Origin of the sequence: Cellulomonas sp. IC4_254, assembly GCF_011603975.1 — a bacterium.
In the GTDB taxonomy this organism is placed as follows: Bacteria; Actinomycetota; Actinomycetes; order Actinomycetales; family Cellulomonadaceae; genus Cellulomonas.
The window spans coordinates 1-43990 of record NZ_JAANNB010000007.1 but is presented as its reverse complement, the minus strand read 5'-3'; the positions used below and the strand labels follow the sequence as shown (position 1 = coordinate 43990).

Genomic DNA, 43990 nt, shown 5'->3' with positions numbered 1-43990 from the left:
CACCAGGATACGGACGCGCGGCGCGGCTACGCTGACGGCGATGTCCGAGCGTCCCGAGACCGCGTCCGCCGAGCCCGCCGACCGCACCGCGACCGACGGGCCGCGGTTCCGGCTGCTGCTCGTCCCCGGTGTCGTCCCCGCCTCGTGGATCCGCACCTGGCGCGAGCGCGTCGCCGACGTGCCGCTCGAGCTGGTGCACGCCACCGCCGCGGACGCCGGGTCGGTCCTGGCCCGGGGCGAGGCCGACGCGGCGCTGCTGCGGCTGCCGGTCGACCGGGACGTGCTGTCGGCGATCCCGCTGTACGTCGAGACCACGGTCGTGGTGCTGCCGAAGGACCACCTGCTGACCGCCCTCGACGAGGTGGGTCCGGACGACCTGGCCGAGGAGACCGTGCTCACCCCGGCCGACGACGTCCTGCGCTGGCCGGACGCGCCCGGGGAGCCGTCGCTGCTGCCGCAGCCCGCCACGACGGAGGAGGCGGTGGCGCTCGTCGCGTCGGGCGTCGGCCTGCTCCTCGTGCCGCAGTCGCTGGCCCGGCTGCACCACCGCAAGGACCTGACGTACCGCCCGCTGACCGGGGCGCCCGGGTCGCAGGCCGCGCTGGCCTGGCTCGCCGACCGGGACGGCGACCCGCTGGTCGAGGAGCTCATCGGGATCGTGCGGGGGCGGACCGTCAACAGCTCCCGTGGCCGCGGCGCGACGGCGCCGGCGGACGCCGCCCCGACGGGCAAGGACGCGCGGGCGGGCCGCACGGGCGGCGCCGGCAGGGGCGGGGCCGGCAAGACCGCCGCCGCGAAGGGCGCGGGCGGCAGGAGCGGCGGCACCCCGGCGCGCGGCGGCCGGCCGTCGTCCGGGTCGGGCGGCGGGCGTGGCCGGTCCGGCGGACGACCCGGCTCGTCCCGCGGCCGCAAGGGGCGCTGAGCGGTGCACATGCCGGCCCCCGGCCTCCGGGTCACCGTCCTCACCGGCGCCGGCGTCTCGACCGGCGCGGGCATCCCGGACTTCCGCGGGCCCGACGGCACCTGGACCCGGCACCCCGAGCAGGCCGAGCTGCTCGAGATCGACCGGCTCGTCGCCGACCCGGACGTCCGGCGGCGCGGCTGGGAGATGTGGCGCACGCACCCGGCGTGGACGGCACGGCCCGCGGCCGGGCACCGCGCCCTGGTCGACCTGGCGGCGGCCGGCCGGCTGCAGGCGCTCCTCACCCAGAACTTCGACGGGCTGCACCAGGCCGCCGGCTCCGACCCCGACGACGTCGTCGAGCTGCACGGCACGCTGCGCACCACGTCCTGCCTGGTCTGCGGCGACCGGCAGCCGACCGCGTCCGTGCTCGCGCGCCTGGACGCCGAGCCCGACCCGCCGTGCGCGGTGTGCGGCGGCATCCTCAAGCCGGACGTCGTCTACTTCGGGGAGCGACTGCCCGACCGGGCGCTGGAGCGCGCGATCGCGGCGGCCACCGACGGCGACGTGCTGCTGGCCGTGGGGACGACGCTGACCGTGCAGCCGGTGGCCAGCCTCGCCGCCCTGGCCGCCGACTCCGGCGCCGAGGTGATCATCGTGAACGCCGAGCCGACGCCGTACGACCGGATCGCGGACCGGGTGGTCCGGGAGCCGATCGAGGAGGCGCTGCCCGCCCTGGTCGCGGAGCTGCTGGCGCGCCCCTGAGCCGCGGTCGACGACTCAGCCTGGACCCCCCAGGCGCCGATGACCAGGGGGTGAGCCGCACCCGCACCGCCGTCCTCGTCGCCGTCCCGCTCGCGGCGGGCGCGGTCGCCCTGACGCTGTACGCGGGGCCGTACTGGGTCGACGTCGCGCGGCACCGGCTCGACGAGCAGCGCTGGCCCGAGCAGCGCGCGCGGATCGAGACCGCCCTCGACGCCGTCGTCCTGCCGGAGGGCTACGAGCCGATCGACTGCGCGGACGGCTTCGGGGCGGGCGAGGCGGCCCGGTGCTGGCGGACCGCGGCGCTGCCGGCCGACGCCGCGGCGGACCTCGCGCCCGCGCTGGCGGCCGTCGGCGTCGAGGTGCTCGACGACGGCGTGGGTCCCGACATGCGCGGCGCCCCGGCGACGGCGTCCGCGATCGGGCTGCTCGAGGGCCGGTCCGTGCTGCTGAGCGTGACCCGCGAGCTCGACCGCGCGAACCTGCCGGAGACCCCGTTCGCCGACACCGCCGTCGCGGAGCTGACGGCGGACCTCGCCGCTCCCTGACCCGTGCCGCGTGGCCCGCGTCACGCCGCGCGGACTTCCCTGCATGGGACAGACGTCCTATAGTCCACGTGGAGTAATCAAGGAGGAGCATCACGTGGCCCGCACCCTCACCCCGCTCGCCGTCGCGATCCTCGGGCTGCTGGTCGAGCGACCCCTGCACCCCTACGAGATGCACCAGGTGCTCCTGCACCGCGCCACCGACCGCGTCGTCAAGGTCCGTCCCGGCTCGCTCTACCACTCGGTGGACCGGATGCACCGCGACGGCCTGCTGCGGGCGGTCGGCACCGAGCGCGCCGGCAACCGCCCGGAGCGCACCACCTACGAGATCACCCCCGCCGGACGCGACGCGCTCACCGAGCAGCTCGCCGCGATGATCGCCGCGCCGGTCAACGAGTACCCCCGCCTGCCGCTCGCGCTGGCGGAGGCGCACAACCTGCCCCGGGACACGGTGCTGGACCTGCTGCGCGACCGGCGGGCCCGGCTCGCGGCCGAGCTCGACGACCTGCGCGCGGGCGTCGACCGCGTCCGGGCCAAGGACCTCCCGGCCCGCTACTGGGTCGACCTGACGTACCAGATCGCGGTCTACGAGACCGAGTCGACCTGGATCGGCACCTTCATCGAGGGCATCGAGTCCGGCGACATCGCCTGGTGACCCGGCGGCCACCAGCCGCGCGCCCTTCCACCCCGCTCCACGCGAGCAAGCTCCCCTGCGAGGAACCCGCATGTCCGAGACCGCCCGTCCCTGGCCCGCCCTCTGGGCGCTGGTCGTGGGCTTCTTCATGATCCTGGTCGACACCACGATCGTGTCGGTCGCCAACCCCGCCATCATGGCCGGGCTCGGCACCGACATCGACGCGGTCATCTGGGTGACCAGCGCCTACCTGCTCACCTACGCCGCGCCGCTGCTGGTCACCGGGCGCCTCGGCGACCGGTTCGGGCCGAAGCCCGTCTACCTCACCGGCCTGGTCGTCTTCACGCTCGCGTCGCTCGCCTGCGGCCTGGCCGGGTCGATCGGCGTCCTGATCGCCGCGCGCGCCGTCCAGGGCCTCGGCGCCGCGCTGATGACCCCGCAGACGATGGCGGTCATCACCCGCATGTTCCCGCCAGACTCGCGCGGCAAGGCCATGAGCCTGTGGGGCGCCGTCGCCGGCGTCGCGACCCTGGTCGGCCCGATCCTCGGCGGCGTGCTCGTCGACGGCCTCGGCTGGGAGTGGATCTTCATCGTCAACGTGCCGATCGGCGTGGTCGCGTTCGTGCTCGCCTGGCGCCTGGTGCCGCGGCTCGAGACCCACGCGCACCGGTTCGACATCCCGGGCGTCGTGCTCAGCGCGCTCGGCATGTTCCTGCTGGTGTTCGGCATCCAGGAGGGCCAGTCCTACGACTGGGGCCTGATCGGCGGCTGGCTGCCGGTGTGGGGCGTCGTCGGCGCGGGCGTGGTCGTGCTCGCGGTGTTCGTGTGGCACCAGGCGCGCTCCACGGTCGAGCCGCTGCTGCCGCTCGGCCTGTTCCGGGACCGGAACTTCGCGCTCGCCAACGGCGCGATCAGCGCCCTCGGCTTCACCGTGACCTCCATGTCGCTGCCGCTGGTCTTCTACTACCAGCTCGTGCTCGGCTTCTCCCCCACCCGGTCCGCGCTGATGCTGGCGCCGATGGCGGTCATGACCCTGGTGCTGTCGCCCGTGATCGGGCGCAAGGTCGACACCGCCAACCCCCGGAACATCGCCCTGGTCGGCATGCTGCTCCAGGCCGGCGCGCTGGTGTGGTTCTTCCTCTGGCTGAGCCCGGACCCCGACCAGTGGGCGCGGCTGCTGCTGCCGAGCGCGGTGCTCGGCGTGGCCAACGCCTGCCTGTGGTCGCCGATCTCGTCGACCGCGACCCGGAACCTGCCGCGCGCGCAGGCGGGCGCCGGCTCCGGCGTGTTCAACACGACCCGGCAGATCGGCTCGGTGCTCGGCTCCGCCGCGATCGCCGCGCTCATCCAGGCGCGCCTCGTGGCCGAGCTGGGCGCGGGCGCGGCGGACTCGACCGGCGCGGCCGAGGCGGCGGGCTCGCTGCCCGAGGCCCTGACCGGCGGGTTCTCCGACGCCATGGCCCAGTCGCTGCTGCTCCCGGCGGCGATCGCGCTGGTCGGCGCGGTGCTGGTGGCGTTCTTCGTCCGTCCGCAGCGCAGCGCCCCCGCCGCCCCGGCGGCTGCCTCGCCGGCGACGGAGCGCACCCCCGCCTGACGCGCCGAGTGAGCAAGGAACGCGCCGAGTGAGTATCCGCCGGGTACTCACTCGGCGCGTTTTCTGCTCACTCGCGGTGCGCGCCGGGCCGGGCGGCGCGGCGCCGGGCGGCGGCCCCCGTCAGCGCCTGCCGGCGCCCGCGCGGCGCTCGTCCTCGCCCTCGGCGGCGGCGACGCCCGGCAGCATCTCCTCGGGCAGCTGCTCGACCGGCACCACCACGAGGTCCTGCACCTTCCAGTCGAGGGCGGTGGCGGCCTCGCGGGCCTCCGCCAGCTCGCGGAGCGTCGGCGCGCGGCCGTCGCGGGGCACGACGAACGCCTCGACGTGGAACACGTGCCCCTGGTCCCGGACCCGGGACCGCGCGTCCTCGACCCAGGGCAGCGCCCGCAGCCGGTCGTCCACCTCGCCGGTGAGGGGGTGCGGCTCGTCGCCGTCGACGGTGGTGGCGCGCGCGTCCATCAGCGCCCCGGCGGCGACCCGCAGGTTGCTGATCCCGTCCCGCAGGATGCTGACGGAGATGAACAGCGCCGCCGCGGAGTCGGCCCACCACAGGCCCGCGCCGATGCCGAGGATGCCCACGACCGACCCCAGCGCCGTCATCCAGTCGGCCTTGTTCATGTCGGCGTCGGCGTACAGGACGCGGTCGTGCAGGGTGCGGGCGAGCGGCATCTTCGCCCGGCCGAGCAGCACCGGCGGGATGCCCGTCAGCACCATCGCGCCGATCATCGGCCAGCCGGCCCAGAACACGTGGTCGCCGAGATGCATGACGCCCACCGGCGGATGCTCGGCGGCGAGCAGCCCGCTGCCCGAGTCGAGCACCAGGAACGTCCCCATCGTCAGCAGCGCCGCCGCCGCCACGAGGTGCCCGACGCCGACCGACCGGTGGTAGCCGTAGGGGTGCGCGGTGGTCGGCCGGCGCCGCGCGAACCGCACGGCCACCAGGAACGACACCGGCGGGATGAACGACAGCAGGTCCTCGGCCCACGCGGCCTTCATCGCCTGCGAGCTACCCATCACCAGGTAGACGAGCGTGACCCCGACCAGCAGGAACGCGATGGTGGCCCAGGCGAGGCGGATCGCCCGGCGCAGGGCGGCCGACTGCTCCTCGGGGAGCTCGGTGTGGCCGAACGTGACGCCGTCCCCGGGCCCGCGCGCCGGCCCCCGGCCGCTCACGGGAGCACGTCCCGGTGCTGCTCCAGCAGGAAGGTCTCCAGCCGGACGAGGAACGCGTTCTCGCCGAGCGGCGCGGCCATCACGTGCGGCTCGGGCTCGCCGTGCTCGTCGGGGACGGTCGTGTACGGCGTGGTCAGCGCCGCCTGCGCCGACCACGGCGACCGCCCGGTGAGGCCGCCGATCACCAGGTCGAGCTCGCCGGCCTCGAGGTCGCCGACGAGGGTCTCCTCGCTGCCGGTCGTCCAGTCGACCTCGGCGTCGAGGGTCTCGGCGAACTCGGTGACGATCTCGGCCTCGAGCCCGGACGGCGGGACCCCGTCCTCGACCTCGGTCCACGGCGGGTTGGCCGTGACCCCGACCCGGAGGGCGTCCCCGGTCACCCGCTCCAGCGTGCCGTCGGGGTCGGCGGGGAACCCGCCCGAGCACCCCGCGAGCAGCGCCGCCGTCAGCAGCAGTCCTGCGGTGCGTCTCATGCGGCCCGAGTGAAGCGCCTTCCCGGCGTCGCCGCACCTCGGGGCCGCGCTCCCCCGGTCCCGGGCCGGGGGAGCGCGACGTCGCCGGGGGTCAGTCCCGCCGGCGCGCCAGCCGTGCGCTGAGCGCCAGGCCGCCGAGCCCGAGGAGCACGGCCGCCGCTGCCGCGAGCAGGCCGGCGCTCGTGCCCGTCACGGCGAGCGCGCCACCGCCGGGCGTGACCCCGGTGCCGGCCACGGCCTCGGCCGGGACGCCCGGGTCCGACGGGCCGCCCGGGTCGCCGGGCAGCGACGGCCCGAGCACCCGCACGAGCCCCGCGTCGACCGTCGGGTCCAGGTAGTCCGCCGCGACCCGGTCCCCGGGGACCACCGGCCGCACGCGCGGCTCGCCGGCCCCGAGCACCACCTCCCGCGTCCAGCCCGTCGCGTCCGCGTCGGAGTCCCCGGCCTCGTCCCCCTGCCGGGCGGGGGTGAACCCGTACCGCCCGGCGAGCGCGCCGTCCAGGACGAACCGCACGCGGTAGGTCCCGGCCGGCAGCAGGTCGAACAGGTACCGGCCGTCCGCGTCGGTGGTGGTCGTCGCGACCGGCTGGTCCGAGCCGGCGGCGTACAGCCGGACGGTCACGCCGGCGACGCCGTGCTCCCCCGGGCCCTGACGGCCGTCGCGGTCGTCGTCCAGCCACACCCGGTCGCCGAGCGCGTACGTCCGGTGCACCGCGACGCCGGCCCGGTTGGGCTCCAGCGTCTCGTGCTCCACCCCGTCCGGGGTCACGCTGGCGGTGGTGACCACCATCGTGTTCCAGGCCGGGGCGTCCACGTCCGCCGCGGCGGTGTCGTAGGCCGTCGCGGACCGGGTCCGGAACGTCGCCGTCACCGTCTGACCGGGCTGCAGGTTCGCCGCCGACAGGTCCAGGTCGACGCGCAGGCCGCGCACCCGGGACAGGTCGTCGACCTGGTCGGCGGGCGTCCAGACGTCCGCGGCGCAGCCGGCCCCGAACGGGTCGGCCGAGCGCGGGTCGCCGGTGTAGACGCAGGTGGCGCCGTCGAGCAGGTACGCCACGGACGACGTCGCGCCGTCCGGCAGGCCGGTGAGCCGCAGGTCGCCGAGGTACTCGGTGGCCCACACGCTGCCGCGCGCGCTGGTGCTCTGGGACCGCGAGGTGCCGGTGTCGCCGGCGAACGGCAGCACGTCCACCAGGGTCGCGCTCGCCGTCGGCAGGTTGCCGGTGTTGGTCACGCGCAGCCGCCAGGTCTCGGTGCCGCCCGGCTGGGTGCGCACGAGGCAGGGCGTCCGGTAGAACCCGTCGGCGGACACGCACGCCTGGCCGCTCGCCGAGGTGTTGACCACCCCGGTGGGCGAGGCGCCCGGCGCCAGGTCCTCGGCCACGTCCTTGACCCGCAGGTAGTTGGGCAGGGCCACGACGTCGACGCGCGCGGTCGCCTCGCGGGTGAGCCCGTCGGCGGCCGACAGCACGAACCGGTTGGTCAGCACCGACCCGGCCGGCGTCCCGGCTCGGACGGCGAGCGGCACCGTGACCGCCACCTGCTCGCCGGGCATCAGCCGGGTGCCGGGCGGGAAGGTCACCCGGAGCGCGTCACCGTCGACCACCACGGACGGGTCGGCCGCCGCGATCGCCGCGTCCGCGGGGGTCACCGCGACCGCGGCGGCGCCGTACGCGTCGGGGTCGTACACGAGCTGCGGCCCGGCGGCGTCCGCGGGCAGCACGTCGGTGAGCACCGGGTCCACGATCGGCGCGGTCCCGGTGTTGGTCGCGGTCAGCCGGAACGGCAGCCGCGCACCGGGGCCGGTCGTGGTGGTGGCGGGCGTCTTGGTGACGGCCGCGTCCACGACGCCGTCGGTCACCGTGTAGGTCGCCACGGCCGGGTCGAGCACGACGGGCGCCGGCTGGCGCTCCGCCTGCACGGTGCCGGTGACCTCGTTGGTCAGCGTCCCGGCCGGCACCTCGGCGCCGGTGGTCCGCAGGGTCGACCGCGGGCTCAGCGCGAACACCGCGGTGGGGCCCTCGAACCCGCCGACCCGGCGGTTCGCGAACCACGACCCGGCCGGCGCCTGGAAGGTCACGCGGACCCCGGTGACGTCCGCCCCGGACGCGCCGTCCGGCAGCGCGGCGGCGCCGTCGGGCAGCGGGGGCATCGTGGTGCTGACGCCCGCCGGGAGCGCGCTGGTGACCGGCGCGGTCCACGCTCCGTCGACGCGGTACTGCACGGCGGCGGTGTACCCGGCGCCGTCGGCGGCGGTCACGCCCGCGAGCGCCTCCAGGCCCACCAGGTCGAACGCGTCCCAGAACGCCTCCGAGGTGTCCTCCAGGACGTAGGTCGCCGGCCGGCTCACCGCCTCGTCGCTCACCCGGCGTGCGCTGAGCGTCAGCCGCACCGTGCGGTCCTCGGCGGCGTACCGGGTCCCCGTGCCGGGCGAGACCGACTTGGCGAGCGCGCCGTCCAGCGGCTGCAGCGCCTCCGGGTACAGCACGGTGGCCGCCTGCGCGACGTCGTCGGGCGTGCCCGGGCCGAGGTCGCCGACCAGGGTGTTGGTCAGCGTCGTCGACGGGGCCGCGTCGGCCGTGCCGGTGATCGGCGTGCCCGAGCGCGTCTGCGCCCGCAGCACGGTGTCCGCGACGACGACCAGCGCCGCGCCGTCGGGCAGCGTGCCGTCGGCCCGGGCCTCGACCGACACGACGTCGGCGAGGTCCGCCGCCGACAGCGCCGCGACGGCGGCCGCGGAGCCGAGGTCGTGCAGCACGCCGCCGTCGGCGCCGCGCAGCACCACCCGGAGCGTCCCGGTGCCGGCCGGGGCCGTCACCGCGAGGCGGGTGAGGTCGACGTGCTCGAACGTGCTGCCGTCGTCGGTCGCCGCGTCGGGGTCCACGAGCCGCAGCGCGCCGACCGGGATGCCGGACACGTTCTGCACCCGCATCGTCAGCCGGTTGGCCGGCCGGTCCGCGCCCGGCTCGGCGTTGTCGACCCCGATCAGCGCGGCGGCGTCCCGCCAGGACTTGCTCGCGTCGACCCGGCGGATGTCGACCGGGGCGTCGCCCGGCCCGAACGTCACCGTGTCGCCCGCGTCGGACGGCCCGGTCAGGCCCGCCCCGACGCCCGTGCCGGAGCCCTCGACCGCCACGGAGTTCCGCAGGGCGGCGCCCGGGGTCACCGCCTCGTCGAGCGCGAGCACCAGCGCGACCCGCGGCGTGAACGTCCCGTCGACCGGGAGCGACGCGCCCGTCGGGGTGTAGACGACGCGGACGCCGTCCGCGCCGGCCGGGACGTCGAGGTCGAGCAGTGCCGCGGCGTCGGTGGTGGGCCCGGCCAGCGACACCCAGGCGCCGCCGGTCCGGACCAGGACCTCGGCGCGCGAGCCGGCGGGCACCTGGACGGAGCCGACCCGGTCGAGCGTCGCCGCGTCCCACAGCGTCGACCCGGCGTCCCCGCCGGCGGCGTCCTCGATCACCAGCGACCCGACCGGGACGGTGGTGTCGGCGGAGACCCGGCCGGTCAGCGTCGCGACGAGCTCCTGCCCGGGCGCCCCCGGCAGCGGGGCGCCCTGCGCCTGCTGGGTGAGCGTCTTGCTCGCGGTGGTCACGACCTGGCGCGGGACCACGGTGAGCCGCGCCGACGCGGTGCGCTCCGCGGCCGGCGAGCCGTCCGCCGCCTCGCCGTCGACCGCCACCTCGTTGGTGAACGCGCGGACGGTCGACCACGCGGGGTCGGTGGCGACCCGGAACGGCACGGTGGCCGCGGCGCCGGGCGTGAGCGTGCCGCGGTACTCCACGACGAAGCCGGTCACGACGGCGCCGGCCGGCGGCGCGGGCCAGGTGCTCGTCCCCCCGGACGGCGGGGCGACGTCGACCGGGCCGCCCACCCCGGTGCCGAGGAACGTGACGGCCGCGCCGGTGGCGCCGGCCGGCCACGCGGCCGCGTCGACGGTGCCCGAGCCGTCGGTGCCGAAGCCGTCGAACCCGAGCAGGCCGGCCGCCGGGTCCCCGAGCGGGCCCGCGCCGGCGGCGGCGGGCTCCGTGAGGCGCAGCACGGACAGCTCGGTGTTCGAGGCGTTGCGCGCGGTCAGCCGGACGACCGACGGCTGCCCGGCGACGACCTCGGCGCGCGCGGCGCCGTCGAAGGTCTTGCCCGCGGCGACCTCGACGGTCACCGGGTTGATCTGGAACGTCGCCGAGGCGGTGCCGGTCGCGTCGCCCCGGGGCGTCGCGAGCGCGGCGGCGGCGGTGTTCGGGACCTGGGTCGTGGCGTCCCGCGCGGCGGTGCCGGACTGGCCGAGCACGAGCGCGACCGAGCCCGCGGCCCCGCCGGCGACGATCGTGCCGTCGGCCGCGCCGTCCCCCGCGAACCGCAGGGCCACGCCGGAGACCGTCGCGAGGTCGACCCCGTCCGCGTCCAGCGCCGTGCCGGGGGCGAACGGGCCGACCGTGACGGTGCCACCCGGGGTGGTGAGGTCGACCGAGACGGACGTGGCGCCCTCGGGCGCGGTCCAGGCGCCCAGGCCGCGCAGGACCAGCGGCGTGCCGGGGCCGAACGCCGCGGGCGTGCCGGCGGCCGGGTCCGTCACCGTGAGCGCCGTGGCGGCGACCGGCGAGGTGTTCTGCGCGCCCAGCGTCACGGTCACGTCGCCGGGGTCGCCGGCGACCTGGTCGGCGGGTGCGACGCGCTTGGTCACCGCGACGCTCGGGGTGACCGGCACGACGACGCCGACGGTCGCCGGGGCGCTCACCGGGTCGGCGTTGCTCGCGGTCACGGCCGCGGTGTTGGTGACCGACCGGCCGTCCCAGGACAGCGGGGTCCCCGCCGGCAGCGTGGTGCGGAGCAGGACGCTCACGCTCTGGCCGGCCGCGAGGCCCACGACGCCGGGGTGGCTCGGGTCCGTCTCGCGGAACGCCACCCGGGCGGTCGCGCCGGCCAGGGACACGACGGCCTGGCCGGTCTGCTCGGCCTGCACCGTCACGCCGTCCGCGTCCAGCACGAACGGCTCGGGCACGGCGTCCTCGAGCGCGACGTCGGCGCACATCGCGACGATCGACTCGCAGGTCACCTCGACGGTCCACGTGACCCGGTCGCCCGGCCGCGCCGTCGTCGCCGACGCCGTCTTGCGCACCGCCAGCGTGCCGCGGTCGCCCTCGGCCGCGCTCGCCGGCTGCGGCGCCGCCACCGCCAGCACCGCGCTGACCAGCAGCAGCGCCAGCACCGTCGCGACCGCCGTCAGCCGCTCCAGCATCCCCCGTGACGCGCCCCGCGCGCCTGTTCCCCAGCTCATCCCCGTGCCCATCACTCGACTGCGCCGGCGGAGCGGGCGCGGGTCGCGCGCCCTGGTCCGGCGGATCGGGCATCGGGCGACCGGCCGGGGGCGGGGAGGTGAGAGCCGGGGTGAACCGGGTCAGAGCAGGCCGAGCTCCCGGAGCCGGGCGACGGCGTCCGCTCGGCTGCGGACCCCGAGCTTGCGGTAGGCGGTCCGCGCCTGGGACTTCACGGTGTTGTGCGAGACGTGCAGCCGGGCGGCCACCTCGGCCAGGCCGGCGTCGCCGGCCAGCTCGCGGAGCACGACGAGCTCGCGCTCGGAGAGCCCCGCGCCCGGTGCGGCGTCCGGCACCGGCGCGGGTAGGGCGGCGAGGTCGGCGAGCACGCCCGCGGTGGCGGCGTCGGGCGCGTCGAGACCCGCGAGCGCCGCGCGCTCGGCCGGGCCGACCAGCAGCCAGCCCGTCCGCGACCCGCCGGCCGCGACCACCGCGCACGCCTCGCGCAGCGCGCGGGCCGCCACCGCCCGGTGCGCGTCGGCCTCCGCGCCGCCCGTCGCTCCGGGGTCCGGCGCCGTCGCGGCCGCCAGCACGAACCGCCGGGCGGCGCGCAGCCGGGGCCCCTCGTCCGGCAGGTCGGGCGCGGCCAGCAGGGCGCGCGCCTCGTCACGCCGCCCGACGGACAGCAGCAGCCGCCCGCGCGCCACCCGGGCCGCGGCGTGCGGGCCGCGGACCGGCTCCAGCAGCGCCAGCCCGCGCTCGGGCTGGCCCGCGGCGAGGGCGAGCACCGCCCGGGACGCGGCGAGCCGGGCGCGCCAGTACGCCGTCGTGGGCGCGCGGCGACCGCGGTGCAGCGCCGAGGCGAGCACCTCCTCGCCGGCGACGGCGTGCCCGAGGAGCAGGTCGGCGGTGGCGCGCGCCTCCGCGAACGCCGGCCAGAACTCGTTCGTCCGCAGCTCGTCCGCCAGGTCGTCCAGCAGCGCCACGGCCGCGGCCGGGTCACCGTCCTCCAGGGCCAGGTGCACGCGGGCGAGGTCGAGCGGCGAGCGCCGGTAGGCCGTCTCGGGGCGACGGGGCGGCTCGGCCGCTGCTGCGGCCGCGGTCGCCACCCGGGCACCCGCCACGTCCCCCTGCACGGCGAGGAACCCGGCCCCGAGCGCCTGCGCCGTGAACGCGCCGAGCGAGCCGGTGCGCTCGTGCGCCAGCCCGCCCGCAGCCACCTCGAGGCCGCGCTCGACGTCGCCCGCGGTGAGCAGGGACGTGCCGAGCTGGCGGTGCAGCAGCCCCCGGAGCCCGTCGACCGTCGCGTCGGTCCCGGGCGGCGTCGCGGCGAGGTGCTCGGCGGCCGCCAGCGCCGCCGTCCGCGCGCGCCCGCCCCGGCCGAGCAGCCGCATCGCCACGCTCTCCGCGGCGCGCAGCACCGCCCGCTCGGCCGTCGTCGCCCGCGGCAGGTGCAGCACCGCCCCGCCCGCGGCGACGGCGAACCACTCGAGCGCGCGGGCCCGGTGCTCGGCGCGCGTGTTGTGCAGCAGGGCGAGCAGCAGCGCGAGCGGCGGGCGCCCGGCGACTGCCGTCCGGGGCAGCCGCTCGAGCACCCGGATCGTGTCCTCCGCGCTCGCCCGCTGGCCGGCGCCCCAGACCCGCATGACCACCGTCGTCACGAGGTCGACGTCGCCGGTCTCCGCCGCCGCGTGCACCGCGGGGTAGTACCGGCCCGCGTCCAGACCCCACGCGACCACGGCGCGGAGCAGCCCGTCGACGGCCCCGGGCTCGGCGCGCTCCAGGTCGGCGCGCAGCGCGGCCCGGACGACCGGGGTCAGCCGGAGCTCCGGCCCGGCCGCACCGGGCGCGCCGCCCGGCACCGCGGCCGGCTCCTCCCACGCGCCGAGCCCGTCGCGCTCGAGCCGCCCGAGGAGCGCCGCCGCGCCCTCCCCGGCGAGGGCGTCGGCGAGGGCGGGGGGCAGGGTCGCCGCGACCGAGAACCGGCGCGCCGCCGCCAGGTACGCCTCGTCGGCGGGGGCGCGGTCCAGCGCGGCCAGCACCCCGCGCGCGGCCACGTCGACGAGGTCGCGGTGCGACGCCGTGCGCAGGTCGACGGTCCCGGCGGCCGCGGCCAGCGCGACCGTGCGCACCAGCATCCCGAGCCCGCCGGCGGCCTCGCGCACCCGGTGCGCCGCGCCCGGGTCCTGGGCGGCGCGCGCCAGCACGTCCGCCACCTCGGCGTCGTCGAGGCGCAGGTCGTCCGGGCCGAGCACCGCGACGTCGAGCCGGAGCGCGGCGGCCGCGAGCAGCCGGGGCTGCGCCGACCGGGTGCTGATCGCGACGTGCAGGAGGTCCGTCCCCGCGAGCACCTCGACCAGGTCGTCGTCGACGCGCGGGGCGGAGATCGCCTCGTACCCGTCGAGCACGAGCAGCGCCGGCGCCGACATCGTCCGCAGGGCCCGGGCCACCTCGGCCGCGACCGCCCGTCCCCCGCGTCGGACGGCGGCCCGCGCGGCGTCGGCGGGCCCGTCGTCCAGCAGGCCGGCGCCCACCACCTCGTCCAGCAACGCGGACCACGGGTCCGGGCCCGCGGCCTCGGCGTCCAGCCAGAGCACCGCGCGGTCCGCCGGCACCCCCGCCCGCGCCCACGACGCCAGCAGCAGGGTCTTGCCCGCACCCGCGGGGCCGTGCACGACCAGGAGCGACGCCTCGGGGTCGAGCAGGGCGGACGGGCGCGGCCGCGGCACCGCCCAGGTCGGCACCCGCGGCACGCCGCGCGGGGCCGGGGTCCCCCGGGTCACCGACCGCTCCGGGCCGCGGCGACCAGCGCCACGGCGCCCACCACCACCGCCAGCACCGCGGGCAGCACCGGCAGGACGCCGTACGCCGACGTCGCGACCAGCGGCCCGAGCACGAACGTCGCGGCGTTGCCCGCGTTCACGAGGCCGGCGACGTCGCCCTGGCTGCCGGGGCCGACGGCGACCGACGCGGCCGACGTGCACCCCGCCGCGGCGCCGCCCACCGCGGCGCCGAACACCGCCGCGACCGCGACCAGCACGGGCACCGGGACCGGCGCGAGGTAGACCGCGAGCGCGGCGAGGGCGACGGCCGACCCCACCCGCACGAGCCGCCAGGGCGCCCAGCGGAGCCGGGGCACCAGCAGGCCCTGGGTCAGCATCGACCCGAGGCCCGCGACGAGCAGGAGCCCGCCGGTCAGCGCGGTCGCCGGCGCCGGGCCGAGGTCGTACCGGTCCTGCACCAGGAAGCCCACGCTCCCCTGGACCAGCGCCAGCGCGAGGAACACCGCCACCGAGGCCACGACGGCCGCCCGCACCCCCGGCACCGCGAGCCCGCCGAGCAGGTCGGCCCTCCGGGCGGGCGCGGGGCCGTCGGGGCCGGCCGAGCCCGGGGTGAGCCCGCCGAGCCGTCGGCCGCACGCGAGCACGACGACGACCGCCCCGACGAGCAGGACGACCGTCGCGAGCACCGGCACGGCGGTGCCCAGCCCGGCGAGCGCGGCCGCGAGCCCGGCACCGACGGCGGTCGCGAGCCCTCGGACGGCGCCCGCCCGGGCGATCCAGCCGACCCGCTCCGCCTCGGTCCGGGACCGGGCCACGAGCACCACCTGGGCGGCCGGGCCGGCGGCGGCGACGGCGGCCCCGATCCCCAGACCCCGGGCGAGCAGCAGCAGCAGCCAGGCCCAGCCCGCGTGCGACGGGCCGGCCGCGAGCACCGCGGCGACGACCCCCGCACCGAGCGCCCCGGCCAGCACGGCGGCCAGCAGCACCGGCCGCGGGCCGCGCCGGTCCGCGCGCCTCCCCCACCACGGGCTCGACAGGACCACCACCGCGGCGGACAGCGACGTCACCGCCCCGGCCTGCCAGTCGGCCAGCCCGAGCTGCCGGCTCAGCGCCGGCAGCACCGCCGCGGTCGCGACCTGGGCCACCCCGACGGCACCGAGCGCGAGCAGCGCGGCGGCGGCCGCGGCACGAGGGGTCCCGACGGCCGGCCCCGCCGTCGACGGGACGGCGACGGACGGCGTGGGGCTCGGCGGCACAGCCGCACCCTACCGACGCCTCCGGCGACGCCGAGCGCCTACCGGACACGGCGAGCGCCTACCCCGTGGGTAGGCGCTCGCCGTGTCGCATGGGCACCGGGGAGCGGAGAGCAGGGCCGGCGCCTGCAGGGCACCGGCTAGGGTGCCCCGCATGGCGCGCAGGGCGGCGGTGACGCTGCAGGAGGTGGCCCGGGCGGCGGGCGTGTCCCCGCGCACCGTGTCGAACGTCGTCACCGGGTACCCGCACGTCGCGCCGCGCACCCGGGCGCACGTGCAGTCCGTGATCGACCGGCTCGGCTACCGCGCGAACGCCGCCGCCCGCTCGCTGCGCACCGGCCGCACCGGACTGCTGGGGCTGGTCGTGCCGGCCCTGGACCAGCCGTACTTCGCCGAGCTCGCCCGGGCGGTGGTGCGCGAGGCGACGGGCGCCGGGTTCACCGTCGTCGTGGACCAGACGGACGGCGACCCCGACCGCGAGCGCGAGCTGCTGCTCCGGGGCCCGCGGGGGGCGCTGTTCGACGGCCTGGTGCTGAGCCCGCTGGCGCTGACCCCGGACGACCTGGCCGCGGCGGACCCGGACCGGCCGGTGGTGCTGCTCGGCGAGCGGACGGCGCCGACGTCGTTCGACCACGTGCACATCGACAACGTCGCCGCGGCCCGCGACGCGACGGCGCACCTGGTGGCGTCGGGCCGGCGGCGGATCGCCGCGATCGGGCTCGAGCCGGGGCCGGCCGCGCGCACCGGCCGGCAGCGGGAGGCGGGCTACCGGCTCGCGCTCGAGGACGCCGGGCTGGCCGCCGACCCGCGGCTCATGCGGTACGTCGACGCCTACGAGCGGTCCTGGGGGTTCGACGCCATGTCGGCGCTGCTGGACGCCGACCCCCGCCCCGACGCGGTGTTCTGCTTCACCGACGTCCTCGCGGCCGGCGCGCTGCGCGCGTGCCTCACCCGCGGCGTCCGGGTGCCCGAGGACGTCGCGCTCATGGGGTTCGACGACGTCGAGGAGGCCCGGTTCGCCACGCCGTCGCTGTCCTCGGTGCGACCCGACCGGGACGCGATCGCCCGGGCGGCCGTCGGCCGGCTGGTCACGCGGGTGCAGCTCGCCGACGCGGCCGGGCCGGCGCAGGACGTGACGGTGCCGCACGCGGTCGTCGGCCGGGAGTCCACCGCCGTCTCCTGACGGCCACACGCGCCCCCGCCCGCCGCCCCGGCACGCTGCCCCGACACGCTCGCGGCGCGGCGTGACGGCGGGCTTTGCCACGTGGCAACATGGCGGTGCGCGACCCGGCCAGCCCTCCCGCCGAACGAAGGACCGCCATGACGACGACGTCCGCAGCCGACCGCGGCCTGCACCCCCGCCCCCAGCTGGTCCGCCCGGACCGGTGGTGGTCGCTCGACGGCCCGTGGGCCTTCGCGTTCGACGACGCCGACGCGGGCCTCCGCGAGCGCTGGCACGCCGTCGGTGCAGCCGCGCGGTTCGACCGCGAGGTCGTCGTCCCGTTCCCGCCGGAGTCCACCGCCTCGGGGATCGGCGACCACGGCGACCACGCGGCGCTGTGGTACCGGCGGTCGTTCGAGGTCCCGGCCGACCTGGGCGCGGGCCCGGGGGCCGACCGGCTGCTGCTGCACCTCGGCGCCGTCGACCACGAGGCCGACGTGTGGGTCGACGGCCAGCACGCCGTGCGGCACGAGGGCGGCCAGACGCCGTTCACCGTCGACGTCACCGACCTGCTGGACCCCGACGTCGCCGCGGACGCGCACGTCGTCGTCGTGCGCGCGACCGACGACCGCACCGACGTCGAGCAGCCGCGCGGCAAGCAGGACTGGCAGCCCGAGCAGCACGCGATCTGGTACCACCGGACCTCCGGCATCTGGCGCACCGTCTGGCTGGAGCGCGTGCCGGCGACGGCGGTGGCGGACGTCGCCTGGCGCCCCGACGTCCCGGGCGGCCGGGTGACCGCCCAGGTCCGGCTCCGCGCGACCGCCCCGGCGGGCACCCGGGTCCGGGTGCGGCTGACCCGCGCCGGCGAGGACCTGGGCGCCGCCGAGGTCCCGGTCGAGGGGTCCGTCGCGGACCTGAGCGTCGCGATCCCCCGGCAGGCCAACGGCCAGCTGTACGAGCGGCTGCTCTGGTCGCCGGACAGCCCGGTGCTCCTCGACGCCGAGGTCGTGCTGCTGGCCGCGGACGGCACCGAGCTCGACCGCCTGGAGTCGTACTGCGGGTTGCGCTCGGTCGCGGTGCAGGGCGGGACGCTCCTGCTCAACGACCGGCCGTTCTTCCTGCGGTCCGTGCTGGAGCAGGGCTACTGGCCCGAGTCGCACCTGACCCCGCCCAGCCCGGACGCGCTTCGCGCCGAGGTGCAGCTCACCAAGGACCTCGGCTTCAACGCCGTCCGGGTGCACCAGAAGGTCGAGGACCCCCGCTACCTGTACTGGTGCGACGTGCTCGGCCTGGCGGTGTGGTCCGAGACGGCCGGCGCCTACCGGTTCAGCGACGAGGCCGTCGCCCAGCTGACCCGCGAGTGGCTCGACCTCGTGCGCCGCGACGTCTCGCACCCGTCGATCATCGCGTGGGTGCCGTTCAACGAGTCGTGGGGCGTGCAGCACGTCGCGCACGACCCCGCGCAGCAGGCGTACACCCGGGCGCTCACCGACCTGACCCGCGCGCTCGACCCGACGCGCCCGGTCATCTCCAACGACGGCTGGGAGCACACGACGTCGGACCTGCTGACCGTGCACGACTACGCCGACACCGGCGCCGTGCTCGGCCCGCGGTACGCCGACGCGGCGGCGGTCGCGGCGACCCTCGACGAGGTCGGGCCGGCGGGGCGGCGGATGTGGGTCGGCGGGCCCGCGCCCGCACCGGGGACGGTCCCGGTGCTGCTGACGGAGTTCGGCGGCGTGTCCTACGCACCCGACGCCCCCGAGGGGTCCTGGGGCTACTCCGAGGCGCGGTCGGCGGACGACCTGGAGGCGCGGCTGGCGGACATCGTCGGCGCGGTCCGGGCGTCGACCGTGCTGCAGGGCTACTGCTACACCCAGCTCACCGACACCGGCCTGGAGACCAACGGCCTGTGCGACGAGCACCGGAACCCGAAGCTGCCGCCGGAGACCTACCGCCGGATCTTCGCGGGCTGACCGGCGGCGCCCGCGCGGGGCTCCTCCTCGCGCCGCGCGGGCGTCAGCGTCTCCCACACCGGGCCGAACACCAGCCACCCGACCAGCACCACCGTGGCGCGCGCGCCCCAGCCGAGCAGCACCTCGCGCTGCTGCGCCGCCGCGTCCCCCGCACCGGACGCCACCAGGAGCAGCACGCCGAGCACCACCCACGCGACCGCCCAGGCCAGCAGCACCCGCAGCCAGAGCGCCCACTCGTACCGGACCCGCACCGGCCCGTGCTTCGGCGGCCGCACCGGCTCGGGCCCGCCGAAGAACCGGTGCGCCACCCACCCGTCGACCGCGTGCACCGTCCGCCTCCCGAACGCCACCGTGAAGCCGAGGTAGAGCGCCGCGAGCCCGTGGGTCCAGGTGGCCTCGCTGCCCCGGAGCAGGTCGCCGACGGTCGCGACGAGCAGCACGACCTCGAGCAGCGGCTCGCACAGCAGCAGCACCGTCGACAGCCGCCGGCGGCGGAGCACGTAGCGGGCGACGACGGCCGCGGCGAGGAACACCCAGAAGGCGACCTCGCAGGCGACGACGAGCAGGGCGACGGGGTTCTCGCTCAGGGCGTCCATGGGTGGCAGCCTCGCCGCGCGGCCCGCGCGCGGTCGTCGGCCGTCCGCACGATCCCGTCGCGTGCCGTCGTCCGTTCGGAGGACCCGCCCGCAGGACGCCCGTGCTGGGATGGTGGCATGCCCCTGCGCCGACCCGCCCGGTGGCCGCGGCTCGACGACCGCGGCGTCGCCCTGGTGTACCTGGGGGTCGGGCTGCTGCTGCTCGGCCTCGGGGTGACCAGCACCGCCCCGGCCGCCGACGGCCCGGGCGCCGACGCCCTGCACGCGGGGCTGCTGCTGGTGGGGTGCGCGGCGCTCGCCGCCAAGCGCCGGCACCCGCTGGTGGTCCTGCTGGTCGCGACGGCGGCGTTCGCCGGCAGCCTGGCGGTCGGAGGCTCCGTGGGCCTGCTGCTGGTGCTGTGGGACGCGCTGTACTCGGCCGGGGTGCACCTGCCGGCGCGGGGCCGCGGGGGGCTCGTGGCCGCGGTCGCCGTGCTCACGGCCGCGGCGGCGGTGGCGGGCGGCGTCCTCGGAGGCGACCTCCGCGACGCCGCCCAGGCGCTGCTGCTCGCCGCCGCGGTGCTGGTCACGCCGCTCTGGTGGGCGGCGGACGTGCGCAGCCGGACCGAGTCGGCCGCGTTCGAGGCGCGGCGCGCGGCGCTCGAGCGGCGGCAGGCCGACCTCGCGCGGGCGCACGCCGCCGACGTCGAGCGGATCGCCGACCTCGACCGGGACGCCGCCGTCCGCGAGGAGCGCGCCGCGATGGCCCGCGACCTGCACGACGTGGTCGCGTCCCGGCTCTCGGCGATCGCGATCCACGCGGAGGCGGCGCTCGCCGGGGCGCCCGACGCCGACCGGGACCGGGCCGCCCTCGGCGCCGTCCGGACCGAGGCGATCGCGTCGCTCGCCGAGATGCGGTCGATGGTGCTCGTGCTGCGCGGGGGCGGCGGGGACCCGCCCGCGGGCGCGGCGGCCGGGCTGGACCGGCTGGCCGACCTCGTCGCGGACGCCCGGGACCGCGGCCTCGACGTGCGGGTGTCCGCTCCCCCGCACCCGCCGCTCCCGGCGGTCGTCGACCAGGCGGCGTACCGGATCGCCGGCGAGGCGCTGCGCAACGCCGCCGCGCACGGGGCGGCCGGCGGGCGGGTGGACGTCCGGGTGTCGGCCGACGACGCGGCGCTGGAGGTCGAGGTGCTGAGCGCGCTCGGGCCGGCGCAGCCGGGACCGGCCGCGCTCGGCTCGGCGACCGGGCTGCTCACCATGCGCGAGCGCGCGCGCTCGCTCGGCGGCGACGTCACCGCCGGCCCCGAGGGCGACCGCTGGCGGGTGCGCGCGGTGCTCCCGCTGGACGGCGCGGGTGGGATCGCCGGCGCGACGCCCGAGGCGCCCCGAGCGGGGGCCGTCCGGTGACCGTCCGCGTCCTGCTCGCCGACGACCACGGCGCCATCCGCGCCGGCCTGCGCCTGATGCTCGACCAGGCGGCGGACGTCACGGTCGTCGGCGAGGCCGCCGACGGGGCCGCCGCCGTCGCGAACGCACGCGCCCTGCGGCCCGACGTGGTGCTGATGGACGTCCGGATGCCCGGCACGGACGGCATCGAGGCGACGCGCCGGATCGTCGCCGAGGGCCTGGGCGCGGTCGTGGCGCTCACGACGTTCGACCTCGACGAGTACCTGTTCGGCGTCCTGCGCGCGGGCGCGGTCGGCTTCCTGCTCAAGTCGGTCGGTGCGGCGGAGCTGGTGGACGCGGTGCGCCGGGTCGCGGCCGGCGAGGGCGTCCTCGCGCCCGAGGTGACCCGGCGGGTGTTGGCGGCCTCGGTGTCCGCGCCCGCCGGACCGGCCGACGGCGCCCCCACCCCGTCCGACCCGCCGCCGGGCGTGGACCTGCTCACCGCCCGCGAGCGCGAGGTGCTCGTGCTGCTGGCCCGCGGCCGGTCCAACCAGCAGCTCGCCGAGGCGCTGACCGTCTCGGAGACGACCGCGAAGACCCACGTCAGCCGCGTGCTCGCGAAGCTCGGCTGCCGGACGCGGCTCGAGGCCGCCGCGCTCGCGCACCGGGCCGGCCTCGTGACCTGAGCCACAGTCGTCCGGATTGCACCGTGTGCACGGTTGCACAGAGTGCACCCACGTGCCTACGGTCGTCGTCGTGGTGATCGAGACGGCGGGGACCGACCGGCGGGCGGCGCTCAAGGCGCGGTCCCGGCGCGCCATCCTCGACGCCGCCGACGCCCTGATCGCGGAGCGCGGTGCGGCGCAGTTCACCGTCGACGAGCTCGCCGAGCGCGCCGACGTCTCCCGGCGGACGGTGTTCAACCACTTCGGCTCGCTCGAGGACGTCGTGCTCTCGACGTGCACTGAGCGGCTCGGCCAGGTCATCGACCAGGTCCAGGCCGTCGCGAGCGCCACCCCCGTCGGCGACGGCACCCGCGCGTCGATGTTCGACGAGCTCGCCCAGACCCTCCGGGGCGCCGACCTGCCGCCCGCGATCACCTACCTCGCCGGTGCCCTCGGCCCGCTCGCGGAGGGCGACGACCCGCGCGCCCAGATGCTCGCCGAGGAGGCGTTCTCCCGGGTCGCCGACCACCTGTCGGCCGAGCTGGTGCGCCGCTACCCCCGGGCCGAGCTGCTGGACGTCCGGCTGCTCGTCTCGTCCCTGGTGCACGGCGTGGCCGTGATCGCGCTGCACTGGGTCACCACCACCGACCCCGCCGCCCCGGACGCCCGCGCGCAGTGGGACGCCCTCGTCGACCGGCTCATCCACAGCGTCCGAGCCGGGTACATGCCGGAGCACTGACGCCCCGCACTCCCACCGCCACCGAGAGAACAGGGATCATGGCAGGACTCCTCTACCGCATCGGGCGCTTCTCGGCCCGCCGCGCCTGGGCCGTCGTGACGGCCTGGGTCGTCGTGCTCGCCCTCGCCGTCGGCGCGTACTTCGCGTTCGGCGGCCAGCTCACCTCCGCCGTCACCATCCCCGGCACCGCCACCGAGCGCGTGACCGAGCAGCTGGCCGACGAGTTCCCCGCCGCGAGCGGCGGCAGCGGCACCGTGGTGTTCCACACCGCCGACGACGCCCCGTTCACCGACGCGCAGCAGACCGCGATCAGCGACGCGCTGGCCGGCCTGACGGACGTCGACGGCGTCAGCGGCGCCACCGACCCGTTCCAGACCACCGCGCAGCTCGAGGAGCAGCAGGCCCAGGTCACCTCCGGCCGGGACCAGATCGAGCAGGGCCGCGCCCAGCTCGAGGCCGGCCAGGCCCAGATCGACGCCGGCCAGCAGCAGATCGACGCCGCGCAGGCCCAGCTCGACACGCAGCGCGCCCAGGCCGAGGCCGCGGGCGCGCTCGCCGCGGTGCAGCCGCAGCTCGACGCCGGTCAGGCCGAGCTCGACGCGCAGCAGGCGGCGCTCGACGCGCAGGCGCAGCAGGTCACCGACGGCCTCGCCGAGCTGGAGACGCAGAGCGCCCAGCTCGAGGCCGGCGCCCAGCTGCTGGAGCTGTCGTCCGGCATCCGCCTCGTCTCCGAGGATGGCACCGCCGCGGTCGGCACCATCGCGTTCGAGGACTCGCAGTTCGAGATCGCCCCGGAGACCAAGGAGGCCGTGGTCGACGCCCTGGAGTCCGCGGACCTGCAGGGCGTGGACGTCGAGCTGTCGTCCGACCTCACCCAGGAGATCCCGAGCGTCCTCGGCCCGGGCGAGGTCATCGGCGTGGTCGTCGCCGGCATCGTGCTGCTGGTCATGCTCGGCTCGCTGGTCGCCGCCGGCCTGCCCATCCTGTCCGCGCTCGTCGGCGTGGGCATCGGCGCGGTCGCGTCGCTCGCCCTGTCCGGCGCGGTCGAGATGCTGTCCGTGACCCCGGTGCTCGGCATCATGCTCGGCCTGGCGGTCGGCATCGACTACTCGCTGTTCATCCTCAACCGGCACCGGCGCCAGCTGCGCGACGGGGTCGAGCTCGAGGAGTCCATCGGCCTGGCCAACGGCACCGCGGGCAACGCGGTCGTGTTCGCCGGCACCACGGTCCTGGTCGCGCTGCTGGCGCTCAACGTCACCGGCATCCCGTTCCTCGGCCTCATGGGCACCGTCGGCGCCATCTGCATCCTGGTCGCCATCCTCATCGCGATCACGCTGACCCCCGCGCTGCTGTCCCGCATCGGTCTGAAGGTGCTGCCGAAGAAGCAGCGCGCCACGGTCGGCCACGAGGAGCCGGAGCCCGTCCCGACCACCCCGATGACGACCTCCCGCGCGGTCCTCACGCTGGTCGCCGGCGTGGCGGCACTGCTCGTCATCGCCATCCCGGCCCTGTCGATGCGGCTCGGCCTGCCGGACGGCTCCTCGGAGTCGCCGGAGTCCACCCAGTACCGCGCGTACGAGATCACGGCGGACAAGTTCGGCGCCGGCGTCAACGGCCCGCTGCTGGTCGTCGCGAACCTGCCGGACGCCGTCTCCGAGGACGACCTGACCGCCGAGCAGGTCCGGATCGGCACCGAGCTCGCGTCGCACGACGACGTCGTGGCGGTCGCGCCGATCGGCTCGAACGAGGCCGGCACGATGCTCGCGTTCCAGGTCGTCCCGACGGAGGGCCCGAACAGCGAGTCGACCGAGGCCCTGGTGCACGCGCTGCGCGACTCGTCCCCGATCGAGGGCGACGTGGAGCTCGGCGTGGCCGGCACCGCGAGCGCCAACATCGACGTCTCCGAGAAGCTGTCCGACGTGCTGCCGGGCTACCTGGCGATCGTCGTCGGCCTGTCGCTGATCATCCTCATCATCGTGTTCCGGTCGATCTTCGTGCCGGTCACCGCGACGCTCGGCTTCGTGATGTCGCTGTTCGCCGGGTTCGGCGGCGTCGTCGCGATCTACCAGTGGGGCTGGCTCGGCTCGGTGTTCGGGGTGCACGACCCCAGCCCGGTGCTCAGCTTCCTCCCGATCATCGTCACCGGCGTGCTGTTCGGCCTCGCGATGGACTACCAGCTGTTCCTGGTGTCCGGGATGCGCGAGGCGTACGCCCACGGGGTCGACCCGCGGGTGGCGGTCCGGCGCGGCCTGCACGCCGGCCGGGTCGTCGTCACCGCGGCGGCGATCATCATGGCGTCGGTGTTCGCCGGCTTCATCTTCGCGGAGTCGTCGATCATCCGGCCGCTCGGCTTCGGCCTCGCGTTCGGCGTGCTGCTCGACGCGTTCGTGGTCCGCATGCTGCTGATCCCGGCCGTCATGCACCTGGCCGGGAGGTGGGCCTGGTGGATCCCGAAGTGGCTCGACCGGATCCTGCCGGACGTCGACGTGGAGGGCGCCTCGCTCGAGCGCAGCCACCCGCACCCGCTGCACCGCACGTCGGCCGACCCCGACGAGGGCGTGCCGTCGGAGGGCGAGCCGGCGCACCGCGCCTGACCCGTCTCGACCCCGCACGACCCCCCGAGTGGAGCGTCCTGCCCGACACGCCCGGCGTGTCAGGGCAGGGCGCTCCACCCGTCTCCGGCCCGGACCGGCCCGCCGCCCGGCCCGGTCCCGTCAGCTCAGGCCGGGCGCGGCCGGTCCAGCAGCCGGACGGTCAGCAGCGCCGCGGCCGCCGCGATCACCGCCGCGGGCGCCGTGTCCAGGCCGGCGCGCCCGACGAGCAGCGCGGAGAACATCACCGCCGACAGCAGCAGCCGGCTCGTCGCGGCCATCCCGGCCGCCGTCCCGACCGCCACCGCGAGCGTCGGCGACACGTCCAGGGCGGCTACCGCGACCGACGCCAGGCCCACCCCGAGGAAGATCGCCGGGAAGATCGGCCCGCCGCGGAACCCGCCGCCCATCGTGATGCCGTAGGCCAGCGCCTTGGCCACGACGAGCACCAGCACGACGCCGACCGACGACTCGGACACCAGCGCCGGGACGGACGACTGCCCGGAGAACAGCACGTCGCGGGGGTCGGCACCGAGCGCCTCCGCCGCCAGCGCGAGCACCCCGACGCCCAGCCCGGACACGAGCAGCAGCGGCACGCGGCCGACGCGCGGCTCGGTCGCCTGCACCGCCCGGGCGAGGCGGCGCACCCCCGTGACCAGCAGCGCCGCGGCCACGCCGACGACGAGCGCCAGCACCAGCGACCCGGGGCGCACCCGGTCGTACTCGGGCAGGTCCGGCACCGCGAGCCCGGCCATCGGCAGCCCCGTCCAGTCGCCGAACCCGGTGACCAGCACGTACGCGACCGCGGCCGCGGCCAGCGGGGGCAGCAGCGTCACCGCGGTGAGCGCGCCCGCGCCGGCCTCGAGCAGCATGATCCCGGCGACCAGCGGCCCGCCGAACAGCGTCGACATCGCCCCGGACGCGCCCGACACCCCGAGCAGCCCGCGCGCCCGGCCGGTGACCCCGGTCCACCGCGTCACCCACACCCCGACGATCGAGCCGAGCGCCATCAGCGGCGCCTCGGGACCGAGCACCACGCCGAACCCGAGGCTGGCCAGCGCCGCGAGCGCCACGCTGCCGGCGGCGACCGGCGGCAGCGGCTCCATGCTCAGGCCGTCGACCGGGGAGTGCCCGCCGTCCCCGGGCAGCCGCCGCGCGGCCGCGACCAGCAACGCCCCGACCACCGGCAGCCCGAGCAGCAGGTACCAGGGCGGCTCGTCGGCGCCGAGCGCCTCGGGGAGGTCGGTCCACAGCAGCTCCTGCAGCAGGTGCACCGCCCCGACGAACGCGAACGCCACCAGCCCCGCCGGCAGCCCGACGAGCGCACCCAGCAGCGTCAGCCGGGCCAGGTCCCGCGCGGGGACGGCCGCGACGACGTCGGTCGAGCCGGTGGCGGACACGCGGCCGACGGTAGCGAGGCGGCTCGCGGCGCGGCGCCACCCGCCCGGGATGAGCCGGGCTCGTGCGGGCCTCACGGGCGTCGCGCCCCGCGGTCAACCCACCGGCAGCCACACCCGCATCGTCGACGGCCCCCGGTTGCCCCACGCGTGGTAGGCCACCAGCGGCACGTCGCGCGGCTCGTCCGCGTCGCCCTCGGCCGGCCGGCCGCCGTACGGCCAGTCCTCCTCGGGCACGGCCACCGTCCGGGCCCGCACGGTCACCACCCCGTCCCGCACCTCGGGCGCGGCGCCCGCGTCGACCCGGACCTGCGCGACGTCGGCACCGAGGTCGACGGACTCCACCGCGTACACGAGCGGCCCCGCCTCGACGGCGACCTGACCGCGGACCGCGTCGACCCGCGGGTCGGCGACGGTGAACCGCGGGGCCACGGGCAGGTCCAGCACGACCCGGCCGCCGGCGGCGGGCCCGGCCACGGCCACGTACCCCGGCTCGGCGGCGCGCGGCCCGTCCCCCGCGTCGACCGTCGCGCCCGCGGCCCAGGCCGGGACCCGCAGCGTCAGCGTCCACGCCGCCGGCGCCTCCTCGACCGCGACGACGACACGGCCGTCGTGCGGGTAGCCGGTCTCGACCCGCAGCCGGACGGGCTCGCCGCCGACCGTCGCCGCCACCGTGCCCGCGGCGTACTGGTGCAGCTGCACCCCGGCGTCGTCGACGCTCGCGACGTAGGCCGCGAGCGACGCGACGGTGCGCGTCACGTTCGTCGGGCAGCAGGACACGTGGAACCACGGCGCCCGCAGGCTGGCGGCGGCGCGCGGGCTCGCCACGTCCGGGTCCGGCACCTCGCCGGGCACCCGCTGCTGCAGCGGGTTCGTGTAGAAGAACGCGGTCCCCTCCGCCGACGGCGACGCGGCGAGCACGTTGTACAGCGTGCGCTCGACGGCGTCGGCGTGCCGGGCGTCGCCGGACTGCAGCAGCAACCGGTGGTTGGCCATGACCGACCCGATGCCGGCGCAGGTCTCGGCGTAGGCGCGGTCCGGCGGCAGCTCGAAGTCGAGGCCGAACGACTCGCCCTCGTGGTGCGCGCCCATGCCGCCGGTCAGGTAGGTGCGGCGGGCGAGCGCGGACCGCACCTGGCGGGTGACCGCGCCGAGCAGCTCGGCGTCGCCGTCCTCGACCGCGAGGTCGGCGGCGCCCGCCGCGAGGTACAGCGCCCGGACGGCGTGCCCGCGGAGGGTGGTCGACTCGCGCACCGGCTCGTCGTCCTGGAAGTAGGACCGGCCGAGCTCGATGTCGTCCAGCACGCCGTGGCCGCGCCGCTCCACGAACAGCCGCGCCTGGTCGAGGTACCGGCGCTCGCCGGTGAGCCGGTAGAGCTCGACCAGCGCGGGCTCGATCTCCGGGTGCCCGTCGACGCCCTGCCGGCCGTCCGGCCCGAAGACCTCGCACACGTGGTCGGCGGCCCGGATCGCGACCTGCACCAGCTCGTCGTCGCCGTGGGTCCGGGCGCGGGCGACGCCGGCCTGGATCAGGTGGCCGATGCAGTACAGCTCGTGGCCCCACTCCGGGTCGGACCAGCGCGCGCCCTGCCCGGGGCGGCCGAACATCGTCGAGATGTAGCCGTCGGGCTCCTGGGCGGCGGCGACCCGCGACGCCAGCGCGCGGAGCCGGCGGTCGAGGTCGGCGTCGCCGGTGCGGCCGACCTCCCAGGACATGGCCTCGAGCAGCTTGTAGATCTCGGAGTCGGAGAACTCCCGGCCCCGGCGGCCCTCGGGCAGCGTGCCGGCCGCGGCGAGGTCGAAGTTGGCGGCCCAGCCCATGCGCTCCACCCAGCGCTCGGTGTGCGCGATCATCGCGGTGGCGTTCCGGTGCTGCAGCTCGCCCCAGAAGCCGCCGTCGAGGCGGACCTCGTCGAGGCCGAGCGGGCGCCAGCGGGACGCGGACGGGACCACCGGCCGGCCGTGCTGGGCGGCGCGGTCGACGGCGGGTGCGGACGTGGGCATGTCGCCTCCAGGGCGTGGGCGGGCGGCGGCGGTCACTTCACCGCGCCGACGGTCAGGCCGTCGCGCAGCAGCCGGTACGTGCTGCTGAACACGACGAGGATCGGGATGGACGTGAGCACGGCCAGCGCCATGAGGCCGGGCCAGTTGATGCCGAAGGCGCTCACCTGCTGGGCGAGCAGCGCGGACAGCGGGTACTGCCCGGGCGTCAGGTAGAAGTTCACGGCGTAGAGGAACTCGCCCCACGCCAGCAGGAACGTCAGCGTGCCGACGGTGGCGACGCCGTTGCGGGCGACGGGCAGCACGACCGACCAGAAGGTGCGGAGCATCCCGGCGCCGTCGATGGACGAGGCCTCCTCGATCTGCGGCGGCACGGCCCGGAAGAACGGCCGCAGCAGCAGCGTGGCGAACGGCGTGAGCAGGGCGGCGTCGGCCAGCACCACCGCGGCCGTCGTGTCGAGCAGCCGCCAGCCGCTGAACGCCTGGAACAGCGGGATGACGGTCGCGGTCTGCGGCATCATCTGCAGCACGATCAGCAGGCCGAGGGCCGCCGTCGGCAGCAGGCCCCGGGTCCGGGCAAGCCCGTACGCCGCCGGGATCGCGATGAGCAGCACGAGCGCGGTCGTGCAGGTGGCGATGGTGACGGACTGCAGCAGCGCGCGGGCCAGGTCGCCGCTCAGCGCCTCGACGTAGGCCGTCGTGACCGGGCGGAACAGGAACGTGCGGCTCGGGTCGAAGACGTCGTCCGACGACTTCACCGACGTGAGCAGGATCCACAGGATCGGGACGCCGTACATCAGCGTCAGCAGGACCTTGGCGGCGACCGCCAGGGGGCCGGCCTTGACGGTCATCCGTCCGCCTCCTCGCGCTTGATGCTCCGGGCGTAGACCACGGCCAGGACCAGCACGCCGACCACCGCGAGCGCCGAGGTGGCCGCGCCGAGCCCGTAGTCGTAGCGGACGAAGGCCTGCAGGTAGCCCAGGAACGGCAGGGTGTTGGTCGCGGTGCCCGGGCCGCCGTACGTCATCACGTAGATGAAGTCGAAGGACCGGAACCCGTAGACCAGGGTCAGGATGAGCAGCACCAGCGTGGTCGGGCGGACCGACGGCACCATGATGTGCCGGATCTGCTGCCACTTGCTGGCGCCGTCGAGCTGCGCCGCCTCGAACACCTCGGGGTCGATGGTCATGAGCGCGGCCCGGAACACGAGGGTGTTGAACGGGATCACCGCGAACGCGTTGACGAACGCCACCGAGAACAGCGCCCAGTGCTGGTCGTAGAGGAACGGCACCGGGGTCTCCCGCAGGCCGGTGCTCAGCAGCACGGTGTTGAGCAGGCCGGCGTCGTTCAGCAGGAACTTCCACACCGACCCGTTCACCACCGGCGGCAGCGCCCAGACGAACACCATGAGGGCGAGCAGCCAGGCCGACCAGCGGCCCGTGGTGCGCAGCGCGATCGCCGCGCCGAACCCGACCAGCATGCCGAGCACGGTGACCACGACGACGAACACGAGCGTCCGGCTGATCGCGGGACCGGTCTGCCCGGTCTCGAAGCCGCGGCGCACGTTGTCGAGGCCGGTGAACACCCAGTCGGCGTTGAGCGTGGCGGCCGTGACCTGGCTGACCGCCATCCGCACGAGCTGGACGAGCGGGTACAGGCTGAACAGGCCGAGGAACAGGGCGGCGGGCAGCAGGAACACGATCCGGCTGCCGCGCGGGTGCGGTGGTGGCGGCGGCGGACACGGTGACCTCGTCAGCCGATCTGGCTCTTCAGGGCGGCGACGGCCTGGTCGGCCGCGGCCTGCGGGGTCTGCTGGCCGCCGATGACCGCGGACCACGCCTGGCCGACGGTGAGCTGGACGTCCGCCACCGCGGCCGGCGGGATCGAGGTCGCCGGGTAGCTGGCGCCGAAGTCCGCGATGGTGCGGGCGAACGGGTCGAGCAGGTCGTTGCTCGTGACCACGTCGGCCTGGGCGGTGTCCGCGCGGGACGGGATCGAGCCGACCAGGTCGGGGGCGAGCTCCTGACCCTTCGCGTCCAGGTACGTGCTCTGCAGGTACTCCCACGCCAGCTCCGGGTCGTCGGCGTGCGCGCCGATGCCCTCGCCCTCGCCGCCGAGGTACACCCCGCCGGTGTCGCCGAGCGGCAGCGGCACGACGCCGTACGCGAAGTCCGCGTCGGACTCGGCGGTCCCGATCTGCCAGTTGCCGTTCTGCGCGAACGCGGTCTTCCCGGCGGCGAACTGCTGGAACGGGACCGTCTGGTCCCAGGTCACCGCCTCCTGCGTGAGCCAGCCGTTGTCGACCCAGCCGCGCACCCGCTCGAACCCGGCCGCGAGCGCGTCCGCGTCGGGGTTCTCGTAGTCGAAGCCGGCGTCGGTGATCCAGGGGTACGCCTGCCACTCGCCCTGCGACTGCGGGAGGCCGGACAGCGTGATGCCGCCGTACCCGGCGTCCTTCGCGGCCGCCATCGCGTCCTCGAGCTCGGCCATCGTGGTGGGCGGCTCGACCCCGATCTCGTCGAGGATGTCCTGGTTGTACCAGAGCCCCAGGAGGTTCACGTACCCCTGGACGGCGTACAGCTGGTCGTCGACGCTGTGCAGCACGGAGTCGGGGAACTGGTCGGCGTCGGCGAAGTCGGCCCACTGCTCGTCGAGCGGGGCGAGCACCCCGCCGAGGGCCAGGGTGGCCGCGTCGGCGCCGTTGAACACCACGACGTCCGGGCCGGTGCCGGCGCCCGCCGCGGAGACGAGCTTCGAGTTCATCTGGTCGTACGGGACGTAGACGTTCTCGACCGTGGCGTCGTTCTCGGACTCGAACTTCTCCTTGTACGCGTCCATGAGCGCGACCTGGTTCGGGTCGGAGAAGTAGTGCCAGACGGTGACGACCCCGTCGCCCTCGCCCCCGCTCCCGGAGGTCGAGCCACCGCCGCCGCCGGCGCTGGTGCCGCCCGAGCAGGCGGCCAGCCCGAGCGCGCCCGCGGCGGCCAGGGCGATCAGGGAGGTGCGTCGTGCGTTCATGCGGACCGGTCTCCTCGTCGAGTGCGGTCGGTGGCGGGCGTCGGTGCCGGGCCATCGCTGGTGCGTCGTCTCGGACGAAAGTGACCGAAACGCTTTTCGGGACGCTAGCACTGCGGTTCCGCGGGCGTCAACGGGGTGCCGGCGTGCGACGGTTTCGGCGTACGCTGCACCGAGCACCAGGACAGGGGGACCCATGAGCACCGACGCACCCGGCCGGCGCCAGGTCACGCTGCGCGACGTCGCGCAGCTCGCCGGCGTCTCGGTCGCCACCGCGTCCAAGGCGATCAACGGCAAGGCCGAGGTCAGCCCGGACACCCGGCGCCGCGTGCTCGACGTGGCCGAGCGACTGTCGTTCACGCCGAACGCCCTCGCCCGCGCGATGCTCGAGGGCCACACCGGCACCGTCGGCCTGCTGACCCACGACCTGGAGGGCCGGTTCTCGCTGCCGATCCTCATGGGCGCCGAGGACGCGTTCGGCGCCGGCCGGTCCAGCGTGCTGCTCTGCGACTCCCGCGGCGACGCGATCCGGGAGCAGCACCACCTGTCCACCCTGCTCGGCCGCCGCGTGGACGGGCTCATCGTCGTGGGGTCGCAGACCGACGCCCGCCCGCCGCTCGGCCGGGACCTGCCCGTTCCGGTCGTCTACACCTACGCGCCGTCCACCGACCCGGCCGACGCGTCGGTCGTCCCCGACAACGTCACCGCGGGCCGGATCGCCGTCGAGCACCTGCTGGCCACGGGGCGCCGCCGGATCGCGCACGTGTCCGGCGACATCACCTACGCCGCCGCGACCGACCGCGCCGCCGGGGCCGACGCCGCCCTGGCCGAGCACGGGCTCGAGCGCGTCGGCCCGGTGCGGTACGGCTCATGGTCCGAGGCGTGGGGGCGCTCGTCCGTCGCCGCACTGCTGGAGCAGGACGTCGACGCGATCGTCTGCGGCAGCGACCAGATCGCGCGCGGCGTGCTCGACGCGCTGCACGACCGCGGGGTGCGCGTCCCGGACGACGTCGCCGTCATCGGGTTCGACAACTGGGAGCCGATGATCGCCGGGTGCCGGCCGGCGCTGACCAGCATCGACATGAACTTCCAGATGATGGGGCGGCGGGCCGCGGAGCGGCTGTTCGCGTCGCTGGAGGGGCGCGACCCGGGCGGCGTGGAGACCGTGACGCCGCGGGTGATCGTGCGGGAGTCGACGGGCGGCTGAGCGCCCGGGGCCCTCGCCGGCGGCGGCGCCGCGCTCCGGTCGCCGACCGCCCCGCGCGGGCCTAGCGTGGCGGCGCCCTGCGGCCGCCCGGGGCACCGCCGACCACGGGAGACCGCCGTGCTTCACCTCGCCGAGCCCCGCCCCACGGTCCGCGCCGCCCGTCCCGCCCGGGAGGGCTGACCCGTGCCCGTCTGGCTGGAGGCCGGCGCGTGGGGCCTGGTCGGCGGCGCGGCGCTGGTGCTCGGCGCCCTGGTCGCGTGGTTCGTCCGCGTCCCGCAGCGGGTCGTCGCCAGCATCATGGCGTTCGGCGCCGGCGTGCTGATCTCGGCGCTGGCGTTCGAGCTGGTCGACGAGGCCGAGCGCGCCGGCGGGCTGGTCCCGACGGTCGGCGGGTTCCTCGGCGGCGCGGTGGCGTACGTCGCCGCGAACCTCGTGCTCGCCCGGCGCGGCGCCCGGCACCGCAAGCGGTCCGGCGACCAGCAGCCGTCGGAGCAGGACACCGCGGGCAGCGGCGCGGCGATCGCCGTCGGGGCGCTGCTGGACGGCATCCCGGAGTCGGTGGTGCTGGGGCTGTCGGTGCTCGGCGGCCAGGGCGTGGGCGTCGGGGTGCTGGCCGCGGTGTTCATCTCGAACGTCCCCGAGGGGCTGTCCAGCGCGGCCGGGATGAAGCGCGCCGGGCGCGGACCGGGCTACGTGTTCGGGGTGTGGACCGGGATCGCGGTGGCGAGCGGCCTCGCGGCGCTGGTCGGCTCGCTGCTGCTGCAGGACGCGTCGGCGGGGACGGTCGCGGCCATCACGGCAGTCGCCGCGGGGGCGATCCTGGCCATGCTCGCGGACACGATGATCCCGGAGGCCTTCGAGCGCGCGCACCTGCTCACCGGCCTCATCACGGCGCTCGGCTTCCTCACCGCGTTCGCGATCGAGAGGGCGTGACCGGCGGATTCACGGCGGCACCGCGGGGTGTGAGACAGTGCGTCTCCCCCAGCAGCCGGAGGAGCCCCGATGACCGCGTCGACCGATGTGGACCCGACGTCCTCGTACCTGGACGCGTACGCCGCGGAGGCCGCCGCGCGCGTCGGGGTGCCGACCGAGTGCAGCATCATCCTGCGGAGCCACCACCTGCTCGACCAGGTCGCGAGCAGCAGCGAGCGCGCCGCCCGCTGCGACCGCGCGGAGGTCACCTCCGGCGAGGGCCCGTGCGTGGTCGCGATCCAGCAGCTCCGCGGCGAGCTGGTCCCGGACGTGCTCACCGAGGAGCGCTGGCCGGAGTGGCGCGCGGCGACGACCGAGGCCGGGTTCCGGTCCACGGCGGCGCTGCCGGGGCAGGTGGACGCCGAGACGACGGTCGCGCTCAACCTCTACTCGGAGGCCGTCGACCCGTGGGACCGCGACGTGCTGGTCGGGATGGACCGGTTCGTGCAGGAGATCGCGGAGGCCATCCGGACCCGCGGCCTCAGCGTCTGACGCCCGTCAGCCCTGCAGCCGGCGGGCGAGCATCGCCTTGGACTGCTCGGCGCCCTTGTGGCTCTCGTGCTGCGCCCGCCGGAAGAAGTCCGCGAGCTCCGCGTCGCCGGCCCGGTCGGCGTCCTGCGCGTACTGCTCCAGCCGCAGCACGTTGCTCAGGCACGCCTCGGCGAACCAGATCAGGTTGTAGTCCTTGTCCGGGGTACCGGTGACGCCCCCGGTCTCGCTGTCCGACATGATGACCCCCTCGGCACGCGACGGCCGCGCGGTACCCACGCTAGGCCCGGGGGTCGCGGCCCGCGCGGGCGGCACCGCGACCAGCACCGACGTCTCCCCCGGTCGCCGGACGCGGCCCGGCGTGCCTAGCGTGGCCGCATGACGAGCATCCCCGACCCGGACCCGGAGAACACGCCCGGCCTCGAGCCCGGCGGCGGCGTCGCGCCCGGCGACACCCCTCCCGGCGAGTCCAGCACGTCCGGCGCGGCGTTCCAGGAGCCCGACCTGCCGAGCCGCCGCACCAACTGGCTGGTGTACGTCCTGATCGGCGTGGTGGTCGTGTTCGCGCTGCTGCTGTTCGTCGGGTACGTGGTGGGCCTGCTCGGCTGACCCGCGGTTCGTCGCCTGGGGCTGCCGGGGCCGGTAGCGTCCGGACGGCGCCGACCGCCCCGACCGGACCCGTCCGAGTCGTCCCGCCCGAGCCCGGGGTCGGCGACGCCCTGCGGTTCGGCTGGGGGGCCGTCCGCGCGCGCCTCCCCACCGCCGTCGGCCTGTTCGCGGTGCCCGTCGCGCTGCTCGTGGCCGGCACCGCGGCCGTGTCCGTCCCGGTGGTGGCCGCAGCCGTCGACCAGGTCCGGACCCGGGCCGCCGTCCCGCAGGACGGCTCGGTGCTGGTCGGCCCGAGCTGGGGCGTCCCGCCGGGGGCGCTCGCCGGGCTGCTCGCGGCGGTCGTCGGGCTCCAGGTGGTGACCCTGCTGGTGCAGGTGCTCGGTGCGCGGTTCGGCCTCGCGCTGGTGGACGGGCGCCCGGTCGGCGCGCGGGAGTTCTGGACGCCGCGCGGGCTCGGGCGGCCGCTCGCGACCGCGGTGCTGCTCGCCGTCCTCACCGCGGTCGGCACGCTCCTGCTGTACCTGCCCGGGCTCGCGGTCGCGCTGCTCGGGCAGTACGCGGTGTCCCTCTCGTTCGACCGGCGGTTCGGCCCGGTAGTGGCGATCCGGGAGAGCGCCCGGCTCGCGGGCCGGCACCCGGGGACGACGGTGCTGCTCGCACTCGTCGTCGCGGTGCTCGGGTCGGCCGGGTCGATGGTGTGCCTCGTCGGGCTGGCCCTGGCGTACCCGGTGGCGTTCACGACGACCGCGTGGCTGTACCGCCGGCTCGACTCCCGGCCGGGCACCCCGGCCGGCTAGGTCTGCTCCGTCCCCAGCGCGGGGAACCGGTCGTGCCCGTGCAGGTACCGGACCATCGTGTTCAGCGTCGCGGCCACCGGCACCGCGAACAGCGCGCCGACGATGCCCGCCGAGATCGACCCGGCGGTGACCACCAGGAGCACCGCGACCGGGTGCAGCGCCACCGCGTGCCCCATGAGGAACGGCTGCAGCACGTTGCCCTCGACCTGCTGCACGAGCAGCACGACCGCCAGCATCAGCAGCGCGGTGACCGGTCCCTGCGCCACGAGGGCGACCAGCACCGCGATCGCGCCGGTGCTGACCGCGCCGACGAACGGGATGAACGAGGCCACGAACACCAGCACCGCGATCGGCACCGCCAGCGGGACGCCGAGCAGCGCCGCCCCGAGGCCGATGCCCAGCGCGTCGACCGCGCCGACCAGGATCTGGGTGCGGGTGTACGCCGCGAGGGTGACCAGGCCCCTGCGGCCGGCCTCGTGCACCCGCGGGCGGACCGCGCGCGGCAGCAGGCCGACCGTCCACGCCCACATCGGCCGGGCGTCCCGCACGAAGAAGAACGCGCAGAACACCGCCATCACCCCGCCCGCCAGCACCTGGCCCAGGGTCAGCGTCGCCGACCACGCGCCGGTCAGCAGCGTCCCGGCGTTGTCGCCGAGCGCCGCCAGCGCCTGGGCCACCAGGGCGTCGACCCGGTCGACCTCCATGCCCAGAGGTCCGTCCGCGAGCCACGCGAGCGCCTGGTCGACGCCCGCGAGCGCCTGCTCCGCGAGGTCGCCGAGCCCCGTCGCGATCGACCGCCCCGCCAGCGCCGCCAGCCCGGCCACCACCGCCACCAGCCCGAGCACGCACGTCAGGCTCGCCAACCAGGACGGGAACCGCGCGCGGCGCTCCAGCAGCCGCGCCGGCGGGACCAGCAGCACCGCGAGCAGCAGGCCGACCGCCACGGCGACCACCACCACCCGGAAGAAGTCGACGAGCCACAGCCCGACCGCGGCGGCGCCGGTCATCGCCAGCACCCGCCAGGACCACGCCGCGGCCGCGCGCACCGACGGCGGCACGGGGTGGCCGTCGGGCGCGGGCGCCGCCGTCACCCGCGCGCCGCGACGGCCGCGGCGACGAGGTCCGTGAGGCTGCCGGGCTCGCTCCAGTCGTCCACCGGGACGCCGTCGACCAGGATCGTCGGCACCCGCACCTCGGGGAGGTCGAGGGCCGCCTGGTTCGTCGCGGCCGCGACCCACGGCGCGAAGGCCCGGGAGGTCGCGGTGCGCTCCTCGGTGCCGCCGCTGCCCGTGGTCACCCGGTACGGGGTCGGGGACACCGCGGTGAACCGCTCCGCCACACCGGGGTGCACGCCGGCGTCGACGGCCAGCCGAGCGATCTCGTCGTCGGAGAGCCCGGCGGGGTCGTCCGTCGGCGGCTGCGCGGCCATCAGCGCGTGCAGCACGTCCACGTAGTGCTCGGGCGAGGCGTCCGCGACGACCGCGAGCGCGTTCACCGCACGGGTCGAGTAGGTGCCGCCGAACCGGGCGTCCAGGAACGCGAGCGGCCGGTGCACCACCGTGACGCCGCCCTGCGCGACCAGGTCCATCAGCGCGTCGGAGTACTGCTCGTCGAACCGCTGGCACCACGGGCACCACGGGTCCGCGTACACGTCGACGACGACGTCGCCCTCCCCCGCGACCCCGACGCCGGCCGCGCTGATCGGCACGCCGCCGCGCTCGTCGGCCGCGGCCGGCGCCGTCACGTCCGCGAGCGCCGGCGGCACCACGTCCTCGTCGCCGCCGCCGTACCAGACCTGGTTGCCGCCGTCCCCGGGCGCGGCGTCACCCCCGCACGCCGCGAGCGGCAGGGCGACCAGGCAGGCGGCGAGCACGGCGCCCAGCACGCGGGCGACGCGGGACGGCGAGCGGCGGGCGCGGGTGCGCCACGGCGACGGTGCGGTCGTCATGTCGGATGACTCCTCCGGGTATGCCCCCCTCGAAGTGTCCGGCCCAGCGTCGCACGGGCCCGGGCGCCGTCCGTGCTCCCGAGGTCCCGGGTGCGTGCCATCGCCGCCGGTCCTCCCCGGGACCTCCACGGCACCCCCGCGGGATCCCGGCGGGCGCGTACGCCCGGCGCGCGGGGCACGACGGCGCCGGGGCGCCATGGCCGGGAGCCGTCCCGTCCCGCCGCGCAGCACCCGGGAGGTCCGATGCACCGCCGCCACCACTCACGCCGCACGCGGCCCTGAGTGCTCCGGACACCGGTGGTAGCGTCGGAGAGTCACCACGACGGCGACTCGCCGACCACCCGGCCGACGAGCCACCGCCGCGGTGATGTGAACTCACCGCACGAGTTCACGAACGAGGCGAATCACTTCCACGACGACCGGCACGAGCTGCTTCACGAGGGCTGTCACCCTCGCGGCTCTGCCGGTCGTTCGCTGTCCGGAAGGACCCGGCTAAGCCTAGGGACCCCGCCCACCTACTCAGTGCGATGACCGGCTCTTCGTCCACAGCCTGCGAGGTGGACCGCCGCCCCGCCCCGGGGCGCGGGTCACCCCCGCCGCGGCGCCAGGGCCCGGTCCACCGCGGCCAGCACCGTCGCCCCGGCGCCCGCGGCGAGCACCAGCCACCCGATCGCGTGCAGCCCCGCGTCGGTCGGCCGGTCCCCGAACACCAGCCCGATCACGGCGGACGAGGCGATGGCCGCCAGGTACACCGAGGTCCGGGACAGCCCCGACGCGGTGCCGATCTGGTCGGGCGGCGCCTGCCGGTACAGCGCGGCCTGGTTCGTCACCGACGCGAGCCCCTGCGGCACCCCGAAGACCGCGGCGACGACCAGCAGCAGCCACACCGGCGACGCCGAGGTCAGCCCGAGCAGCAGCGTCCCGCCGGTCACGGCGAGCGCGCCCGCGACGACCAGCGGCGGCCGAAGCCGGGTGTTCCGCGCGACGGCGACGGACGCCAGCCCGGCGAGCACGGCGGTCGGCAGCTGGAGCAGCCCGGCCGCGTCGGGGTCGTAGCCCGCGGCGCCCTGCAGCCACTGCGAGTACCCGTAGACCACGGAGTACGCCGAGAGGTAGACGAGGAACATCCGCGCGTAGGTCCGGGTGAGGGCGCCGTTGCGCCTGAGCATCCGCACGTCGACGAACGGCGCCGGCCGCCCCCGTTCCCACCGCACGAACGCCACCAGCAGCACGGCCGCGACCGCGAGCAGCCACCACAGCGGGCGCGCGAGCTCGAGCAGGAACACCAGCAGCGCCGCGAGACCGGTGGCGAAGAGCACGATGCCCACCACGTCGACCCCCGCCCGCGGCCCGGGGGCGGCCCGGGGCGGGCGCTCGTCGTCGCGCGGAACCCAGGCGGCGGTCATCGCCAGCGCGGCGAGGGCGAGCGGCACGTTCACCAGGAAGATCGCCTGCCAGTCGAACGCCGCGACCAGCACGCCGCCGAGCACCGGCCCCACCGCGGACGTCGTGAGGCTGGCGATCGACAGCCCCGACAGCAGGGCGGGCGGCGTGGGCCGGCCGGTCCGGCGGGACTGGTCGCTGATCAGCGTCATCGCCGACGGGTACGCCGTGGACGTGCCGAGCCCGATGAGCACCCGCGCGGCGAGCACGCCGCCGAACCCGGGCCACAGCAGGGGCAGCACGCCGGCGACGAGAACGCCGACCAGGCCGGCGGTGTAGACGCGGCGGGGACCGAGCAGGTCGGCGAACCGGCCCATCACCGGCTGGGCGACCGCGCTGGCCAGGTACAGGCCCGCGACCAGCCAGATCGCGCGCGACGTCGGGATGCCCAGGTCCCGGGAGATCGGCACCAGCGCGACGGAGATCATCGTGGTGTTGATCGGGTTCAGCACGGGGCCGATCAGCACCGGCGTGACGAACCGGGGACCGAATCCGCGTTCTGAGGGCACGGCTCCCCACGCTACGTCGTCGGCCGCCGCGCGGGTTCACCCGGGCCGACCGCTCCCGCACGGCGGGCCCCTGCCGATAGGAGGCGGCGTCCCACCACCCCTCACCCGAACGGCGGTCCCGTGACCAGCAGCTGGAACCGGCAGTCCATCGGCGCGCGCATGACGGCGGTCTTCGGGCTGCTGACCTCGCTGATCGTCGTCGCGATCGCGCTCGGCGTCGTCACCGCGCAGGTGCAGCGCACCTACGCCGAGCGGATCGCAGACGCGGACCGCGTGCTCCGGCTGGCCGAGGAGGCGCGGTTCCAGATCGCCGACGCGACCGGGTGGCAGGGGCTGGTCGTGGCGGACACCGCGGCGCTCGGGCCGGAGGCGGCGCTGGCCGACTCGGCGTACAACCGCAGCAGCCTGCTCGCGACCGAGGCGGACGTGCGGGCGTGGCTCGCGGACCTCGACACCACCGGGGCGACGGCCGAGGAGCAGCAGGCCTTCGACGGGCTCGCGGGGGCGTGGGACTCGTTCTTCGCGGGCGACGACGAGGTGGTGGCGCTGCTCGCGACCGGCGCCCCGGAGGACTACGCGGCGGCCCTGACCTCGATCAACGAGGGCGCCGCCGGCGCCTCGTACGACGAGGTGCTGACGCTGGCGGACCAGATCCAGGGCTCGGCGGAGGACCGCGTGCAGGACCTGCAGGCCCGGCAGCAGTCGGAGCAGGAGCAGGGGCGCGCGGTGCTCGTCGGGCTCGGCGTGCTGTCCGCGGCGTTCGCGGCGTACGCCGGACGCAAGGTCACCCGCGACATCGCCGGGCCCGCCGGCCGCATCTCCGAGGTCGCGGCGGCGCTGGCGCAGGGCGACCTGACCCGCCGCACCGGCCTGGACGCGGGTGGCGAGATCTCCCGCGCGGGCAAGGCGCTGGACGACGCCGTGGACGCGGTGTCCACGCTGGTCGGACAGGTGGCGCGCACCGCGCAGGGCTCTGACGCGACCGTCGGGGCGCTGCGCGGGGCCGCGGCCGAGGGCGCCGCCGCGGCGCGTGAGACGAGCGCGCAGGTGGGCGCGGTCTCGGCGTCCGCGGAGCAGGTGTCCCGGAACGTGCAGACGGTCGCGGCGGGCGCGGAGCAGATGGGCGCGAGCATCCGGGAGATCGCGCAGAACGCGACGGAGGCGGCGAAGGTCGCCGCGCAGGCGATGTCCGAGGTGGCCGCGACGAACGAGACCGTCGCCCGGCTCGGCGCCTCGTCCCAGGAGATCGGGAACGTCGTCAAGGTCATCACGAGCATTGCCGAGCAGACGAACCTGCTCGCGCTGAACGCGACCATCGAGGCCGCGCGCGCCGGCGAGGCGGGCAAGGGCTTCGCGGTCGTCGCCGGCGAGGTCAAGGAGCTCGCGACCGAGACGGCCCGCGCCACGGAGGACATCGCCCGCCGGGTCGAGGCGATCCAGGGCGACACCACCGGCGCGGTCGGCGCGATCGACGGCATCTCGCGGATCATCGCCCGGATCAACGACTTCCAGCTGACGATCGCCTCCGCGGTCGAGGAGCAGACGGCGACGACCGCGGAGATGTCCCGCGGCGTCGCGGAGGCGGCGACCGGGGCCGGCGAGATCGCCGCGGGCCTGGGGTCGGTCGCCGCGGCGGCGGACCTCAGCGCGGGCACGCTGGCGCGGGTCGACGGCGACATGGCGCAGGTCGCCGACGCGTCGCGGGACATGGCGACCCAGATCGCGGCGTTCCGGGTCTGAGACCCGCGGGCCCGGCCCCGACGCTACCGACCGCGCGGTGCGCGCGTGGCCGGTTCGGTGCGCGGATCGGCGAACGGCCCGTCCGCCGCGAACGCGCGCGCCGCGAACCGCTCGCCGATCAGCCGGTGCGTCGCCGCGTCCGGGTGCAGCGCGTCCGGCAGCGGGTGCTCCTCCGCGTCGGCCGCCCCGTACAGGGCGAGGCCGTCGAGCAGGTGCAGGTGCGGGTCGTCCGCCCGGCGCCCCGCGACCGTCGCGAGCGCGTCCCGGACCACCCGCAGGGTGAGCCGGCCGTTCGACAGGTCGTCGCCGCCCGTGGCCACGAACCGCGCCTGGCCCGCCGCGAGCGCCGCCACGTCGAACGCCCCGGGTCCGGGGGTGTCCTCGTGGATGCCGCAGAAGATCGGCGTGACCAGCACGAGCGGGGTGTCCGGGTGGCCGTCGCGGATGGTGTCGAGGAACCCGTGCACCGCGGCCTCGAAGGTCCGCCGCCGCATGCCGTCCAGGTTGACGACGTTGATGCCGAGCGCCACGCTGATCAGGTCGGCCGGGGCGTCCCGGATCACGCGGGCGGTCGCCGGGTCGACGAGCGCGCTGCCGCCGAGGCCGAGGTTGCGCAGGTCGACGCCGCCGAGCCGCGCGGCGACGGCGGGCCAGGTCCCGGCCGGGGTCGCGGCGTTGGAGCCCTGGCTGATCGACGAGCCGTGGTGCAGCCACACGGGCCGGTCGTCGGGGGCGGGCCGCGCCGGGGCGTCGGCGCGCAGGGCCACGACGTCGACGGACTCGTTGTGCGGGAGCCAGACCTCGACGACCTTCTCGCCGGCGGGCAGGCCGGCGAACGCGACGGTCTGCGCGTCGCCGGGCAGCAGCGCGGAGGTGCCGGTCGCGAGGTCGGTCTCGATCGCGTCGCCGCCGGTCAGCGGCTCGCTGCCGAGCAGCACGCCGTCGACCACCAGGTCCACCGCGCCGCGCGGGCGCCCGACCTGCCGGTAGGCGAGCCGGGTGGGGTGCACGACCACCTCGACGGCGGTGGCCTCGGTCGTGAACGCGAGCCGGACGCCGGACGGCTGCGCCTCCATCGCGGCGAGCTGCGGGTCGCCGAGCTGCCGGCCCACCCACGCGGGCAGCCGGTGCGGCCGCAGCCCGCGCGGGGTGCGCTCGGTCTCGGCGGCGCCGCGCACGAGGGCGGCGAGGTCGGCCAGGGAGACGTCGATCATGCGGAGGACTCCTCGGGGTCGGGGGCGGGCCACGCCCGGAGCAGGGTGTCGAGCGCGTCGACGGCCCGGTCCCACGACGCGGCGGGAGCGGGGGCGCTGTGGTCGAAGCTCCCGATGCGCTCGAGCTGGACGAAGCCGTTGATGGTGCTGCCGAGCAGCCGGACGACGTGCACCCGCTGGTCGGCGGGCAGCGCGTAGCCGCGGAGCAGGGCGTCGGTCAGCGCGACGACGTCCACCGCGGACGGCGCGGCGACGGCGGCCGGCCCGGCCCGGCGCTGCATCGCCGCCCACCGGCCGGGGTGCTCCCGGGCGTAGTCCCGGAACGCGTCGGCGTACCCGCGCAGGGCGTCCCGGCCGGAGCGACCGGCGATCCCGGTCGCGATGCGGGCCGCGACCTCACCCATCGCGAGCGCGGTGACGCCGTCGAGCAGGGCGGCGCGGTCCCGGACGTGCGCGTACAGGCTGGCGGTCTGCACGCCGAGCCGGCGCGCGACGGCGGACAGCGTGAGCGCGTCGAAGCCGGCCTCGTCGGCGAGCGCCGCGGCGTCGGCCACGACGACGGCGGGGGTCAGTCCGGCGCGGGTCATGCGCCCAACCTACACCCTGTAGGTTTCTGCCTGACCCGCATAGGCCACGGCGGTGCGAGAGGATGGCGGGCGTGACCCCTGCGCCCTCGTCCCCCCGGATCGTGTTCCTCGACGTCGACGGGACGTACGCGCACCACGGGCAGGTCCCGCCCGGTCACGAGCGGGTCGTGCGGGAGGCGCGGGCCCGCGGGCACCGGGTGCTGCTGTGCACCGGCCGGCCCCTGTCGATGCTCCCGGAGGCGGTCCGGGCCGCGGGGTTCGACGGGGTCGTCGCCTCGGCGGGCGGCTACGTCGAGGTCGACGGGGTCGTGCTCCGCGACCAGCGGTTCCCGGCCGACCTCGCCGCGCGGGCCGTCGAGGTGCTGGACCGGCACGACGCCGCCTACCTCCTGGAGGCGCCGGACGCGCTGTACGGCCGGCCGGGCGTCGACCGCCGGCTCGACGAGCTGCTCGGCGGGCACTTCGGCCGCGCGGACGGCGGCGCCGACGGCGCGGCCAGCCCGCTGGAGATCCTCCGCGCGCTGCGGACCCCGGACGACCTGACCGCCTGCTCGTTCGCCAAGATCACCTACTTCGGCGCCGCGATCCCGTGGCCCGAGCTCGGCGCGGAGCTCGGCGACCGCCTGGGCATCCTGCCCAGCTCCATCGCCGCGATGGGCGAGTCCGCCGGCGAGATCTACCTGGTCGGGGTGCACAAGGCCCTCGGCATCGAGGCCGTCACCGCGCACCTGGGCGTGCCGCGCGAGGACGTCATCGCGTTCGGGGACGGGCTGAACGACCTGGAGATGCTCGAGCACGCCGGCACCGGCGTCGCGATCGAGGGCGCCGACCCGCGGGTGCTGGCCGTCGCCGACCTCGTCGTGGCCGGTCCGCAGGTCGAGGGGCTCGTCGAGGGGTTCGCGCGCGTCGGCCTGGTCTGACCGGCCTCAGTCGACCCAGACCACCACGCCGGTCACGCCGCCGAGCACCGACCCGACGCCGGCGCGCACGGCCGCCGCGGCCCGCTCCGGCGTGAAGGACGCGGGGTCGTAGTCGGACGCCGACCCCAGGCCCTCGCCGCGGAACGACGCCCCGGTCCAGTCCACGGCGGTGACGTTCCCGGTCGGCTCGGCGATCTCGGCGCCGACCACCAGGAACTCCTGGTCCAGGTGGTTGGCGCTGACGACCGCGAGCGGGTCGACCAGGTCCTCCCCCGCGCTGATCACCAGGTCCGGCCCCATCTCCACCGCCTCGGCGATGCTCGGCACCAGGTCGTCCGGCGTCGCGGGCTCGACGACCCGCAGGTCCACGCCCTCCGCGTCGGCCCACTCGCGGACCGCCGTGACCAGCGTCCGCGTCGGGTCGTCGTCCCCGCGGGTCAGCAGCACGACGCGGTACCCCTCGCGCGGGCCGATGCCCTCCCACGAGCCCGCCTCCGGGACGATCGTCGCCTCCGGCGTGGGCGTCTCGCCCGGCTCGAGGAAGCCCGCCGACAGCGCGCCCACGGCGACGGGGCCGTCGTGCGGCGTCGACCAGTCGGCGGCGCACGCCGTGAGCAGGGCGCCCGCGACGACGGGCGCGGCGACGGCCGCGAGCAGGGCACGGGGGCG

The 43990-nt window shown here is 76.8% G+C and carries 36 protein-coding genes; 18 read left to right on the top strand and 18 right to left on the bottom strand.

The window, feature by feature from the left end; all coding sequences use genetic code 11:
* Positions 1-40 precede the first annotated feature (40 nt).
* The 5 genes from G6556_RS01700 to G6556_RS01680 all read left to right on the top strand — a co-directional run bounded on the left by G6556_RS01700 (position 41) and on the right by G6556_RS01680 (position 4436).
* The gene (locus tag G6556_RS01700; protein ID WP_166938024.1) at positions 41-922 is read left to right on the top strand and encodes a LysR family substrate-binding domain-containing protein; all 882 of its coding nucleotides are present in this window, start codon (positions 41-43) and stop codon (positions 920-922) included.
* Between the two features lie 9 nt (positions 923-931).
* Complete coding sequence (locus G6556_RS01695) at positions 932-1666, top strand: Sir2 family NAD-dependent protein deacetylase (protein ID WP_166938022.1); 735 nt, start codon at positions 932-934, stop codon at positions 1664-1666.
* Positions 1667-1716: 50 nt separating this feature from the next.
* Complete coding sequence (locus G6556_RS01690) at positions 1717-2211, top strand: hypothetical protein (RefSeq protein ID WP_166938020.1); 495 nt, start codon at positions 1717-1719, stop codon at positions 2209-2211.
* 94 nt (positions 2212-2305) lie between these two features.
* On the top strand, positions 2306-2863 hold the full coding sequence (locus G6556_RS01685) for a PadR family transcriptional regulator (protein ID WP_346774661.1): 558 nt from the start codon (positions 2306-2308) through the stop codon (positions 2861-2863).
* 70 nt (positions 2864-2933) lie between these two features.
* A complete protein-coding gene (locus G6556_RS01680) occupies positions 2934-4436 on the top strand; it encodes a DHA2 family efflux MFS transporter permease subunit (protein WP_166938016.1) in 1503 nt (500 codons plus the stop codon).
* 120 nt (positions 4437-4556) lie between these two features.
* Here the strand turns inward: G6556_RS01680 and G6556_RS01675 are convergent, their stop codons facing one another.
* The 5 genes from G6556_RS01675 to G6556_RS01655 form a co-directional block, all read right to left on the bottom strand.
* Complete coding sequence (locus G6556_RS01675) at positions 4557-5609, bottom strand: cation transporter (RefSeq protein WP_166938014.1); 1053 nt, start codon at positions 5607-5609, stop codon at positions 4557-4559.
* On the bottom strand, positions 5606-6082 hold the full coding sequence (locus G6556_RS01670; protein ID WP_166938012.1) for a transporter substrate-binding domain-containing protein: 477 nt from the start codon (positions 6080-6082) through the stop codon (positions 5606-5608). Before G6556_RS01670 ends, G6556_RS01675 begins: the two co-directional genes overlap by 4 nt.
* A gap of 91 nt (positions 6083-6173) precedes the next feature.
* Complete coding sequence (locus tag G6556_RS01665; protein WP_166938009.1) at positions 6174-11360, bottom strand: SdrD B-like domain-containing protein; 5187 nt, start codon at positions 11358-11360, stop codon at positions 6174-6176.
* 120 nt (positions 11361-11480) lie between these two features.
* Positions 11481-14120: a LuxR C-terminal-related transcriptional regulator gene (locus G6556_RS20095; protein WP_166938007.1), complete on the bottom strand. Its 2640-nt coding sequence runs from the start codon at positions 14118-14120 to the stop codon at positions 11481-11483.
* Positions 14117-15376, bottom strand: a complete 1260-nt coding sequence (locus G6556_RS01655; RefSeq protein ID WP_166938005.1) for an MFS transporter — start codon at positions 15374-15376, stop codon at positions 14117-14119. The genes G6556_RS20095 and G6556_RS01655 overlap by 4 nt, the downstream gene beginning before the upstream one ends.
* A 151-nt stretch (positions 15377-15527) precedes the next feature.
* Here G6556_RS01655 and G6556_RS01650 point away from each other — a divergent pair, with 151 nt between their 5' ends.
* Together G6556_RS01650 and G6556_RS01645 are read left to right on the top strand one after the other, a co-directional pair.
* Positions 15528-16556, top strand: a complete 1029-nt coding sequence (locus G6556_RS01650) for a LacI family DNA-binding transcriptional regulator (RefSeq protein ID WP_166938003.1) — start codon at positions 15528-15530, stop codon at positions 16554-16556.
* 137 nt (positions 16557-16693) lie between these two features.
* Entirely contained in the window at positions 16694-18514 is a 1821-nt protein-coding gene (locus G6556_RS01645; RefSeq protein WP_166938001.1) for a glycoside hydrolase family 2 TIM barrel-domain containing protein, read from the top strand.
* Here G6556_RS01645 and G6556_RS01640 read toward each other — a convergent pair.
* Complete coding sequence (locus G6556_RS01640; RefSeq protein ID WP_166937999.1) at positions 18490-19110, bottom strand: hypothetical protein; 621 nt, start codon at positions 19108-19110, stop codon at positions 18490-18492. The two genes, G6556_RS01645 and G6556_RS01640, sit on opposite strands and share 25 nt — an antisense overlap.
* 117 nt (positions 19111-19227) lie before the next feature.
* Between G6556_RS01640 and G6556_RS01635 the strand changes: the two genes are divergently transcribed.
* The 4 genes from G6556_RS01635 (at position 19228) to G6556_RS01620 (ending at position 24476) form a co-directional block, all read left to right on the top strand.
* Positions 19228-20499, top strand: coding sequence for a histidine kinase (locus G6556_RS01635; RefSeq protein WP_166937997.1), 1272 nt, complete (start codon positions 19228-19230; stop codon positions 20497-20499).
* Positions 20496-21164: a response regulator transcription factor gene (locus G6556_RS01630; RefSeq protein ID WP_166937995.1), complete on the top strand. Its 669-nt coding sequence runs from the start codon at positions 20496-20498 to the stop codon at positions 21162-21164. Before G6556_RS01635 ends, G6556_RS01630 begins: the two co-directional genes overlap by 4 nt.
* Positions 21165-21234: 70 nt before the next feature.
* Positions 21235-21882, top strand: a complete 648-nt coding sequence (locus G6556_RS01625; RefSeq protein WP_166937993.1) for a TetR/AcrR family transcriptional regulator — start codon at positions 21235-21237, stop codon at positions 21880-21882.
* Positions 21883-21920: 38 nt separating this feature from the next.
* Complete coding sequence (locus G6556_RS01620) at positions 21921-24476, top strand: MMPL family transporter (protein ID WP_166937991.1); 2556 nt, start codon at positions 21921-21923, stop codon at positions 24474-24476.
* A gap of 125 nt (positions 24477-24601) precedes the next feature.
* Here the strand turns inward: G6556_RS01620 and G6556_RS01615 are convergent, their stop codons facing one another.
* The 5 genes from G6556_RS01615 to G6556_RS01595 form a co-directional block, all read right to left on the bottom strand.
* Positions 24602-25873, bottom strand: a complete 1272-nt coding sequence (locus G6556_RS01615; protein ID WP_166937989.1) for a chloride channel protein — start codon at positions 25871-25873, stop codon at positions 24602-24604.
* A 93-nt stretch (positions 25874-25966) separates the two neighbouring features.
* Positions 25967-27874 carry a beta-L-arabinofuranosidase domain-containing protein gene (locus G6556_RS01610; protein ID WP_166937987.1) on the bottom strand — a complete coding sequence of 636 codons (1908 nt, stop codon included), beginning with the start codon at positions 27872-27874 and terminating at the stop codon, positions 25967-25969.
* A gap of 32 nt (positions 27875-27906) precedes the next feature.
* Positions 27907-28722 carry a carbohydrate ABC transporter permease gene (locus G6556_RS01605; protein ID WP_166937985.1) on the bottom strand — a complete coding sequence of 272 codons (816 nt, stop codon included), beginning with the start codon at positions 28720-28722 and terminating at the stop codon, positions 27907-27909.
* Positions 28719-29570, bottom strand: coding sequence for a sugar ABC transporter permease (locus tag G6556_RS01600; protein ID WP_166937983.1), 852 nt, complete (start codon positions 29568-29570; stop codon positions 28719-28721). The genes G6556_RS01605 and G6556_RS01600 overlap by 4 nt, the downstream gene beginning before the upstream one ends.
* A 53-nt stretch (positions 29571-29623) precedes the next feature.
* Positions 29624-30889: an extracellular solute-binding protein gene (locus G6556_RS01595; protein WP_166937981.1), complete on the bottom strand. Its 1266-nt coding sequence runs from the start codon at positions 30887-30889 to the stop codon at positions 29624-29626.
* 193 nt (positions 30890-31082) lie between these two features.
* Here G6556_RS01595 and G6556_RS01590 point away from each other — a divergent pair, with 193 nt between their 5' ends.
* The 3 genes from G6556_RS01590 to G6556_RS01580 all read left to right on the top strand — a co-directional run bounded on the left by G6556_RS01590 (position 31083) and on the right by G6556_RS01580 (position 33557).
* Positions 31083-32093 carry a LacI family DNA-binding transcriptional regulator gene (locus G6556_RS01590; RefSeq protein ID WP_166937979.1) on the top strand — a complete coding sequence of 337 codons (1011 nt, stop codon included), beginning with the start codon at positions 31083-31085 and terminating at the stop codon, positions 32091-32093.
* Between the two features lie 183 nt (positions 32094-32276).
* Positions 32277-33026 (top strand): ZIP family zinc transporter, encoded by a 750-nt coding sequence (locus G6556_RS01585; RefSeq protein ID WP_166937977.1) that lies wholly within the window; start codon positions 32277-32279, stop codon positions 33024-33026.
* A 69-nt stretch (positions 33027-33095) separates the two neighbouring features.
* On the top strand, positions 33096-33557 hold the full coding sequence (locus tag G6556_RS01580) for a GAF domain-containing protein (RefSeq protein WP_166937975.1): 462 nt from the start codon (positions 33096-33098) through the stop codon (positions 33555-33557).
* A gap of 6 nt (positions 33558-33563) precedes the next feature.
* Here the strand turns inward: G6556_RS01580 and G6556_RS01575 are convergent, their stop codons facing one another.
* Positions 33564-33794, bottom strand: coding sequence for a hypothetical protein (locus G6556_RS01575; protein ID WP_205692870.1), 231 nt, complete (start codon positions 33792-33794; stop codon positions 33564-33566).
* Positions 33795-33932: 138 nt separating this feature from the next.
* Here G6556_RS01575 and G6556_RS01570 point away from each other — a divergent pair, with 138 nt between their 5' ends.
* On the top strand, positions 33933-34163 hold the full coding sequence (locus tag G6556_RS01570; RefSeq protein WP_147794662.1) for a DUF6480 family protein: 231 nt from the start codon (positions 33933-33935) through the stop codon (positions 34161-34163).
* Between the two features lie 170 nt (positions 34164-34333).
* Positions 34334-34960 (top strand): hypothetical protein, encoded by a 627-nt coding sequence (locus tag G6556_RS01565; protein ID WP_166937973.1) that lies wholly within the window; start codon positions 34334-34336, stop codon positions 34958-34960.
* Here the strand turns inward: G6556_RS01565 and G6556_RS01560 are convergent.
* The 3 genes from G6556_RS01560 to G6556_RS01550 form a co-directional block, all read right to left on the bottom strand.
* A complete protein-coding gene (locus G6556_RS01560) occupies positions 34957-36051 on the bottom strand; it encodes an AI-2E family transporter (protein WP_346774660.1) in 1095 nt (364 codons plus the stop codon). The two genes, G6556_RS01565 and G6556_RS01560, sit on opposite strands and share 4 nt — an antisense overlap.
* Positions 36048-36908 (bottom strand): thioredoxin domain-containing protein, encoded by an 861-nt coding sequence (locus G6556_RS01555; RefSeq protein ID WP_166937971.1) that lies wholly within the window; start codon positions 36906-36908, stop codon positions 36048-36050. The genes G6556_RS01560 and G6556_RS01555 overlap by 4 nt, the downstream gene beginning before the upstream one ends.
* A gap of 587 nt (positions 36909-37495) precedes the next feature.
* Positions 37496-38860, bottom strand: a complete 1365-nt coding sequence (locus G6556_RS01550) for an MFS transporter (protein ID WP_166937970.1) — start codon at positions 38858-38860, stop codon at positions 37496-37498.
* 120 nt (positions 38861-38980) lie between these two features.
* Between G6556_RS01550 and G6556_RS01545 the strand changes: the two genes are divergently transcribed.
* Complete coding sequence (locus tag G6556_RS01545) at positions 38981-40600, top strand: methyl-accepting chemotaxis protein (RefSeq protein WP_346774659.1); 1620 nt, start codon at positions 38981-38983, stop codon at positions 40598-40600.
* Between the two features lie 23 nt (positions 40601-40623).
* Here G6556_RS01545 and G6556_RS01540 read toward each other — a convergent pair whose 3' ends face one another.
* Both G6556_RS01540 and G6556_RS01535 read right to left on the bottom strand, forming a co-directional pair.
* Entirely contained in the window at positions 40624-41814 is a 1191-nt protein-coding gene (locus G6556_RS01540; RefSeq protein ID WP_166937969.1) for a GDSL-type esterase/lipase family protein, read from the bottom strand.
* Positions 41811-42401, bottom strand: a complete 591-nt coding sequence (locus tag G6556_RS01535; RefSeq protein ID WP_166937968.1) for a TetR/AcrR family transcriptional regulator — start codon at positions 42399-42401, stop codon at positions 41811-41813. The genes G6556_RS01540 and G6556_RS01535 overlap by 4 nt, the downstream gene beginning before the upstream one ends.
* A 71-nt stretch (positions 42402-42472) precedes the next feature.
* Here G6556_RS01535 and G6556_RS01530 point away from each other — a divergent pair, with 71 nt between their 5' ends.
* The gene (locus G6556_RS01530; RefSeq protein WP_346774658.1) at positions 42473-43321 is read left to right on the top strand and encodes an HAD family hydrolase; all 849 of its coding nucleotides are present in this window, start codon (positions 42473-42475) and stop codon (positions 43319-43321) included.
* A gap of 6 nt (positions 43322-43327) precedes the next feature.
* Here the strand turns inward: G6556_RS01530 and G6556_RS01525 are convergent.
* A partial coding sequence (locus tag G6556_RS01525; RefSeq protein ID WP_346774657.1) for a hypothetical protein occupies positions 43328-43990 on the bottom strand: 663 nt, incomplete at its 5' end.

Bases quoted from the DNA above. Each gene is read 5' to 3' on its own strand.
- G6556_RS01700 (WP_166938024.1), top strand. From the start codon at position 41: ATGTCCGAGCGTCCCGAGACCGCGTCCGCCGAGCCCGCCGACCGCACC.
- G6556_RS01695 (WP_166938022.1), top strand. From the start codon at position 932: ATGCCGGCCCCCGGCCTCCGGGTCACCGTCCTCACCGGCGCCGGCGTC.
- G6556_RS01680 (WP_166938016.1), top strand. From the start codon at position 2,934: ATGTCCGAGACCGCCCGTCCCTGGCCCGCCCTCTGGGCGCTGGTCGTG.
- G6556_RS01670 (WP_166938012.1), bottom strand. From the start codon at position 6,082: ATGAGACGCACCGCAGGACTGCTGCTGACGGCGGCGCTGCTCGCGGGG.
- G6556_RS01665 (WP_166938009.1), bottom strand. From the start codon at position 11,360: ATGAGCTGGGGAACAGGCGCGCGGGGCGCGTCACGGGGGATGCTGGAG.
- G6556_RS01650 (WP_166938003.1), top strand. From the start codon at position 15,528: ATGGCGCGCAGGGCGGCGGTGACGCTGCAGGAGGTGGCCCGGGCGGCG.
- G6556_RS01645 (WP_166938001.1), top strand. From the start codon at position 16,694: ATGACGACGACGTCCGCAGCCGACCGCGGCCTGCACCCCCGCCCCCAG.
- G6556_RS01640 (WP_166937999.1), bottom strand. From the start codon at position 19,110: ATGGACGCCCTGAGCGAGAACCCCGTCGCCCTGCTCGTCGTCGCCTGC.
- G6556_RS01635 (WP_166937997.1), top strand. From the start codon at position 19,228: ATGCCCCTGCGCCGACCCGCCCGGTGGCCGCGGCTCGACGACCGCGGC.
- G6556_RS01620 (WP_166937991.1), top strand. From the start codon at position 21,921: ATGGCAGGACTCCTCTACCGCATCGGGCGCTTCTCGGCCCGCCGCGCC.
- G6556_RS01610 (WP_166937987.1), bottom strand. From the start codon at position 27,874: ATGCCCACGTCCGCACCCGCCGTCGACCGCGCCGCCCAGCACGGCCGG.
- G6556_RS01605 (WP_166937985.1), bottom strand. From the start codon at position 28,722: ATGACCGTCAAGGCCGGCCCCCTGGCGGTCGCCGCCAAGGTCCTGCTG.
- G6556_RS01595 (WP_166937981.1), bottom strand. From the start codon at position 30,889: ATGAACGCACGACGCACCTCCCTGATCGCCCTGGCCGCCGCGGGCGCG.
- G6556_RS01590 (WP_166937979.1), top strand. From the start codon at position 31,083: ATGAGCACCGACGCACCCGGCCGGCGCCAGGTCACGCTGCGCGACGTC.
- G6556_RS01580 (WP_166937975.1), top strand. From the start codon at position 33,096: ATGACCGCGTCGACCGATGTGGACCCGACGTCCTCGTACCTGGACGCG.
- G6556_RS01575 (WP_205692870.1), bottom strand. From the start codon at position 33,794: ATGTCGGACAGCGAGACCGGGGGCGTCACCGGTACCCCGGACAAGGAC.
- G6556_RS01570 (WP_147794662.1), top strand. From the start codon at position 33,933: ATGACGAGCATCCCCGACCCGGACCCGGAGAACACGCCCGGCCTCGAG.
- G6556_RS01555 (WP_166937971.1), bottom strand. From the start codon at position 36,908: ATGACGACCGCACCGTCGCCGTGGCGCACCCGCGCCCGCCGCTCGCCG.
- G6556_RS01540 (WP_166937969.1), bottom strand. From the start codon at position 41,814: ATGATCGACGTCTCCCTGGCCGACCTCGCCGCCCTCGTGCGCGGCGCC.
- G6556_RS01535 (WP_166937968.1), bottom strand. From the start codon at position 42,401: ATGACCCGCGCCGGACTGACCCCCGCCGTCGTCGTGGCCGACGCCGCG.